The organism is Aliiglaciecola sp. 2_MG-2023, from assembly GCF_030548145.1.
Taxonomy (GTDB): Bacteria; Pseudomonadota; Gammaproteobacteria; order Enterobacterales; family Alteromonadaceae; genus Aliiglaciecola; species Aliiglaciecola lipolytica_A.
Genome location: NZ_JAUORY010000015.1, coordinates 1 through 57,671 on the forward strand (window position 1 = coordinate 1; position 57,671 = coordinate 57,671).

The 57,671-nt window shown below is 41.2% G+C and carries 45 protein-coding genes and 1 riboswitch (1 of these 46 running past the window's edge); of the genes, 22 read left to right on the forward strand and 23 right to left on the reverse strand.

Annotation, left to right across the window (positions count from 1 at the left end; genetic code table 11):
* Positions 1–256: hypothetical protein (locus tag Q4567_RS14675; RefSeq protein WP_303500883.1), on the forward strand; the 256-nt coding region annotated here is incomplete at its 5' end.
* On the opposite strand, the gene def is transcribed toward Q4567_RS14675, so the two are convergent.
* Together def and Q4567_RS14685 are read right to left on the reverse strand one after the other, a co-directional pair.
* Positions 253–771, reverse strand: a complete 519-nt coding sequence (gene def, locus Q4567_RS14680) for a peptide deformylase (protein ID WP_216047612.1) — start codon at positions 769–771, stop codon at positions 253–255. The genes Q4567_RS14675 and def overlap by 4 nt on opposite strands.
* Positions 768–1,382: a DUF1456 family protein gene (locus Q4567_RS14685; RefSeq protein ID WP_303500884.1), complete on the reverse strand. Its 615-nt coding sequence runs from the start codon at positions 1,380–1,382 to the stop codon at positions 768–770. Before Q4567_RS14685 ends, def begins: the two co-directional genes overlap by 4 nt.
* A 256-nt stretch (positions 1,383–1,638) precedes the next feature.
* Between Q4567_RS14685 and Q4567_RS14690 the strand changes: the two genes are divergently transcribed.
* Positions 1,639–2,118, forward strand: coding sequence for an acyl-CoA thioesterase (locus Q4567_RS14690; protein ID WP_216047610.1), 480 nt, complete (start codon positions 1,639–1,641; stop codon positions 2,116–2,118).
* A gap of 100 nt (positions 2,119–2,218) precedes the next feature.
* Here the strand turns inward: Q4567_RS14690 and Q4567_RS14695 are convergent, their stop codons facing one another.
* Positions 2,219–3,382 (reverse strand): DcaP family trimeric outer membrane transporter, encoded by a 1,164-nt coding sequence (locus Q4567_RS14695; protein ID WP_216047609.1) that lies wholly within the window; start codon positions 3,380–3,382, stop codon positions 2,219–2,221.
* Positions 3,383–3,624: 242 nt separating this feature from the next.
* Between Q4567_RS14695 and acs the strand changes: the two genes are divergently transcribed.
* From acs to Q4567_RS14710, 3 genes are all read left to right on the forward strand, one after another.
* Positions 3,625–5,565 (forward strand): acetate--CoA ligase, encoded by a 1,941-nt coding sequence (gene acs / locus Q4567_RS14700; RefSeq protein WP_216047608.1) that lies wholly within the window; start codon positions 3,625–3,627, stop codon positions 5,563–5,565.
* A gap of 117 nt (positions 5,566–5,682) precedes the next feature.
* The gene (locus Q4567_RS14705; RefSeq protein WP_216047607.1) at positions 5,683–6,342 is read left to right on the forward strand and encodes a response regulator transcription factor; all 660 of its coding nucleotides are present in this window, start codon (positions 5,683–5,685) and stop codon (positions 6,340–6,342) included.
* A 121-nt stretch (positions 6,343–6,463) separates the two neighbouring features.
* Positions 6,464–7,177: a heparan-alpha-glucosaminide N-acetyltransferase gene (locus tag Q4567_RS14710; RefSeq protein WP_252728930.1), complete on the forward strand. Its 714-nt coding sequence runs from the start codon at positions 6,464–6,466 to the stop codon at positions 7,175–7,177.
* Here the strand turns inward: Q4567_RS14710 and Q4567_RS14715 are convergent.
* Entirely contained in the window at positions 7,152–10,574 is a 3,423-nt protein-coding gene (locus tag Q4567_RS14715; RefSeq protein WP_216047606.1) for a PAS domain-containing hybrid sensor histidine kinase/response regulator, read from the reverse strand. The genes Q4567_RS14710 and Q4567_RS14715 overlap by 26 nt on opposite strands.
* A 235-nt stretch (positions 10,575–10,809) precedes the next feature.
* On the opposite strand from Q4567_RS14715, the gene Q4567_RS14720 reads away from it, so the two are divergent.
* The 4 genes from Q4567_RS14720 to Q4567_RS14735 all read left to right on the forward strand — a co-directional run bounded on the left by Q4567_RS14720 (position 10,810) and on the right by Q4567_RS14735 (position 15,503).
* Positions 10,810–11,076, forward strand: coding sequence for a DUF4212 domain-containing protein (locus Q4567_RS14720; RefSeq protein ID WP_216047605.1), 267 nt, complete (start codon positions 10,810–10,812; stop codon positions 11,074–11,076).
* A 10-nt stretch (positions 11,077–11,086) separates the two neighbouring features.
* A complete protein-coding gene (locus Q4567_RS14725) occupies positions 11,087–12,793 on the forward strand; it encodes a sodium:solute symporter family protein (RefSeq protein WP_216047604.1) in 1,707 nt (568 codons plus the stop codon).
* A 98-nt stretch (positions 12,794–12,891) separates the two neighbouring features.
* Positions 12,892–14,721, forward strand: a complete 1,830-nt coding sequence (locus tag Q4567_RS14730) for a putative nucleotidyltransferase substrate binding domain-containing protein (protein WP_303500888.1) — start codon at positions 12,892–12,894, stop codon at positions 14,719–14,721.
* A 95-nt stretch (positions 14,722–14,816) separates the two neighbouring features.
* Positions 14,817–15,503, forward strand: coding sequence for a 3'-5' exonuclease (locus tag Q4567_RS14735; RefSeq protein ID WP_216047602.1), 687 nt, complete (start codon positions 14,817–14,819; stop codon positions 15,501–15,503).
* Positions 15,504–15,737: 234 nt separating this feature from the next.
* Here Q4567_RS14735 and Q4567_RS14740 read toward each other — a convergent pair whose 3' ends face one another.
* Together Q4567_RS14740 and Q4567_RS14745 are read right to left on the reverse strand one after the other, a co-directional pair.
* The gene (locus Q4567_RS14740) at positions 15,738–16,964 is read right to left on the reverse strand and encodes a threonine/serine exporter ThrE family protein (protein WP_216047600.1); all 1,227 of its coding nucleotides are present in this window, start codon (positions 16,962–16,964) and stop codon (positions 15,738–15,740) included.
* Between the two features lie 189 nt (positions 16,965–17,153).
* Positions 17,154–18,134, reverse strand: coding sequence for a YeiH family protein (locus Q4567_RS14745; protein ID WP_303500889.1), 981 nt, complete (start codon positions 18,132–18,134; stop codon positions 17,154–17,156).
* A gap of 284 nt (positions 18,135–18,418) precedes the next feature.
* On the opposite strand from Q4567_RS14745, the gene Q4567_RS14750 reads away from it, so the two are divergent.
* A complete protein-coding gene (locus tag Q4567_RS14750; RefSeq protein ID WP_216047598.1) occupies positions 18,419–19,585 on the forward strand; it encodes a tetratricopeptide repeat protein in 1,167 nt (388 codons plus the stop codon).
* Positions 19,566–20,516, forward strand: coding sequence for a M28 family peptidase (locus tag Q4567_RS14755; protein WP_303500930.1), 951 nt, complete (start codon positions 19,566–19,568; stop codon positions 20,514–20,516). Before Q4567_RS14750 ends, Q4567_RS14755 begins: the two co-directional genes overlap by 20 nt.
* 83 nt (positions 20,517–20,599) lie before the next feature.
* On the opposite strand, the gene Q4567_RS14760 is transcribed toward Q4567_RS14755, so the two are convergent.
* The 3 genes from Q4567_RS14760 to udk all read right to left on the reverse strand — a co-directional run bounded on the left by Q4567_RS14760 (position 20,600) and on the right by udk (position 23,389).
* The gene (locus tag Q4567_RS14760) at positions 20,600–21,439 is read right to left on the reverse strand and encodes a 2OG-Fe(II) oxygenase family protein (RefSeq protein ID WP_303500891.1); all 840 of its coding nucleotides are present in this window, start codon (positions 21,437–21,439) and stop codon (positions 20,600–20,602) included.
* A gap of 74 nt (positions 21,440–21,513) precedes the next feature.
* On the reverse strand, positions 21,514–22,722 hold the full coding sequence (locus Q4567_RS14765; RefSeq protein ID WP_303472795.1) for a NupC/NupG family nucleoside CNT transporter: 1,209 nt from the start codon (positions 22,720–22,722) through the stop codon (positions 21,514–21,516).
* A gap of 37 nt (positions 22,723–22,759) precedes the next feature.
* The gene (gene udk, locus Q4567_RS14770; protein ID WP_216047594.1) at positions 22,760–23,389 is read right to left on the reverse strand and encodes a uridine kinase; all 630 of its coding nucleotides are present in this window, start codon (positions 23,387–23,389) and stop codon (positions 22,760–22,762) included.
* 412 nt (positions 23,390–23,801) lie between these two features.
* On the opposite strand from udk, the gene Q4567_RS14775 reads away from it, so the two are divergent.
* A complete protein-coding gene (locus Q4567_RS14775; RefSeq protein ID WP_303500892.1) occupies positions 23,802–26,822 on the forward strand; it encodes a TonB-dependent receptor in 3,021 nt (1,006 codons plus the stop codon).
* Positions 26,823–26,970: 148 nt separating this feature from the next.
* Positions 26,971–28,122: an endonuclease/exonuclease/phosphatase family protein gene (locus Q4567_RS14780; protein ID WP_303500893.1), complete on the forward strand. Its 1,152-nt coding sequence runs from the start codon at positions 26,971–26,973 to the stop codon at positions 28,120–28,122.
* 28 nt (positions 28,123–28,150) lie between these two features.
* Here the strand turns inward: Q4567_RS14780 and Q4567_RS14785 are convergent, their stop codons facing one another.
* Entirely contained in the window at positions 28,151–29,542 is a 1,392-nt protein-coding gene (locus tag Q4567_RS14785) for an ATP-binding cassette domain-containing protein (protein WP_303500894.1), read from the reverse strand.
* Positions 29,543–29,633: 91 nt separating this feature from the next.
* On the reverse strand, positions 29,634–30,098 hold the full coding sequence (gene argR, locus Q4567_RS14790) for a transcriptional regulator ArgR (RefSeq protein WP_216047590.1): 465 nt from the start codon (positions 30,096–30,098) through the stop codon (positions 29,634–29,636).
* A 305-nt stretch (positions 30,099–30,403) separates the two neighbouring features.
* On the opposite strand from argR, the gene mdh reads away from it, so the two are divergent.
* Positions 30,404–31,339 (forward strand): malate dehydrogenase, encoded by a 936-nt coding sequence (gene mdh / locus Q4567_RS14795; protein ID WP_216047589.1) that lies wholly within the window; start codon positions 30,404–30,406, stop codon positions 31,337–31,339.
* An 85-nt stretch (positions 31,340–31,424) separates the two neighbouring features.
* Here mdh and ppc read toward each other — a convergent pair whose 3' ends face one another.
* Positions 31,425–34,049, reverse strand: coding sequence for a phosphoenolpyruvate carboxylase (gene ppc / locus Q4567_RS14800; RefSeq protein ID WP_303500896.1), 2,625 nt, complete (start codon positions 34,047–34,049; stop codon positions 31,425–31,427).
* A gap of 253 nt (positions 34,050–34,302) precedes the next feature.
* Here ppc and Q4567_RS14805 point away from each other — a divergent pair, with 253 nt between their 5' ends.
* A complete protein-coding gene (locus Q4567_RS14805) occupies positions 34,303–34,923 on the forward strand; it encodes an FKBP-type peptidyl-prolyl cis-trans isomerase (RefSeq protein WP_216047587.1) in 621 nt (206 codons plus the stop codon).
* A 146-nt stretch (positions 34,924–35,069) separates the two neighbouring features.
* Positions 35,070–36,635 (forward strand): SulP family inorganic anion transporter, encoded by a 1,566-nt coding sequence (locus Q4567_RS14810; protein WP_216047586.1) that lies wholly within the window; start codon positions 35,070–35,072, stop codon positions 36,633–36,635.
* Positions 36,636–36,902: 267 nt separating this feature from the next.
* Here the strand turns inward: Q4567_RS14810 and Q4567_RS14815 are convergent, their stop codons facing one another.
* The 6 genes from Q4567_RS14815 to rutR all read right to left on the reverse strand — a co-directional run bounded on the left by Q4567_RS14815 (position 36,903) and on the right by rutR (position 43,795).
* Positions 36,903–37,523, reverse strand: a complete 621-nt coding sequence (locus tag Q4567_RS14815) for a thiol:disulfide interchange protein DsbA/DsbL (RefSeq protein ID WP_216047585.1) — start codon at positions 37,521–37,523, stop codon at positions 36,903–36,905.
* A 30-nt stretch (positions 37,524–37,553) separates the two neighbouring features.
* Positions 37,554–38,207, reverse strand: a complete 654-nt coding sequence (locus tag Q4567_RS14820) for a thiol:disulfide interchange protein DsbA/DsbL (RefSeq protein WP_216047584.1) — start codon at positions 38,205–38,207, stop codon at positions 37,554–37,556.
* A 147-nt stretch (positions 38,208–38,354) separates the two neighbouring features.
* Complete coding sequence (locus Q4567_RS14825) at positions 38,355–40,220, reverse strand: TonB-dependent siderophore receptor (RefSeq protein WP_303500897.1); 1,866 nt, start codon at positions 40,218–40,220, stop codon at positions 38,355–38,357.
* A 69-nt stretch (positions 40,221–40,289) separates the two neighbouring features.
* Positions 40,290–40,519: riboswitch (cobalamin riboswitch) on the reverse strand.
* Between the two features lie 41 nt (positions 40,520–40,560).
* Positions 40,561–41,544 (reverse strand): serine/threonine protein kinase, encoded by a 984-nt coding sequence (locus Q4567_RS14830; RefSeq protein ID WP_216047582.1) that lies wholly within the window; start codon positions 41,542–41,544, stop codon positions 40,561–40,563.
* Positions 41,541–42,971, reverse strand: a complete 1,431-nt coding sequence (ccoG, locus tag Q4567_RS14835) for a cytochrome c oxidase accessory protein CcoG (RefSeq protein ID WP_303500898.1) — start codon at positions 42,969–42,971, stop codon at positions 41,541–41,543. The genes Q4567_RS14830 and ccoG overlap by 4 nt, the downstream gene beginning before the upstream one ends.
* 146 nt (positions 42,972–43,117) lie before the next feature.
* Complete coding sequence (gene rutR, locus Q4567_RS14840; protein WP_216047580.1) at positions 43,118–43,795, reverse strand: HTH-type transcriptional regulator RutR; 678 nt, start codon at positions 43,793–43,795, stop codon at positions 43,118–43,120.
* Positions 43,796–44,130: 335 nt separating this feature from the next.
* Here rutR and Q4567_RS14845 point away from each other — a divergent pair, with 335 nt between their 5' ends.
* The 3 genes from Q4567_RS14845 to Q4567_RS14855 all read left to right on the forward strand — a co-directional run bounded on the left by Q4567_RS14845 (position 44,131) and on the right by Q4567_RS14855 (position 45,869).
* Positions 44,131–44,721 (forward strand): malonic semialdehyde reductase, encoded by a 591-nt coding sequence (locus Q4567_RS14845; RefSeq protein ID WP_216047579.1) that lies wholly within the window; start codon positions 44,131–44,133, stop codon positions 44,719–44,721.
* 51 nt (positions 44,722–44,772) lie between these two features.
* Positions 44,773–45,300 carry a flavin reductase gene (locus Q4567_RS14850; RefSeq protein ID WP_303500899.1) on the forward strand — a complete coding sequence of 176 codons (528 nt, stop codon included), beginning with the start codon at positions 44,773–44,775 and terminating at the stop codon, positions 45,298–45,300.
* 197 nt (positions 45,301–45,497) lie between these two features.
* Positions 45,498–45,869, forward strand: coding sequence for a hypothetical protein (locus Q4567_RS14855; RefSeq protein ID WP_216047578.1), 372 nt, complete (start codon positions 45,498–45,500; stop codon positions 45,867–45,869).
* Between the two features lie 34 nt (positions 45,870–45,903).
* On the opposite strand, the gene Q4567_RS14860 is transcribed toward Q4567_RS14855, so the two are convergent.
* From Q4567_RS14860 to Q4567_RS14875, 4 genes are read right to left on the reverse strand one after another with little or no spacing between them, the layout of a single operon-like run.
* Entirely contained in the window at positions 45,904–47,145 is a 1,242-nt protein-coding gene (locus Q4567_RS14860) for an ATP-binding protein (protein WP_252728922.1), read from the reverse strand.
* A gap of 30 nt (positions 47,146–47,175) precedes the next feature.
* Positions 47,176–47,880 carry a response regulator gene (locus Q4567_RS14865; protein WP_216047577.1) on the reverse strand — a complete coding sequence of 235 codons (705 nt, stop codon included), beginning with the start codon at positions 47,878–47,880 and terminating at the stop codon, positions 47,176–47,178.
* Complete coding sequence (locus tag Q4567_RS14870) at positions 47,877–48,236, reverse strand: DUF3019 domain-containing protein (protein ID WP_216047576.1); 360 nt, start codon at positions 48,234–48,236, stop codon at positions 47,877–47,879. Before Q4567_RS14870 ends, Q4567_RS14865 begins: the two co-directional genes overlap by 4 nt.
* A gap of 41 nt (positions 48,237–48,277) precedes the next feature.
* On the reverse strand, positions 48,278–49,156 hold the full coding sequence (locus tag Q4567_RS14875; RefSeq protein ID WP_216047575.1) for a MipA/OmpV family protein: 879 nt from the start codon (positions 49,154–49,156) through the stop codon (positions 48,278–48,280).
* 207 nt (positions 49,157–49,363) lie between these two features.
* Here Q4567_RS14875 and Q4567_RS14880 point away from each other — a divergent pair, with 207 nt between their 5' ends.
* The 3 genes from Q4567_RS14880 (at position 49,364) to Q4567_RS14890 (ending at position 56,811) form a co-directional block, all read left to right on the forward strand.
* The gene (locus Q4567_RS14880; protein WP_303500902.1) at positions 49,364–51,361 is read left to right on the forward strand and encodes a beta-propeller domain-containing protein; all 1,998 of its coding nucleotides are present in this window, start codon (positions 49,364–49,366) and stop codon (positions 51,359–51,361) included.
* Between the two features lie 229 nt (positions 51,362–51,590).
* Positions 51,591–52,118, forward strand: coding sequence for a DUF3016 domain-containing protein (locus tag Q4567_RS14885; RefSeq protein WP_216047573.1), 528 nt, complete (start codon positions 51,591–51,593; stop codon positions 52,116–52,118).
* Between the two features lie 325 nt (positions 52,119–52,443).
* On the forward strand, positions 52,444–56,811 hold the full coding sequence (locus tag Q4567_RS14890; protein ID WP_303500903.1) for an ExeM/NucH family extracellular endonuclease: 4,368 nt from the start codon (positions 52,444–52,446) through the stop codon (positions 56,809–56,811).
* A gap of 93 nt (positions 56,812–56,904) precedes the next feature.
* Here Q4567_RS14890 and Q4567_RS14895 read toward each other — a convergent pair whose 3' ends face one another.
* Positions 56,905–57,671: the 3' end of an acyl-CoA dehydrogenase family protein gene (locus tag Q4567_RS14895; RefSeq protein WP_303500904.1), read on the reverse strand. Its footprint extends 997 nt past the window's final position; the window shows 767 of its 1,764 coding nt (coding positions 998–1,764); its start codon lies off the right edge, out of view; its stop codon occupies positions 56,905–56,907.

Consider the following 57,671-nt stretch of genomic DNA (forward strand, 5'->3'; position numbering starts at 1 on the left):
GGTAGGGGGGATTATCTTTGTAGGATGGTCTTCAGGCCATGGAATCCATGCAAAACGCTGCGGGGCTAAAGCACCCGACTACAGGGTAGGGGGGATTATCTTTGTAGGATGGTCTTCAGGCCATGGAATCCATGCAAAACGCTGCGGGGCTAAAGCACCCGCCTACAGGGTAGGAGGGATTATCTTTGTAGCATGGTTTTCAGGCCATGGGATGATTGCAAAACGCTACGGGCAAAAACACCCGCCTACAGATTAAGCGTATTTATTCTGCCAAACTTCGTTTGCCATGACATCATCTGCTGATTCGATGTGGTCTAACCAAGTCTTTCCAATCAGGTGATCGTATTCGTGTTGGAATATACGTGCCAGAAAGCCTTCAAACAGTCGCTTCTCGATGTCACCATTTTCCGCTAAGTACTCAATTTCAATCCATGTAAAACGTTTTACGTTGCCCCGTAGTCCAGGAACTGACAAGCATCCTTCCCAATCTTTATTTTGTGTCTCACTACTTGCCAATACTTTTGGATTTATCAGAATTAAAGGTTCCATGTGCGGGGCATCGGGATATCGAGCATTGGGTCTTGAAGCTATGATCATTATCGCTCGGGGATCGAATACTTGAGGAGCCGCAATACCAATACCGTTGGCATCTAACATGGTTTGTTTCAAAGCTAGTAAAAACTGAGTCAATTCATTGGTTAACAAATCAGCCGGCGAAACTGCAACAGCTGGTGTTTTTAAAATTGTCTCTCCAACTTGGGCTATTTTCATTTAGGATCAACCTTACCCCAAACCGAATTGGTTTCTTCAGGCGCAGGTTTGGCTTTGTCTTTTTGACTAGTTGCTTGTCGAGGTTTAGTTGGTTTTTGCGGTTTATGAGTTTTAACAACGGGGGTTGTGGCGGTTTTTACTGCATCTGGACGGTATTTAACTACCATTCCTTTAAGTAAGTTGCGCACTACCTGATCACCACTTTCTTTATAATTTCGATGCTCTGCCTTTCTGAACATAGCGTTAAGTTCGCCTTTACTTAAACGAAAATTGGCTAACTTCAATATAGCTAACATATCTTCGTCTCTATAGCTCATGGCAATACGGATTTTACGTAAAATGTCGTTGTTTGAAAGTCGTTCACTGCCTTTTAGAACAACAGGTTCAACACCTTCTTGTTTGCCACGTTTTTGAATAATTAAACCGTCTAGAAACAGACTGAGTATCTTATCTCGACAGAGCATAAACCCCGGCTCGTCTTCTTTTTTCATGAGCATTGATAAGTAGTCTTTTTCCATTTCATAGTTAGCTAAACTAAAAATAGCGATAGTCGCAGTGTCATCTAGTCTGAGCGCATAGCGAAGACGGCGTAAAATATCGTTGTGAATCATAAATAAGGCCAATTTTTGTTGATTAAGGTTATTCTACCTGAAACCGAAAAATAAACATCCTATCGACTGTAATTCGATTAATGCTGATGGATGAAGGTGCGTCGACCAATAACTTTAATGGAATATGTGGAGTTATTCGAGGGAGCAATACAAAAAGCCCTAATCCGAGCTGGGTTGGGGCGACAAAAATTAAATTGCACATTTTTTGTCAGCTAAAGTATAGTAAATTAACTATCTGAATTATAAGGCTTTGATTATGAGTGAGAATAGCCAAACTGAGTTTCGGTTTTTAGCAGAACCGACAGACGTTAATTTTGGTGGGAAAGTACACGGTGGAATGGTGATGAAATGGATCGACCAAGCTTCTTATGCTTGTGCGGCGCAATGGAGTAAACATTATTGTGTGACAGTATCTGCCAATGCTATTCGCTTTATTAAGCCAATTTTGGTTGGTCAAATGGTAACGGTCAGTGTGCGGATTGTTCACACGGGAAGAACCAGTATGCACCTTTATGTGGTGGTTCGTGCCTCGGATCCAAAAGAGGAAGAAGTCACAGTTACTAATCGTTGTTTCATTACCTTTATGGCCATCGATGAGTCTGGCTCCCCAGTGGAAGTGCCGCATTTCACGCCGCAAAGTGAAGAAGAAATCTTGCTTGAGCAAGTCGCTATTAGTGGTAAAGATTTCGCTAAAAAGTTAGATAAGCATTTTGAAGAAATGCTGGGCTGGAAATAGTAATAGTGGCTTAAAAAAGCCACTATTTTAGACTGACACTTAGGGGATAGCGTTAAACAACTACTGGTGAAGTCACACCCATGCGCCCCTTTTTGAGACGTTAGAACGCGTATTTCGCTGAAAACTGTAAGCGGCTCATATCGCCGTCAGCGCCAGTTTCAAGTTCACGTTTTGCATAGGCGTACTCTGCTCCAAAGGTAAGCTCTTTGCTTGGAGAGTAGAGTATATTTGCACGAGCGCTATAAGTCTGCTTGGTGGTGGATGTCCCTGTTAACGCGGTATCATTGTCTGCGCTAAAAATGGAATAGGTAAAGTTACTTCTCCACTGCGGATCCCAAATATGTCTGTAGGCAATACTAAAACCGCTTGAATCAATTGCTTCTAATTCATTATCAGCATTCAAAACTGCACCATTAACAGCATTTAGTGCTAAATAACGCCCCAAACCTTGACCATAATTGGCTGCGATTCGAATGTCGTCTTGGCCAAGATTGAACTTGGCGGTCAAACTAATACCTGCACTGGTTGTTGAGGTATCAATATCATTTTCGCCTTGTTTGTTGACGTAGGATAACTGGCGTAATAGCCCTGCAATTGCAAAGTGCCCCCAATCTCCTTTAAAAGTATATCGTGCTGCCAAATCTGGTACAGGGTTATCGTCAGTGACAATACGAGTACCACCACCTAAAGGTGAAACTGTGGTTTCAGGGTTTTCCAACGAAACTTCAAAGTTTCCCGTTGAGTATTTAACCATGACTTGTCGAACAAATATTGTACCGTCCGTAGAACCGATGAAATCGAGGGTTTCAGGAAGTGCTTTGACATCCATAAAGGTGGTCCATGTCTGCCCAATTAACCAATCGTTATATTTAATAAAAGCGTGTCGTATTCTTGGTTCATAAGAATTACTTACACGTTCATTTCCATCTGGTGTTACTTGGAAGTCAAACTCAAGAACGCCGACAACTTTGTCGCCACTATCCAGATCGGTATTAGTGGTGAACCTAAAACGCGACTGTTTAATATGGGCATCAAATTGAGTCGACTCTTCTTCGCCGCCTACAGGTGTAAGGCTCGGAAGATAGAAGTCTCTACCAATACTACCAGAAGCTAGAGTGCCATCACTATAGCTACTGAACATGGCATCGGCTTTTAAATAGCCGCTAAATTGAACATTTGTTTTGTCTAATAGGTTGGCATTGGTTGCAGTACCATACAAAGTGCCAAGTGCTAGCGTAATTGCTGCTGTAATTTTAGTTTTCATGACTTTTCCTAGTGCAGTTTAATGCTCAGTAAACTTTGCACTAAGATTCACTTTTTACATATAAGCGGATGGTCTATCAGACCATAGTCGTATAGTCTAGAAACTGAATTTTGAATGAATAAAGTGGTAGTTTTTAATTAAGTAAGACCAAAGTCAGCTTCGGTAAGACCAAAGTCGCATTCCACTCTTTAATATTAACGTTACAGTATGTGCAGTTGCTAAAAATTGTGTTGGAGAACCCTATGACAGATACACTTTATCCGGTCCCTGAGACCGCCAAGCTTAATACCCATTTAACCCCTGAATTGCATGCGCAGATGTATCAGCAATCAATAGAATCTCCGGATCAATTTTGGAAGGAGCAAGCGGCAAACTTAGATTGGTTTACTTTTCCAACTAAAATAAAAAATACTTCTTTTGCCAAAGATGACGTTAGCATCAAGTGGTTTGAAGACGGCGAGCTTAACGTCAGCTATAACTGCATAGACCGACATTTACCAGCAAAGGCTAATGATATTGCTATTGTTTGGGAAGGCGATTCGCCAGATACCGACAGCAAAGTTACTTATCAAGAATTACATGACCAAGTGTGTCGTCTTGCCAATGGTATGAAAAAGCTAGGCATTCAAAAAGGTGACCGTGTTGCGCTTTATATGCCAATGGTACCTGAAGCCGCTGTTGCCATGCTGGCATGTACCCGCATTGGTGCTATCCATTCAATTATATTCGGTGGTTTCTCACCTAACGCAATCGCCGATCGAATTAATGATTCAGATGCCAAATTAGTTATTACCGCTGATGAAGGTCGCCGAGGTGGTAACTGTGTACCACTTAAAGTGAATGTAGACGATGCCCTTAAAGATAATCGTTGTCCGAGCATCGAGAACGTTATTGTATTTAAAAATACTGGTAACGATGTTGCTATAGGCGAGAAAGACATTTGGTGGCACGAGTTAACCGCTAAATGTGACGCTCAGTGTGAACCTACTGCAATGAATGCAGAGGACCCTTTATTCATTCTTTATACCTCAGGCTCTACTGGCACTCCTAAAGGCGTTGTGCACACTACAGGTGGTTATTTAGTGTATGCAGCAATGACCCACAAATACGTATTTGACTACCAAGATGGAGAGGTCTATTGGTGTGCGGCTGATGTGGGTTGGATTACTGGACATACTTATATTGTCTATGGACCCCTTGCTAATGGTGCTACAACGTTAATTTTTGAAGGCGTACCAACTTACCCAGATGTGCGTCGAATTTGTCAAATTGTTGATAAGCATGACGTTAACATTCTGTATACCGCGCCCACAGCGATACGTGCGCTCATGGCCCAGGGGCAATTTGCTGCTGAAGGCACTACCGGTGACTCTTTACGATTATTAGGCTCAGTAGGTGAGCCAATTAATCCAGAAGCTTGGACATGGTATTACGAAACCATTGGCCGCAGTCGTTGCCAGATCGTCGACACTTGGTGGCAAACTGAGACGGGAGGCATCATGATGACTCCTTTACCCAGTATTACTGCCCTTAAGCCTGGTGCAGCTTCTATTCCATTCTTTGGCGTTCAACCGGCCTTAGTTGATGGTGAAGGAAATGAACTTAGCGGCGCCACTGAAGGCAATCTGATCATTAAAGACAGTTGGCCTGCCCAAGCAAGAACGGTTTATGGCGATCATCAACGCTTCGTGCAAACTTATTTTAGTACTTATGACAATGCGTACTTTACCGGTGACGGCTGTCGCCGTGATGAAGATGGTTATTATTGGATTACCGGTCGTGTTGACGATGTACTAAATGTATCAGGACACCGTCTTGGTACGGCAGAGATTGAAAGTGCCCTTGTATCTCACGATGCCATCGCTGAAGCTGCAGTAGTAGGTTATCCTCACGATATTAAAGGTCAGGCAATTTATGTGTATGTTACACCGGTAGCGGGTGTAGAAGTAACGGATGAATTAACGGCTGAAATACGTAAGTGGGTACGCACAGAATTGAGTCCTATCGCGGTTCCCGATTTGGTTCAGTGGACCAATGGATTACCTAAGACCCGCTCAGGTAAAATTATGCGCAGAATACTACGTAAAATAGCCGCTAATGAGTATGAGCAACTTGGGGATACATCAACATTAGCTGATCCCAGTGTGGTTGATAGCCTAATTGAACTAAGGTTAAATCGTTAAACTAGTCAATAAAGGGGCAATATTTGCCCCTTTATTACGTTAGTTCGAGATTTTTTGTTGATTTAAGCGTATTGTCCTGATTCAATTGGATCACTTTTTAGACACGCTGATAACACTATGTTCACATTGCTGATTGCTGACGATCATCCTCTCTATCGCGATGCATTGCGTATTGCGTTAAATCTATCTGAACATCAATTAACTATTTTAGAAGCCAGTGACTTAACTCAGACCCTTGATATCATCCAAAATAATGATGTCGATTTGTTGCTATTGGATTTGCATATGCCCGGTAGTAATGATCTATTTGGTTTGATTCACATTCGCAAACTATATCCTGACCTGCCTGTTGCTGTGGTATCCGGACTTGAAGATAAAAACATAGTATCCAAAGTGATTAATACTGGTGCGATGGGCTTCATTCCCAAAACAACGGGTTCAGAAGATATTGCCAATGCTGTTGAAACCATACTTGATGGTGATACTTGGATTCCTAAATCACTGGTCAACGAAATTGATGAAATTGATAGCGAATTTGCCGCTTTAGCCGACAAGGTATCCAGTTTAACCAATGCCCAATACAAGGTACTGTGTTTTATGCGAGACGGTTTATTAAATAAACAAATTGGCTTTGAATTGGATATTGCCGAGGCCACGGTGAAGGCCCACGTGACCGCTTTATTCAAAAAACTTGGCATCAACAATCGTACTCAAGCAGTATTAATTGCATCGCAACTTGAGCTTACGCCTCCGGCTCCTGATCTGTGTCATAAATAAAGTATTCTTTTTCAGTGCCGGAGTGATTCAAAATTGCGTCACACTTTTTATGGAAAAGGATTAATCGCGAAATTTTAGCTAAATGCTACTACAATAGACCGACTTACTGTTTTTGAGTGTAATGATGTCTGCTAAACCTGCTTCAAAACGCATTTATACTGTTGATTTAATGCGCTTTTTTGCCATTGTCTTGATGGTTATTTTCCACTTTATCTATGATCTTAAATTCTTTGGTTGGGTACCTTCAACTATCCCTGATGGCCACGGCTGGCGTGAATTTCGTTATGTCATATTGACCTTGTTTTTCTTATGTGTGGGCTTTTCTTTAGCGGCTGTGCATGGTTCTGGTTTTAAACAGAAGCACTTTATTAAGCGATTTATCCAGCTACTTCTAGCTTCTGCTGCAGTTACTATCTCATCGTTAATAATGGCACCAAATAATTGGATCTTTTTTGGTGTGTTACATTTCATCGCCATAGCCAGTGTAATCTGCGTACCTCTTGCTCGGTTTCCCTACGCCGCTCTTTTCGCTGGAGTCATCATAATAGCGGCATTCAACTTAGGTTGGGTAAGCAGTATTTGGCCATTTCAGCCGATACGTCACTTACTGCCGGGCTACACGAACGACTACGTAGGATTGTTCCCTTGGACGGGCGTGGTGTTTATTGGTATTTGGTTATGTTATCAACAGTGGTTCTTAAACGATCCTGCGCACAGATTTGCGCGCAGTAAAATCGTCTTATTTGCCAGTAAACACAGCCTCATTATCTACCTTATTCATCAGCCAATTATGTTTGCAATATTTGGCCTTATTGGGGTGTTCTGGCAAGCCTAAAGCTATTCAATAAAGCCCGTAATTTCGCAGGTTTAACGGGTTTACTTAAATAACTAATATTTTGTTTTTTACATAAATCTATTATTTCCGTCTGTTGATTTGCGGTCACTAGTACAGCATGCAAATTCTCACCGTATTGGCTACGAAGTGCGGCAATAACATCGATACCATTTGCATTATTTGCTAAGTGATAATCAACCAGTATGACATCTGGTATACGCGAGTTTAAGTGGGTTATCGCTTGTGTAAGATCTAATGCCGTGATGACATTTACTTGCCATTTGTTCAATACGGTTTGCATGGCATCTAGGTTTTCGTCTTTATCATCAATGCACAAGACTTGCATATCCTTCAAACCCGTATTGTTGGTCGACGTGTTTTCCGGTTGTTGTGAATGTGATTGACCTTGCGGAATATCAAAGCTAAAACAACTTCCCTTATTCGGTGTAGAACGAACACTTACATCAATGGCCAATTTACTGGACATTCTGGATACCACCCCTAAACCTAAGCCAACGCCGTGCTGAGGGCTTCCATCGACCCGATAAAAGTCGTTAAAAATTCTATTTTGTTCTGACGCAGAAATGCCAATTCCGGTATCCCAAACTTGAATTGAAATACGTCCATTTCGTTTTCTGGCGCTTAACAGTACTTTGCCTTTTTTAGTGTATTTCACTGCATTTGAAAGCAAGTTTTGTACAATTCGATACAGGTGAGTTTTATCAGTATTGACCCAATAGGGTGGAATTTGAGTGCGCAGTTGCAACCCTTTTTGCTCGGCCTTCATGGCGAACTCGTCTATCAATGAACTCAATAACTTAGGCAGTAGTACATCTTCTAGGGTTAATTTCATTTCGCCTTGATCGAGCCTAGCTATATCTAACAAAGTAGCAATTAGGGTTTCGCTGGAGTTCACACTATCACTAAGTTTTTGCAAAATTTCTTTGGCTTCAATGTCCACATCAATTTCACCCAAGGCTGACAAATATAACTTCGCGGCGTTTAAGGGTTGCAATACATCATGGCTAGCCAAGGCGAGAAAACGGGTTTTACTAGCATTGGCATCTTCTGCTGCTTTTCGCGCTTGTACTAAATCCTCTTCTAATTGCGCTCTTCGTTCTATTTCACTGCGCAGTTCGGCATTAATTGCTTGGACTTCTTCGCCTCTTTTCTCAATTCGACGCTCTAAGTTTATTTTTGATTCTTCCAACGCTTTTTGAATCTCAATATGGGCGGTAATATCGTTGAAACTGGTAACAAATCCGCCGCCAGGAAGAGGGTTTCCCACCATTTCAATCATTCTACCGTCGCTGCGTTGACGAATAAATTTATGGGGATGACCAGCTTTTAAGTGAGCTACTCGCTTTTGCACTAGAGCATCAACTTCACCTACTCCGCACTCGCCTCGCTGGGCGTTATAACGCACTAAATCTTCGATGGGGGTACCCACATTGACAAGGTCCGCGGGGTAATTAAATAGTTCAAGATAGCGCCGATTCCAAGCAACCATATTGAGATTTTTATCGATAACACTGATGCCTTGATCTAAACTTTCAATTGAGGTGAATAAAGCAGTGGTGTTGAATTGAATTGCTTGGGTTGTGTCATCGAAAAAATTAACCACTTCTTCAAAATCTAACTTTTTACCGCCCAGGGCACTATCGATGAGGGCTTTGGCACTTGATGCACCTAACGCACCACCAAGTGCTCGTTCACAATATTCTAGAAATTCATGATCTGGAGATTGGTGGTCTTGTAGCTTTATTTTGGAACGATTCTCAAAATCCTCCATCAAGATTTCTACTCTGGACTCTCCAAGAAAAGTCGACAATAAAGTGGACAGGTCACCAATAGTGGCGGTTTTGCGCTGTTTTTTGGTCTCTTCAATGATTTCTTCTCTGGGGGAAACAAAGGCTTGCGATTGAATTCGATCGACCAATCTATCTTGAGCGAAGTGAGAAAACAGCAAATAACAACTTGTGTTGGCTAACAAACTGACCATCGCTGCCACACTAATCACTTCTGATTGCAGTTGGGTGGTGTTGACTTCGTTTAACATGGGGAACATAAGCCACATTACCCAAGTTATAAAACCGGCCAGCAAACCGGCGTAAACGCCATGGGCGTGACCTTTTTTCCAGTACAGTCCACCTAAAATAGCGGGTAATAGTTGCACGACTAATGAGAACGCCACTAAGCCAATTGAGAGGAGTGAACGGCTCCCGGTCATTTGTTGATGGTAAAAGTAGGCAAGGCCGATCAAGGTTGCGATCACTAACCGTCTGACTAATAAGATGGTCTTAGCGTAATTAAACTGTGGCGCGTTGTGGTTTTGGCGAGACAGCATTTTAGGCAAAATTACGTCATTGGTCACCATAGTACTTAACGTCAAAGTGGCAATAATGATCATTGCCATTGCGGCGGATAATCCACCTGTGAAGACCAGAATTTTAACCAATAAAGAGTCCGACAATATGGCTAAACTTAATACATAAGTATCGGGTTCTTGTGCTCCTATGAGGGTTTGTCCTGCTGCTGCAATGATAGGGATAACAGCTGCGGTTAAAGCTAAGTACAGTGGGAATAAAACCCGTGCGGTTTTAAGGTGAGATAACTTTAAATTGTCCACTACTGCCACATGAAATTGTCTGGGTAAACAAATAATGGCGGCGGCAGACATGAGTGTTTGAGCAAAAAATGGCAGGGTATAGAACTGCGCGGTGGAGTTGAATTTTGACAGTGCGTCACCAAATTCTTGGGGTTTGTCGGCGACCGCCCAGAAATAAGCCAAAGAAGCCACCACGATTAATGCGATGAGTTTAACACTGGATTCGAAAGCAATCGCTAGCATTAAGCCCCGTCGATACTCAGTCACATCAGAGTGTTGAGTTCCAAAATAAATTGCAAAAAATGCAATGAAAACAGAGGCAATTAACACAATCACTTCACTGTGTTCTTGTTCGGTAATTAATTGAAACGCAGAGCCAATGGCTTTGAGTTGTAAAGCCATATAGGGAATGGTTGCTAAAAGCGCGATAAAGGTGACTAACAAGGCGACAGTTTGACGCTTGCCGTAACGGGAGGAAATAAAGTCAGCAATGGTCGTAATATTTTGTCTTTTACTAACCAAAATTAACTTATAAATAAAGCGATAACCAAAAAGATAAACCAGTATTGGCCCTAGCAAAATCGCAATATATTGCCATTGATTACGAGATGCTTCTCCCACCATGCCAAAGAATGTCCAAGCTGAACAATAAATTGCCAAAGCCAAAGAATACACTATTGGATGCGAAGTGATCGCACGGGCCAAAGGTGTGTTTCTATCTCCCCAACGAGCTATCCAAAATAACCCAGTTAGATAAATTAAGGCTAATAAAACCCAACCCAATGTCATTTAATTCTGTACCTAAAACACTATCGATATTAGTAATTTAGCACACTTTTGAAAAATTAATTGTTGTACTACGACCATAGTCTCATTTCACTACTAGTAATACATGGATAGATTAGAAAACGTTCGGAATGGCAGTCATTCTGATTTGAAAAATTCAAGGCTTTGGTCGGCACCAGTTTTTGCGTATGTGCCATTCCAAGGTTAATTGCCAGACTAAAAGCATGAGGAAACGAGCATGGCGTTTAAAACAGAAGAAGATAAAAAAGCCTATTGGCGAGACAATCTCTCGTTAATGTTAAAACTGCTGATTGTATGGTTTGTTGTATCGTTTGGATTCGGCATTCTGCTAGTTGATGTACTAAATGAAGTGAGATTTTTCGGCTTCAAACTTGGGTTCTGGTTCGCACAGCAAGGTGCAATTTACGTATTTGTGGCGTTGATTTTTGTCTACGTTCGTCAAATGAATATTTTAGATAAACGCTACGGCGTAGACGAAGAGTAGGAGAGCTCAGATGGACGTACAAATTTTAACTTTTATCATAGTCGGTGCTTCATTTTTACTTTATATCGGCATCGCAGTATGGGCTAGAGCTGGCTCAACACAAGAGTTTTATGTTGCTGGAGGCGGGGTACATCCCATTGCTAACGGTATGGCTACAGCCGCCGATTGGATGTCAGCCGCTTCGTTTATATCAATGGCCGGTTTGATCTCATTTATGGGATATGACGGTGCAGTTTACTTACTCGGATGGACTGGTGGTTACGTACTACTTGCCCTTTGTCTTGCACCCTATTTGCGTAAGTTCGGCAAATTTACAGTGCCAGATTTTATCGGAGACAGATACTACTCTCAAACGGCTAGAACGGTAGCGGTAATCTGTGCCATCTTTGTTTGTTTCACTTACGTAGCTGGACAGATGCGTGGTGTTGGGGTGGTATTCAGTCGCTTCCTTGAAGTGGATATTGTTTCTGGTGTAATTATTGGAATGGCAATCGTATTCTTCTATACCGTATTAGGTGGTATGAAAGGCATTACCTATACTCAAGTCGCACAGTATTGTGTACTTATCTTTGCATATCTTGTCCCTACCATCTTTATTTCAATGATAGTAACAGGTCACATTTTACCGCAAACAGGATTTGGAGCGACACTCGCTGATGGTTCGGGGGTGTATATGCTAGACAAACTCGATGGACTCTCCCTAGAGTTAGGGTTCAACGAGTATACATCGGGTACCAAAAGTATGATTGATGTATTCTGTATCACTGCCGCGTTAATGGTCGGTACAGCTGGATTACCGCACGTTATTGTTCGTTTCTTTACCGTTCCTAAAGTTCGTGATGCTCGTTACAGTGCTGGTTGGGCATTGGCTTTTATCGCAATTCTTTATACTACAGCTCCTTCTTTAGCATCCTTTGGTCGAGTCAATATGATCGAAACCATTAACGGTACTGATCAAATGGGCACTAACTATAGTGAAGCCCCTAGTTGGATTACTAACTGGGAAAAAACGGGTTTGATAGTTTGGGATGATAAAAACAACGACGGTAAAATGTTTTACTCAGGTGATGAACGCAATGAAATGGACGTGGACCGTGACATCATGGTTATGGCCAATCCAGAAATTGCAAACCTTCCTGCATGGGTAATTGCTTTGGTTGCCGCAGGTGGTGTAGCCGCAGCACTTTCGACTTCAGCAGGTCTGCTTTTGGTAATCTCGACCTCAGTTTCCCATGATTTATTGAAACGAAACTTGATGCCGGATATTACCGATAGAAAAGAACTGTTTTATGCACGCTTAGCAGCAGGTGTAGCCATATGTATTGCTGGATACTTCGGGATTAACCCACCCGGATTCGTAGCACAGGTGGTCGCCTTCGCGTTCGGTCTTGCAGCTTCGTCCTTCTTCCCTGCTATTATTATGGGAATATTCATGAAGCGAATGAACGACAAGGGCGCAATTGCAGGTATGTTGGCAGGTATCACATTCACTACTGCTTACATTATCTACTTTAAATTTGTAAACCCAGCGGCAAATGTACCTGAGAATTGGTTATTTAAAATCTCACCAGAAGGAATCGGTACTATAGGTATGTTAGTTAACTTCGCTGTGGCATTAGTTGTATTGAAATTCACTGGCGATTCGCCAGAAGAGATTCAGCAACTAGTAGAAGATATTCGTTATCCGAAAGGATCAGGAGAAGCTTCTGCTCACTAAGTGAGACGGGTAAAACTCAAGATGAATTAAGCCCGATTGAAATCGGGCTTTTTTATTTTAAATTTAACAGTAAATTAAACCTAAAATTGGAGAGTAAAGTGACTAGCATTCCTCAACAATCGCTGGACTTCTTAAAAGCTTCTGCTCCTTTTGACCAGCTACCCGCTGAGAAGATCACTGCATTGGCAAAGCATATTACCGTTGCTTATTTGACCCAGGAAAATGCCAAGCAAATATTGACGGACAGAGATAATAATCTGTTTTTAATTAGTAGCGGCCAATTTACCGTTAAAGACTCCAACGAGGTTGAGCAAAATTTAAGTGAAGGTGACTTTTTTGGGGTTGGGAATTTACTTAATAAGTTGCACCATGCTATTGATATCAAAGTTGATAGTGCGGGTTTACTTTACTGCTTTCCGGCCGAACAGTTTGATATTTTATGTAATGAAAATCCGGCGGTGGCTAAGTTCTTTGAAACTTATCATTCAGACCAACTTTATAATGATGCCGTGTCAGATTCTAAATCTATGTGGTTGTATAAACCTATTAGCGAAGTCATCTCTGAGCGCGTAATCAGTAGTGATACAGATACCTCTATTTTAATTGCGACGCAACAAATGTCTGAAGCCAGTATTTCTTCATTATTGATCACCGAGGGTGACAAGTTAGTTGGCATTTTAACTGATAGAGACATTAGGAATAGGGTTGTTTCAAAGGAGGTAAGTGTTCACTTACCAGTGTCTGAGGTTATGACTAAAGAGCCTTTCAAGATCACTGAAAACAGAACTCTTTTTGATGCTTTATGCATGATGACTGAGCACAATATTCATCATCTTCCGGTTGTTGATAGGATAACTCACATTCCGTTAGGAATGTTAACTTCCAGCGATATGATTCGTCATCAACGAGGCAACATCTTATTTTTAATTGATGAATTGGCAAAGGCCAAAAATCTCTACGAACTCACTCGTCTTAGTTGGCAATTGCCGCATTATTTTGCCAAACATGCTAAACGCTTAGGTGATTTTGATGTGGCTGGCAAAGTGCTGTCTCAAGCCACTGATATTATGACTCGAAAGTTACTGACCTTTTACCAACAACAAAATGGTAACCCGCCATTTGATTTTTGCTGGCTGGTTTATGGCTCTCAAGCTCGTGAAGACCAAAATATGGGGTCAGATCAAGACAATGGGTTATTGTTGGAGCGACGACCTAATCCTCAGGAAGATGAGTACTTTGCGCAGATGTCACAATATGTGTGTGAAGGTTTAGGCAAATGTGGAATTAAACTCTGCGATGGTAACATTATGGCATCTAATTCAGAGTTGCGGATGAGTGTCGAAGATGCCGTGATAGAATCTGAAAAGTGGGTGAATCAACCTACTTTAGAGGCCATTTTACATTTTAATATCTTTTTAGATGTGCGCGCTGTTGCGGGCAATAAAGACTTGTTTGCAGCGCTTCAAGCGGCCCGAAAACCCTTGTTAAAACAGCCATTATTTCTGTCTGCTTTGGCGCGACATGCAGCAGAAGTTGCTGTGCCCTTATCCGTGTTTCAAAAATTTGTGTTCCAAAAAGGTCATCAACCTGAAGATTGCATAGACTTAAAAGTGCATGCCATTGCTATCATTAATAACCTAGTGCGAATCTATGCGTTAGCAAAAGGATTAGAAATGCCATCCACTTTAGGAAGGCTAGATAACCTAAAAGAAGGTTCGCAACTCACTGAAAGTGATGGCAATGACTTACGAGATATTTGGTTGTTTCTGAATCGGTTGCGATGGCGTCACCAGTTACAAAATAGCGTGACGAATAATTATGTCTCCATAAGTGACTTATCATCTATTCAACGTCACCAATTAAAAGCCGCGTTTAAAACCATTAAGAGAAGTCAGCAAGGTGTTTCAATGAAATTTGCTGGTGGTTAATGGACACGCTGCGGTTTAGGTTAAAGAAAAGCGTTGAATAATAAAAAATACAGTTGAGCATGGCTAAACAGTCGACAAAATAGGATTAGTAATCAATGTGGCAAACACTGAAAAATTGGTTCGTACCCAAATCAACTATTCCAGAACATTTTCGACATGTGCCTTGGCAACAAATTCCATTTTTGTCGATTGATTTAGAGCTCACCTCACTTGACGCAAAAGAGTCCAATATATTGTCGGTTGGCTGGGTGGAAGGGAAAAAAAGTAGCATTGCATTACGCAGTTGTTATTACAAAGTGATTGCCACAAAAGCTTCTTTGAATCAAAGTCCTGTTATTCATGGTTTGTTGGATGAACATATTGCCCAAGGTGAGCCAGTAAAAGTTGTACTTGAGAAACTAAAACATTATGCCCAATCCCATGTGTGGGTGTTTCATAATACTAATTTAGATATGTCAGTGCTGAACAAGGTTTTTGCAAAACTAGGAATCCCGTTACCGGCAATCGTTACCTTGGATACATTGCAAATAGCCCTCTATCAAATACGTAAATCCAATCACGTGCCAGCGCCTAATGCTGCGACACTGACATCATGTCGACAGCGGCATAATTTACCTTTAGCTCCGGCGCATAATGCGTTAGATGATGCAGTGGCGACCATGGAATTGTTGTTTGCACAGTTAAGTCAGCTAGATCGTAAAGGCAAAGAACCCTTATCAGCCCTAACCGGAACAGGTGCTTTGAAAGTGTTTAAAGCGACCTCATCCACAGCGCGGGGCTAAAGCAGCCGCCTACAAATCCAACAACGTAGCATGGCCTTTAGGCCATGGAATATCTCAAGCACATTGCGCGGCAAAAGCACCCGCCTACAAATCCAACAACGTAGCATGGCCTTTAGGCCATGGAATATCTCAAACACATTACGAGGCTAAAACAGCCGCCTACAAATCCAATAACGTAGCATTGCCTTTAGGCCATGGAATATCTCAAGCACATTGCGAGGCTAAAGCAGCCGCCTACAGGGCTTTCTTGGTGGGCATGACGACGTTGGCAAAAATTAATCCTGCCACTAACGACATTAAAATTAAAAATGTTTCCTGACCGATATGATCTGCCTTAATAAAGTCCTGTCCGGAAATAAAGGAGTTCAAACCTATATACGTTTTTGAACCAGGTACTAACACAATCAAACCATGCATAGCAACAATAGTCGAAGGCGCATTCATGACTCTGGAAAATAAGTTTGAAAAGACCCCTAAAGCAAATGCGCCGACGAATGCACCTAATCCATTCTCTAAATAGGCAGAGCTCCATGTGGAAGCGCCGTATGCGATAAACGTCGATACAATAGCCCAAGGTACATGCTTCAAGCGGGTGCGAAATATCGCTACCAGACCTATACTTAACAGCAGTACCCCTAACCAGTTAACCCAAAAGGGTAAGGTATCGGCAACTTGCAATTCTTGTTGACCAAAGAGCTGGTAACCAAGGGTGATACCGATAAATGCGCCGAAATACAATTTGAATAATTGCATAATGGCATCCATCACTCTTGCGGTCCCAGAAACTAAGTTACGCGAGGATAATTCTGCAAGTCCAATAGTTAAGGACAGTCCTGGAACTAAAATAATCAGCGATGACAAAATTATCAGCCATATATTGAACCCTGACTCAAAATAATAATTAATTGCACAGGCGGAAAAACCAACCGTAAAAGACGCCACTGACTCTAACATTAGGTTGACGCGTTTTGAGCGTAGTGCCCAAAGTGTCCAGAAATAGACAATCACACCCAATACACCAGACCATAAAATTTCCGGCCAACCAGCCCCCATTAGCATAGCAAAGGCACTGGTTGAAGTACCAAAAGCTACCCCTGTAAGCGTTTTGTTGTAGGGGCTTTGCATAGTATCAATTTGATCCAAACGTTTGTCCGCATCTTGCAGGTTAATTTCACCTTTTAATAATTGATAAGCTAGTTCATCTGTCAGTGATAACGAATTCATATCCAATTCACCGGGATCAATTCGCGCGGCGTGGTTATATTCTTCTTCGTGTCGGTCGCTCCACAACACTATTGACAATGAAGTCGGGGTAGATATAAACGAAGCGTTTACACCTAAGTGCGCAGCAACTTCACTCAAATACGCTTCAAGTCGAAACGAAGGCGAGCCATATTTATGCAACATTTTGCCTAATTTGAGTATAAATCTGCGTATCTGGATAAATTCCGACTTGTCCACTGCTTTGCCACTTAAACCTTTAGGTTACGAGTATTTTAAAAATACTCAATTGAATCAATATCATAACTAACTTTTGTTAGGCTATGCTTAACTAATTCGCAAATTGTAGAGCCTACAAAGTTCCAACGCAATGGACATTTATTGTACTCTTCGGATAAAAAAAACTAATGCATAGCTAGTCAACTTAGCTTACAGGATAGGTAGGCAAATTAAGATCAAGCTGGCAATCCAAATGGTTTCCATTATGAGTAATAAGATAGGTTTAGTTCCTACTTCAACTAATTGTTTTAAATTGGATTTCATTCCAATTGCAGCGATAGAAACGACTAATGCAAAGCGTGAAATATGAGACGCCGATTCTGTGACAGCAGAGGGGATTGAAAACACGCTATTGATGATCATCAGTACAACAAAAATAATCAGAAAACCGGGAATTCCAGGTGCTTTATTGGTACCAACACGTTTAAGTCTTAATTTTAAAACCAGCAGAATAGCAATTACCACAGGCATCAAAAATGCGACTCGTACTAGTTTTGTTAGCGTGGCCAGGTCACCGCTTTGTTCAGACACCGAATATCCCGCTCCAACTACCTGGGCCACATCATGAATGGTAGCGCCTAAAAAAATACCGGTTTGTATCTGATCTAAATTAAATTGCGAGGCAATAATAGGGTAGAGAATCATCGAAAGTGTAGACAGCGCAGTGACACCAATTATGGTCAATAAAGTATCACGATCTTTGTGTTTGCTGTCTGGTAGTACAGCGGCGATGGCCATGGCTGCTGACGCACCACAAATACCTACGGCACCGCCTGTTAACACTCCAAAACGTTTTTGCATACCCAATAATCGGGCTAAAACCGTGCCGATTAAAATGGTCGTTACAATCGCGACAATTAACAATAACGCAGTTTTCCAGCCTAATGCCACTAGATCGCCAAAAGCGATGCGAAACCCAAGCATAGCGACGCCAAATCGCAATATATGGGTGGCAGTAAACTCAATGCCTGCTTTGCATTGAGATTCCTCATATAGGAATGACAATGCAATCCCTAACAGCAACGCAAATAACATTGAGGGGGCACCATAATGTTCGCTTAAAAATAGTGCGGCTAAACCAACTATTGTGGCCAGCATCACACCTGGTATCAAGGCTTTTAGTTTGTACATAAGAAGGGGGTTAGTTGGTTATTTGCGATCAAAATAAACTACTTCTAATTAGTGAGAGTTGCGACTAACGATTAGCACCATAAGATAGCATTTTTTGGACGTTTAAAGCCATCGAATTGTAGTAATAGCGTATCGATAGGTTCACATTTTGGATGTTAAGAATATCTATGAAAAGTTGTTTTTTGGGCATGTTAGGGTGGGGTGAATGGCCATTTATTGGGGATGAAAAATGTGGCTAAAATCGATTTTTGTACTATGGTTAAAGTAAGTTTTTGGAGTTATTTATGAAACTTTTTTTAATATTATGTACCACATTAATTGTTATGACTGGTTGTCAAACTACCACCAATCAGATGGTTATCGAGTCTCGCCATTTATTGAATGATAATGCGTTTCCAGATTATCAAGAAATAAAAATTGAAAGTGAAGAGGAGATTTTTGCACTAGACCAAGAGGCCAAAGATTTCATTCAAAAGCAGGTTGCAATTGTTAAAGATCCTGTTGATAGAATGGAAACCTTGGTGCGCCTGATATTTGACCGCTCAGAGTTTAATTTGTTGTATATGGGAAGTGCCAATACCGTGGCCAAAGAAACCTTCCAGCGCCGCGCTGCTAATTGTCTTTCGATGTCTATTATGACTTATGCATTAGCAAAAGAAGCTGGGTTCTCGGTACGTTTTCAAGATGTTCAAATTCCAGAATATTGGACCAGAAGAGCTGGGTATAGCTTACTAAATGGCCACATTAACTTAATGATCATGCCTCGTGAGCCTGGCGTAATTCATCTAATTAATACCGGTCTACAAGTGGATTTTGACCCGCAAAACCCACAAAAGAGCTTTCCGAAACAGATGGTCACTAAACAAGCCGTGACTTCGATGTTTTACAACAATAAAGGCGCAGATGCGTTGCTTTCCAAATCTTATACAAAAGCATATGCGTATTTCAAAAAAGCCGCTATTTTATCTCCCAACTTTATATCTACATGGATAAACCTTGGTATTCTCTATCGTCTAGTGGGCGATTATGAATCTGCCGAGAGCGTTTACCTGTATGCTCTTCAATTAGATGAAGACAACCTAACTGGTTGGGAAAATTTAGCCTTTTTATATGAAGTTACCGGCCGCTCGGAAAAAGCGTCTGCAATTGTGAATCGCATCGAAAGAGTGAGAAGTGATAATCCTTTTCATCATTTTATTCAAGGTGAACAATCATTTGAAAATGGTGAATTTGAGTTGGCTTTAAAACATTATAGAGATGCCTTGAGGTTAGATAAAAGTAAACACGAAATTTATTTCGGATTGGCAAAAGCCTATTATGAACTAGGAGATGTACGTCGCAGTCAATTGTATTTTAAAAAAGCTAAAGACCGCGCACGTAGTCATCAAGACCAAGAACGTTACCAAGGGAAATTGGATTTACTCAGCCGTGATGATAGTAAAAAACACTAAGTTAATTGCAAGCTTGAGCTTGCTGTGGCCATTGATTAGTTACGCAGATTGCAACCAATTTGAGTTAACCCATAATATCGATGGCGAGCGTTTATGGAAGGACTTTAGCTACTTAGCATCAGATGAAATGCAAGGACGTAAAAATCAGTCCTCTGGTTCTAAACTCGCTCAACAGTTTTTAGTCAATCGATTCTCTGAAATAGGATTGAAATCTTTTTCAGAGGATCAAAAATATCGACTGCCTTTTCGCTATGAAACAACTTTCTCACACATTGATGGTGTGAATATTGGCGGCTACCTTATGGGCAGAACTCATCCGCAACAATTCATTGTCATAAGTGCGCATTATGATCACATTGGAACGCGCGGTACAAAAGTTTTTAATGGTGCTGATGACAACGCTTCTGGCGTTTCGGCAATGTTGGCGATAGCAGACAAAATTGCTCAGCAAGGATCTGAATATTCGATCATTTTTCTGGCCACCGATGCCGAAGAAAAAGGCCTATATGGCTCTAAAGCATTTGTACAAAATCCGCCCGTTGAACTGCGCCAAATTAAGTACAACCTTAATTTAGATATGCTCTCGCAGAATCAAGGCAAAAATCGATTGTACGTTTCTGGTGCACGATATCATTCACCATTTAAGAAGGTTGTAGCCCAAGCAATTGATGAGGCAGGGTTGTGCTTAGTTAATCAACACAGAAGAAACCAACGAGGCTATTCAATGGCAATGGGTTCAGATTGGCGCAAAGCCAGCGACCATGCTTCGTTTGGTAAAGTAGACATTCCCTATTTGTTCGTAGGTGTGAGCGAGCACGCTTTTTATCATACTGAAAAAGACACGGTAGAAACCGTTGATCCTGAATTTTTTCAAGCTGCTGTAGAGACGAGTTTTAACATCTTGAGATTAATGGATAAATTACCAGAATAGAAAACGGCACAAAAAAAGGCACTTAACCTGAAAAGAAAAAGTGCCGATATTTAGCTGCTTCGCGACAGACTATGAAATTTATTTTAGGCTACGCCAAGCTCACGTAAACGTTCTTTCAAATAGCTATCCGCGGTGTGACGTTCTGATAAAACCACATCGGGACGAGGGTGTAAAAATAGTGGCAAAGAGATACGAGATTTAGTCATATCTGCGCCCGCAGGGTTAACTACTCTGTGGGTAGTAGAAGGAAAATAACCACCAGAGGCTTCTTGCAACATATCGCCAATGTTGATGATCAGGTTGCCAAAATCACTGGGCACATCAATCCATTCATCGCCAGTGCCTTTCACTTGTAAACCCGGCTCATTCGCAGCAGGCAAAATGGTCAATAGATTAATGTCTTCATGGGCAGCTGCGCGGATAGCATCGGCTTCTTCGTCACCTGTAAGTGGCGGATAATGTAAAATTCTAAGTAAGGTTTGCTCACTGTCTTTTATCATATTGCTAAGTGGTTGACTGTATAGTTTTGCTACATCAGCAGGAGAGTATTTTTCAACCCAAGTAAGTAATTCAGCTGCTAAATTCATGGCTGCCTGATAATAGGCCGCTGCTTCTTGTTTTAATTCCGCAGGGCATTTTCCCCAAGGGTAATAATGGAAATACTCTTTAATATCTTTTTTCTTAAACCCTTTAGCTGTTTCAGATACGCTGGTAGGGAAAAAACCATCTTGAGTTTCTTTATCGAACAAAAAGCTCTGTTTATCTTCGGAATCAAACCAAGCTTGCCAGTTTTGGTAAATGGAGCTTACGGATGATTGCGATATGGGATGGTTCTTTAATACGCCAAACCCTGTTTTGTGCAAGGACTCAACAAATAACTTGTCAGCCCCTGGCTTTGTATAATCTACTGCTTCTAATTTCATAATATTTCCTGTCAATTGCAGCAATACCCATAAATTGCTGCAAATTTTGTAAATGACACCGGTAAAAAACTTACCTATAAGGTGACAAAAAGACCTGCTAGCGTGGCACTCATCAGGTTAGATAAGGTTGCTGCAATGACTGCTTTTAAACCTAAACGAGCGATTTCTTTACGTCGTGTAGGAGCAAGAGCGCCTATTCCACCCATTAATATAGCAATGGAAGAAAAATTGGCGAATCCACATAATGCAAAGGTGATAATAGCTTGAGATTTAAGGGATAATTCTTCTTGATATTTAATGAAGTCTAAATAAGCAATAAATTCATTTACGACCATTTTTTGGCCAATAAAACTGCCTGCCAAATTGGCTTCGTCCCATGGCACACCTAATACCCATGCTAAGGGTTGGAATAGATATCCTAAAATCATTTGTAAACTTAGCTCACCTTGCCCGAACCAGCCGCCTATACCACCAATTAAGCCGTTTAAAATTGCAATTAAGGCGATGAATGCCAACAGCATTGCCCCAACGTTTAAAGCTAAATGTAAACCTGATGCGGCACCCGTTGCAGCGGCATCAAAAACATTTGCATAACCGTCATCTTCTTTTTGCAATTCGTCTAATTCGTTCTTATAGGTTTCTGTCTCAGGCATGATAATTTTAGCCATAAGCAAACCGCCTGGTGCGGCCATAAAACTGGCTGCTAACAAAAACTTAATATCCACACCCAATTGGGCGTAACCTACCATCACTGCACCTGCAATCGACGCCAAACCGCCAACCATAATTGCAAATAGTTCTGAACGGGTCATTTGTGGGATAAAAGGTTTTACCACAAGAGGGGCTTCTGTCTGACCAACAAAAATATTGGCCGCTGCAGACATGGACTCTGGCCGACTAGTTTTTAGGAAAAACTGTAAGAAGCCACCAATTAGGCGAATTACCCACTGCATTACACCGATGTAGTACAAAACAGCTATCAAAGATGAGAAAAATACAATTGCCGGCAATACATTGAAAGCAAAAATAAATCCCATTGATTTATTACCAAGAGGACCAAATATAAAATCAATACCTGCTTGACCCATATCCAAAATCCACTGCACCCCGGCAGACATTTTAAGCAGTGCATCTTTGCCTGCAGGAACATAAAGAATCAAAGCTCCTACAATTGCTTGTATAAAAAAAGCACCGCCAACTGTTCGCCAGTTAATGCTTTTGCGGTGGGCCGATAAGCCATATGCTATGGCTATCAACACCACAATTCCAAGTAAACCGATCATGGTATTTCCTTTTTATTATTATTTTTTTAGTTGATTTTTATTCATTAAGTAATGCTTGCTGGATGTGCGATTTAATAACATCCAGAGCGATATAGTTTTCACCACCTTGGGTGACAATCACATCTGCGGTAAATCTACTTGGCGCAATAAACTGATGATACATAGGTTTCACAGTACTTTCGTATTGGTGAGCTACCGACTCTAAGGTCCTTCCCCGTTCTGCAATGTCTCGTTTTATTCTTCGTAAAAGGCAGATGTCCAACGGCGTATCAACAAAGATTTTGACATCATATAGCGGTTCCAATGCAGGACTTGCCAGCAACATTATACCTTCAACAATGATTACGGGTGCAGAATCCAAAACCTCTCTCTGTTGCAGTCGAGTGTGGGTTTTGTAACAGTAAGTCGGGTACTCGATGGATTTACCTTCTTTCAAGTCCATCAAGTGCTTAACCAACAATTCATGCTCAAATGCTTTGGGATGATCGTAGTTGTTTTTCTCACGTTCATGCATAGGCAAATGATCTTGCGCGCGATAATAATGATCTTCGCGCAAAATTTGAACAGGTCGACCTTGTTGGGCAAACTCATTGAGAAGATTTTCTGTAAACAAAGATTTACCAGAACCAGAAGCACCAGCAATTGCGATAATAAGTGGAGAAGCCATTTCGACCCTGAATCAATAAAAACTTGGCAAAAGATACCAGTCATCGCAAAAAAAGTCAGTCTGAATCAAAAAAAATTATACTAATTTGTTCAAAAATTAAGTATAAATTAACCCTAGACTAAATGGTCTGATTTGTATGTGACTGTTTAGTCTAGATTTTATTGTTTTTTACTTTAAATCGGATTGACCAGTTGGTCAAGAAAGTAAATGGAAGGTTATAACCATGTGGCTTTGGGGTTAATTTTGCAATTATATTTTATTGCTGACACCAGAGTCATAAAAGTGTAATAATTGAACTGATACAATACGCCCGATTTGAAATTAAGCATCATAGTTTCATGAAGCAGCGCTACAAGACTGTGAATGAAAACTGGATAGGCAGAAAAGAACACACACTACTTAGGAAAACACAATGTTTAAAAAAACCAAACTGAATCGTATTGCGATTGCAGTGGCTATGTCTGTTGGCATGTCAACAGCAGCAATGGCTCAAGTTACCTCTTCAGGTATGAATGGGCAAATTGTCGGGCCAAATGGCAATCCAGCTGAAGGAACAGTCATTAAAGTTACTCACGTACCTACAGGTGCCGTGAAAACAACAACTGTTAACGCAGCCGGTACTTTCAACCTTGACGGCCTTCGAGTTGGTGGTCCTTACACTATTGAAGTTGATTCAGATACATACTCTGATCAAACCATCAATGATGTTTACTTGAACTTGGGTGAAACAGCATCAATTTACCGTGAGTTAGCTTCTACTGAAAGCGTTGAGCGTATTGCAGTAACGGCTTCTCAAGTTAGCAGTTTATCTTTTGGTAAAATTGGCCCAGGCGCTAACTTTGACCTTTCTACTTTAGAAAATGCACCAGCCATAAACCGTGATATTACTGACATTGTTCGTATCGACCCTCGTATATATGTAGATGAAGGCGGTAGCGGTGGAATTCAATGTGTCGGTAAAAGCCCTCGCTTCAACAGCTTGACTGTTGATGGTGTTCGCATGAATGACTTGTTTGGTCTTAATTCTAATGGTTATCCAACTGAAAGAATGCCTTTCTCTTACGACGCCATTGAAGGTGTTGCAGTTGAAATCGCACCTTTTGACGTAATCTATGGTGGTTTCTCAGCGTGTAACATTAGTGCAGTAAGTAAAACAGGTACTAACGAAGTTCACGGTACCGCTTTCTACGACTACGGAAGTGATGACTTTAGAGGCGACTCTTTAGAAGGTGAAGACGTTAATATCGGTGATTACTCTGAAAAACGTTACGGTTTCAGTATCGGTGCTCCTCTAATCAAAGATAAATTATTTATCTTTGCTGCTTATGAGAAATTAGAAGGCGCTAACTTATTCGACCGTGGTGTTATTGATTCAGGCGCTATCAACGAAGTTGCGCTGACACAAACTCAGTTAGATGAAATTATCCGTATTTCTAACGAGTTATATCAATTTGACCCAGGTACTACTCCTTCAAGTCTTGCAAATGAAGATGAAAAAATTCTTATTAAACTAGACTGGAATATTAACGAGCAGCACCGTGCTTCATTCACATACAATTACAATGATGGTAACAACTACTCTGAGTCTGATGGTGATTCTGATGAATTTGAACTTTCAAGTCACTTGTATGAGCGTGGCGCTGAAATGACATCTTACTCAGGTGTGCTTTATTCAGATTGGACAGATAACTTCACCACTGAAGTACGTGTTTCTTACACAGATTTAGACAATCGTCAAAATTCACTTACCGGTGATGGAACCCTTTATGGAAACGATTTCGGTGAAGTTAAACTTTACTTAGATGACGTAACTGTTTACCTAGGTTCAGATGATAGTCGCCAAGCCAATGATTTGGACTGGGATGCATTAAGTCTAATGTTCCGCGGTAACTATTACTTCGATAATGGTCATACACTAACCTTCGGTTACGAAAGCGACAAGCTAGACGTATTTAACGTTTTCATTCAACATGCTGAAACGTCACTTTCATTTGATAGCATCGAAGACTTCGAAAACGGTTTCGCAAGTGATGTTGAATATGGTGGTGCTTTCTCTGGTAACTTAGACGACCGCGCTGCTAGCTGGGGTTATACGGCTCACAGTACTTATATCCAAGACGAGTTTTATTTAACTGATGATTTGAAAGTCGTTGCTGGTTTACGCTACGACTGGATCACTTCATCTGATTATCCTGAAGAGAATGCAGATTTTCTTGCGCAAAATGGTTACAGTAATTCTGCCAACCTAGACGGTGTTAGCTTGCTTCAACCTCGTATCGGTCTTAACTATACGTTAAATGACAGCACTGAAATCCGTGGTGGTGTTGGCTTGTTCTCTGGTGGTAACCCTAACGTATGGATGTCAAATAACTACTCTGGTACTAACGTAGCTGGTGGTGAAGTTGACGGCGGTGACTTCGGTTATGACGATGGTTCACGCAGCTTGTTCGACGACGATGTTGTTTGGACAAATGTAGAAGATGGTGCTCCAGTAGGTCCTGGTTACGGTGTTCCGTCTGAACTAGATGCCTTGATGGATAGCGGCGTTGCTTCTAACTTTGAGTCTAACAACCTAGACCCTGATTTTGACATGCCTAGTGAGTGGAAATTATCTGCTGGTGTGACTCACGTAACTGAATCTGATTACATTTTAAATGCAGACTTGTTAGTGTCGTTTACTCAAGACCAAGCGATGATCAAATACGTAGGTATTGAAGAAGTTGGTTTCACTGATGAAGGGTATATTGATTACGACCGCAATGGTTATGGTTCACTTGAACTAACTAACTCTGGTGAAGTATCAACCTCTTACTCATTAACTACCACACTTCAAAAGTCGTGGGACAACGGTATACGTTTGGTAGCGGGTTACTCTTATAACCATGCTGAAGATGTACAACCAATGACTAGCTCGGTTGCATTCTCTAACTACCAATACAGAGCGTTCACTAATCCTAATGAAGACGTTTCTTCGTTATCAGATTGGAACATTGAACACCGTCTTACTGCAGACTTTAGTTATGTTGTTGAGATAATCCCAGGATTGGATACTCGCTTCAATATGTATGCATTGACTCAGTCTGGTCGTCCTTATAGCTTTGCCCGTACAGATGGTAATAGCATATTTGGATATACTCCTTACCTAGATAGCGACAGTGTGTTGCCAATCGGTGTTGAGCGTAACAGCGAAGAAAGTGGCTGGTGGACTAAGGTAGATATTGCCGTTAGACAAGAAATTCCAGCGTTCTCTGAAGATCATTCAGCATCAGTAAGTTTAACTATCGACAACTTTACTAACATGCTAAATGATGATTGGGGTATCTTAGAAGAAGTTAACTATAACACTGCGCGCTTAGGTGACACTTCACCTGAAAGTCGTCAAGGTGATGCTTCTCTATGGGAAATGCGTTTAGGTATTAGCTACAAATTCTAATTTGTAAGTTAAACCAATGTAAAAGCCGGTCTTTATGACCGGCTTTTTTGTGTTTGAAGGTAAGATATACTAATAGATTCGAGGTATTTAATATGCGGGTTGATAAAAAATGAAGTTCTTTTCGATAATCTTAGGAGTGCTAATCGCAATGCAATTAGTTAGCTGTGCTAATTCTCAACCAACAATTCGAGTGGCGACCTTTAATGTGAGTATGGAAGCGGATAATTATCGAGGGACAGAAGCGCAGCAAGACCAGCATGATCCGACTTTGTTGTTTAAGCATTTAGCCACAGGCGATAACCAACAGATAAAAAATATTGCACAGATTATTCAACGAATTCGACCTGATATTATTCTGCTAAATGAGTTTGATTACAGCAGCGATCCGTCGCTGGGTCCTGACGCTTTTATCAACAATTATTTGCAGGTTTCACAGCAAGGGCAGCGGGCTATTGATTACCCATATTTTTACTATGCTCCGGTCAACACAGGGGTTGCTAGCGGCGTTGACTTAAATAACGACGGTAAAATAGAAAATTCAGGTAGTGATGCCTTTGGTTTTGGTCGTTATCCTGGACAGTATGGGATGTTGCTATTGAGCCGCTATCCCATTGATTTGCATGGCGCTCGAACTTTCCAAAAGTTCTTGTGGAAAGACATGCCTCACAACACTTTAGGGAAAATTAAGAACACCGATGGTAGTGCTTGGTATTCAGCCGAGGCGATGGAAGTTTTACGCTTATCGTCTAAATCCCATTGGGATATTCCGATTAACATAGAAGGTAAGACGTTACATGTACTTGCGAGTCATCCAACTCCTCCGGTATTTGATGGGCCGGAAAATCGTAATGGTTTGCGAAATCATGATGAAATTCAATTTTGGAATGATTATTTAGACGCCGGTTCAAAAGCTGACTATATCTATGATGATAAGGGCAACAGAGGCGGCTTTAGTGGCGAGCGTTTTGTTATATTAGGGGATTTGAATGCATCTGCAAATGAAGGCGATGGAGAACGCACTATGATGGCTGATTTACTTGCTCATCCCCGTGTTGCTCAACACGAATTACCCAAAAGTGCAGGTGCGAAAGAGTCTAACTTGAATAACCCTAATGCCAAATATCATACCGCAAAGTGGGGCTTAACTGTTGACTATGTGCTGCCATCTAAAGCTGGCCTTTCAATACTCGACTCAGGGGTATTCTGGCCCAGTAAAAGTGAGCCAGGTAGTGAATTAGTTGAAGAACGACAAGCATCATCTGATCATCGCCTAGTGTGGCGCGAAGTTGAGTTGAAATAACCTACATATTGTAGGTTAACCCTTGCGACTATCCAGCCTGCAATTCTTTGTGCTGGGCAAAGATTGGCAAGCGTTCATCTTCACGATGGCTAACCATGAGAATGGTTGCCAACTGTTTTTTAGCAATAGTTGTAATCACATCTAGTACTAAGCGCCGATTAATTTCATCTAAGCCTTGTGTGGGTTCGTCTAACACTAAAAGTGACGGGAATTTCACTAAAGCTCGGGCGATCAGCAACAATCGCTGTTCACCAAAGCTAAGTTGTTTAAAGCTGTTATTGGCCAGTGGCCTAAGGCCAATTAAATCTAACCATGCTAATGCTTGTTGTTTTTGACTAGCACTCACGTCTTTGTACAAACCGATAGAATCCATGAATCCTGAAAGAACTACTGTCAAGGCATTGCAACCTACTCGATAGGAGCGGTGAATATCGGGGGAGACTATCCCCAAGTGCTTTTTAATGTCCCAAATGGTTTCACCGGTTCCCCGTCTATGCCCCATCACAGTGACATCATTACTGAAACATTGTGGACAGTCACCGGTAACCAATTGCAACAACGTTGATTTACCTGAGCCATTTGGTCCGGTAATAATAGTGTGTTGAAAAGTATCAATACTCAAATCGGCGGATTTGAGTGCGTGATTTTCGGCATAAATAACATTCGCGTTTTTGATGCGTACTAACGGTTTTTTATTGTGGCTATGTTTATCCGTTATCATTCGCTCAAGTAACGACTTATCCAGTGCGTCAAAAGCAAATATAGTGTCGATAGTGGCTTGCGCATCACTTACTGATAATCCACTCAAATCATGCAAACTATTATTTTCTACCAGCGCGAATGTTGTGATCCAGTCTGGGATGTCTTGACGATTACTGAGTAATATAATCAAGGTGATATCTTGGTGTTTTAGCTGACTTAACACCTGACTTAATTGCGCCCTTGATGATGGATCTAAATCATCAAATGGGTTATCCAAAATAATATAGGTAGCGCCAGATAATATCGCTTTTAAGATTAACAGCTTGCGCGACTCGCCAGTACTGAGCTGTCGAAAACCGGTATCAAGGCGATGTTCTAAGTGGAAGCTGGCAATAAATGGGTGGTCAAGTTTGTCTTGGGGTAAAAAGTCTTTTGCCGGAGTGCCAAAATCAATTTCATCGGTGAGATCAGTTTCGTCAATCTTTAATTCATTTTCATAAACTGCTTGTAAGGTTTCAAAAGAAACCAATGTTACCAACTGGTTTTCGGGGATAGTTAAGCTAGCGTATTCGGCATCTTTTAATTGCCCCAACAAAAGCTTATCAACATATTGTTTTCCGGCCCCATTTTTACCTAAAACAGCCACCGCAGCATTTTCTCGAATAAGCCATGAGTTTACGGTCAATTTAGGATGATGAAAGTGTTTGATTGTTATCATTACTACAGAACTCAAAATTTAAAATACGGCAACCAAACAATCTCTATTTGGTATAGATTGCCAAGAAATAATTTGTGTGTATTTTTAAAATTTACACGTTTTCAAATAGCGCTTCGACTTTTTTACGTGTTTCTTCAATATTGCTGATATCGGCAGGAGCAATAAATATCGTATCATCGCCCGCAATAGTGCCTAGTACGCCGTCTTTTTGGCTAAGAGAATCGAGTAAGCGGGCAATTAGTTGCGCGGCCCCTGGACTGGTACGAATGATTACCATGACATTGTTGTGCACAATATCTAATACTAATTGACGCAATGGGCTTTTTGCTGTGGGCATGCCCATCTCTGGAGGCAAACAATACACCATATCGCCACGAGCGTTGCGTGTTCGCACTGCACCAAATTTACTCAGCATTCGGGACACCTTGGATTGGCTAATACTGCCAAAGCCTTGTTCCGTTAGTGCATCAACAATTTCACCTTGAGAGCCAAAGCTTTCCGTTTTTAAAATATCTTTAAATGCTTTGACCAATTCTTCTTGTTTTGTATTAGACATGCCACCCTCGCTATTAACTGCTATAGTTTGACACAATCTAAACAGGGTAGGTAGCCTTGTTTACAAGCAGCAAAATACTTTGCATTAATATCATATAGTTAAAGTGTCTGTTTTGAGTTACTACTAAGTATTGAATTCGTAGCATCTAACCCATATATTCTGTTAAGCCTTAAAAACTAACTGAATGTTAGGCTAAAAGAGTTATATTGCAAAACAGATAGTGAACATTCACCACAATAAATTGTTTTTTCATGCGGCTTACTCTATGGTTTGCCGTCAATTTAATAGTCCCACAGGAGACAACTATGAAAGTAGCGGTATTAGGTGCTGCAGGCGGTATCGGTCAGGCCCTTTCTCTTTTATTGAAAACCCAGTTACCAGCTGGTTCCGAGTTAGCTTTATATGATGTTGCACCTGTTGTGCCAGGAGTGGCAGTTGATTTGAGCCACATCCCTACAGACGTAAAAGTTGAAGGTTTTGGTAAAGATGATTTAGCAACTGCGTTACAAGGTTGTGATATTGTTTTGATCCCAGCAGGGGTACCTCGTAAACCAGGTATGGATCGTTCTGATTTGTTCAATATCAATGCGGGTATCGTTAAGAACCTAGTTGAAGGTATTGCGGATAACTGTCCTGATGCATGTACATGTATTATTACCAACCCAGTTAACACTACTGTTGCGATTGCTGCAGAAACGTTAAAAGCTAAGGGTGTTTACAACAAAAACAAATTGTTCGGTGTAACTACTCTTGATGTTATCCGTTCTGAAACTTTTGTAGCTGAATTGAAAGGTTTGAGCTCTACTAGTGTGCACGTTCCTGTTATTGGTGGTCACTCTGGTACAACTATTTTACCTCTACTTTCACAAGTTGAAGGTGTGACATTTAGCGATGATGAAATAGCAAGTTTAACTACTCGCATTCAAAACGCTGGTACTGAAGTTGTTGAAGCAAAAGCCGGTGGCGGATCTGCTACTTTGTCAATGGGTCAAGCTGCGGCAAGATTCTGTTTGTCTCTAGTAGCTGCTATGAAAGGCGACAACGTGGTTGAATATACTTATGTTGAAACCAACTCAGACGACGCAGTATTCTTCTCTCACCCTGTAAGACTAGGTCCTAACGGTGTAGAAGAAATTCTACCCTACGGTGAGTTGAGTGAATTTGAACAAAACGCAAAAGATTCAATGCTTGACGGTTTGCGTGGCGATATTGAGTTAGGTGTTAAATTCGTAAAAGGTTAAGCATTTAACCTATTGCCGAACCTAACAAAAAGCCCCTTGTAGTTAACTACAAGGGGCTTTTTTATGCAGGCTAGTTCAGCCAGAATTAACCTGTATTACGCATGCCCACAGCAATACCTGCGATGGTTACCATCATTGCTCTTTCCAATAACGCATCGTGTTGACTGTCATCTAATTTTCTTATTCTAGATAACAATTCAATTTGCAAGAAGTGCAAAGGTTGCAAGTAACCCGCTCTAATACTCATGGATTCTTTTCCTCGCAGATCCGTTTCCATTACAGTCTCTTGGCCTAATAATTTGAGCAAAGATTCAATGCTTTCATCTAGCTCGGTTCTCAATGCTTCACCAAAATACTGCAATTCAGCCGGTACAAGACGATCATCATATTCTTTGCTTATTCTGGTGTCTGCTTTATTAAACACCATATCAAGCATCGATAAGCGGGAATGGAAGAATGGCCAATTTTCCAACATATCATCAATGATCTGCTGCTGACCTGATTGGTAGTAATCGGTCACTGCTTTCATTGAACCTAACCAAGACGGTAAAACCAACCGCGTTTGCGCCCATGCGAAAATCCATGGGATTGCTCTGAGACTCTCAATACCACCTGTTGGTTTGCGTTTTGCTGGACGACTACCTAAGGGTAACTTGCCGAGCTCTTGTTCGGGAGTTGCCACTCTAAAGTAGGGCACAAAGTTTTCATCATGACGTACTATTTTACGATAGTTATCACGACCTTCGTTGGCCATAGAGGTAATCGCTTCTCGCCACTCTTGTTTTGGCTTAGGTGGTGGAAACAATATCGCTTCTAGAATCGCACTGGCGTATAAGCCTAGGCTTCCTTTCGCAAGTTCCGGCATACCAAATTTATAACGTATGGTTTCACCTTGCTCAGTAACCCTAAAACCACCGGTGAGAGAACCTGGAGGTTGTGAATGGATAGCAGCATGTGCAGGTAGACCTCCACGTCCGATTGTACCTCCGCGACCATGAAACAAGGTCAACTTGGTTTCAAATTCATCGGCTAATTTAACCAATGCTTCTTGAGACTCGTATTGGGCCCACCCAGCGGCCAACGCACCGGCGTCTTTTGCTGAGTCAGAATAACCAATCATTACGTACTGTTTACCTTGAATATAACCTCGATACCAATCGATACTGAGCAATTGTTTCATCACAATTGCAGCGTTATTCAAATCATCCAAGGTTTCGAACAGTGGTGCTACTGGCATTGGCCATTTAACACCTGTGTCTTTAAGCAGTAACTGCACAGCAAGCACATCTGAGGGCAGACTTGCCATTGAAATAATATAAATCCCAAAACCTTGTTGGCTGTTTTTAGCAATAATGCGGCAGGTATCTAAAACCTCTTGGACTTCTGCCGAAGGTTCCCAGTTTTCCGGAATAAGTGGACGCTTAGATCCCAATTCTTTTAACAAGAACGCTTGTTTGTCTTCTTCGCTCCAATGCATGTAATCACCCATGCCAAAGTAGCGTGTTAACTCGCCAAATACTTGAGCATGGCGTTCTGAATCTTGTCGAATATCTAATTTAAGTAAGTGCACACCAAAACAATGTACACGTCTAATGGTGTCTAATAGTTTGCCGTCGGCGATAACTTGCATTCCACAAGCATGCAATGACTGATAGCAGGTTAACAAAGGTGCCAGTATGTCATCTTGACAAGTCACCCAATTAGTATCATCAACTTGATGACCAGCTAAATAATTGTCGATACCTTCTTGCGTCTTTGCAAGTCTATGATAAAGGGGGCGTAACAATGCACGGTAGGGTTCTAGTTGGTCTTCACCGACTATATCTTTAAGCGCTTGATCGCAGTCACCCATAGAGAGTTCTACTTGCAGAGCATCAATATCTTTGGCAAACAGTTTCGCTGCACGTTTTCTGGCAAGCAACAACACCTCTTGGGTAATTTTAGAGGTTACATTTGGGTTGCCGTCACGATCACCACCCATCCAAGAACTAAATTGCACTGGTGAAGCGTCTATTGGTAATGAAATACCAAACTTGCTGTTAACCTTTTTATCCAATGAGCGGATAAACGCAGGAACCGCATCCCATAATGAGTTCTCAATAACTGAGAATCCCCAACGCGCTTCATCTACTGGAGTCGGGCGAACAGAGCGTATTTCTTCGGTATGCCAAGCTTGACTAATCAAGTCGGCAATGCGCGTTTCTATTTCGCTACGTTCTTCGTCTGAAAGCATGCTTTGGTGCATTTCACGTAAACAGCGAGCCAGCTCACCGTGTTTGTGAATTAATGTACGACGGGTAACTTCTGTTGGGTGTGCGGTAAGTACCAAATCGATCTTAAGTTGCTCAAATGCATCAGCAAAGTCACTTTGATCGATTTTTGCTTCATCTAAATGTTCGAATAACTTTTCAACAGGATCATCTGTTATCGAAATACTATTGAATTCCTGTTCGGCTATATTGGCTAAATTAAGGAATTGTGAAAACGCTCTGCCAACGGTCAGAAGATCTTCATTATTGAGTTCAGCAAATAGATCTTTTAATTGCTGAGTTGAGTCTTTATCGCCTAAATGGGATTTCCGTCCGCCGATACGCACTGATTCTATTCGTTCAAGCCACTCTTCACCAAGCTGAGCACGAATTGTGTCTCCGAGAGTCGCTCCTAGAAATCGTACAGATTCCTTCAATTGAACTGCTAGTTGCTCTTTCACACATCCTCCAAACTGAATATACAAATTAGAATTTTTGAGTTAATAAAATATGTTTTAGTTCGGGTACAAAGTTAAATCATACTTAATCTTAAGGTCATTTAGATGAGCTTTTATTATTATTTTGCAGCTTATTCTATGACTTTTATTATTTTACTAATTTTGTATCTAACCAATTAGCTTTTGGGGTACAAGGCAACACGTTAACTATGATACCATTCACTTTTTATCTTTCCCAATCAAAACAGGATATAACGTGTCAGAAAAATATAACAGTGTTGAGCTTCAAGCAAGCTATGGTATTGGTTACCAAATGGGCGAACAATTAGTATCTAACCCATTTGAAGGTCTTGATATTGAAGCAGTAAAAGCTGGTCTAGCAGACGCTTTTGCTAAGCAAACCCCACAAGTTGATAATCAAACTTTGGGAGCTGCATTTAACGAAATTCACCAACGTATGCAAGCTGCAAAAGCAGATCAGCATAAAGGTGCAATCGAAGAAGGCGCAGCTTACTTAGCAGAAAATGCTAAACGTTCTGAAATTACAGTGACACCTTCTGGCTTGCAGTATGAAGTATTGACTGCTGGTGAAGGCGAAAAACCTACTGCTACTTCTAAAGTACGTACACATTACCACGGTACTTTAATTAACGGTAATGTATTTGATAGCTCTTATGAGCGTGGCGAACCTGCAGAGTTTCCAGTAAATGGCGTGATCAAAGGATGGACAGAAGCATTACAAATGATGCCTGTTGGATCTAAATGGCGTTTGCACGTTCCACATGATTTAGCATACGGTGAACAAGGCGCTGGCGGCGCAATTGGTCCTTTCAGTACTCTAGTATTCGATGTGGAACTATTAGATATCGTTGCTTAGTATTTGCAAATATCGTATTTAAAGGTCGGATTTATCCGGCCTTTTTTTGTGTCTTTTAACAAACCGTTAAAAGATCTAAACCTGCTTAGCTGCTAAAATGAACGATTGAATAATTTAATTAATAAAATAAAAATTTGGGGTAGTAAATGATTGACCTGATAACCAACCGTGACAGTAACGTCAAAAATGACGTGCTATCAGGAATAACCGTTGCATTGGCATTAGTTCCTGAAGCGGTTGCATTTGCCTTTGTTGCTGGCGTTGAACCTATGGTGGGGTTATACGCTGCATTTATGATGGGCCTAATAACATCTGCAATTGGTGGCAGACCGGGAATGATTTCTGGCGCAACGGGCGCGATGGCGGTGGTCATGGTTGCCTTGGTCGCTCAGCATGGTATCCAATACTTATTTGCCGCGGTTATTTTAGCTGGAATATTACAGATTTTAGCGGGCATATTCCGACTAGGAAAGTTCATCAGGCTTGTTCCCTATCCGGTAATGTTAGGCTTCGTAAATGGTTTGGCTATCGTCATTTTCCTTGCCCAATTAGGGCAGTTCAAAATAGTAAATGAGTTTGGTGTTCAAGAATGGATGCAAGGCAGCATGCTTTATTGGATGCTTGGTCTGGTTGCATTGACTATGGCAATTATCTATTTTTTACCTAAGCTAACTACCGCTGTACCCGCTTCCCTTGTGGCTATTGTAACCGTAACGCTGTTAGTGCATGGCTTAGATTTAGAAGCTCGCACCGTGATTGATTTTGTGCGCGGCATGTTACCTGAAGATCAAAAGGCCACAGCAACTTTAGCCGGTGAATTACCTAGCTTCAGTGTACCTATGGTGCCGTTGAACATGGAAACCTTGTATATCATTTTACCTACTTCAGTCATTCTCTGTTTAGTTGGTTTGATTGAATCATTGTTAACCTTGTCTTTAATCGATGAAATGACTGACACTCGCGGTCGTGGTAACAAAGAATGTGTAGGTCAAGGTGTTGCTAATACCGTCAATGGTTTCTTTGGTGGCATGGGTGGTTGTGCCATGATTGGTCAGAGCATGATTAACATCAACTCCGGTGGACGTGGTCGTCTTTCTGGTATTACCGCTGCACTGGTATTGTTAGGATTCATTTTATTCGCTGCACCGCTGATTGAAATGATTCCATTGGCTGCATTGGTGGGGGTGATGTTTATTGTAGTCATAGGTACCTTTGAATGGGCTTCGTTTCGCATTGTGCGTGGTGTAAACAAAGAAGATGCATTTGTGTTGTTCTTGGTCACGGGGATTACCGTTGCAGCCGATTTAGCGATAGCAGTGGTAGTAGGGGTCATTGTATCTGCGCTGGTTTTCGCATGGAAACACGCCACCCATATTAGTGCGAAAACCCATACAGATGAAGACGGTTGGAAAGTTTACGAACTTGACGGCCCCTTGTTTTTTGGTTCAGTTTTACACTTCAGAGATTTATTCGATCCGCAAAATGACCCACAGGACGTGGTCATTGATTTTAAAGATTCACGTATTTGGGATTCATCAGGCTTAGATGCAATTGATGGTTTGGCTGATAAGTACAAAATTCAAGGCAAGAAGCTACATATTCGGCATATTAGCCCTGAGTGTACTAACCTGTTAACCAAGGCTCAAGGCTACGTGGAAATGAATGTAAATGAAGATCCTCGTTATCGCATTGCCTCCGATAAATTGGGATAAATATATCCTCGGACTGAAGCCCGAGCTACAGATTTTGTAGGCTGGGCTTTAGTCCAGTTTTGGATGTATACCCCTGGTTTGTAGGCTGGGCTTTAGTCCAGCGAAAGATTTAGGAATCTTAGTTGTGAGCAAGAATTTCATCTAACTAAATTACTAGCTAGTGAAACTGGACTGACACATCATTCAGGTTGTTTATTTAGACGGGTACAAAAAAGCCGGATGATATCCGGCTTTTCAAATGGACTTGAGGTTCTATCAAAGGTTGATTTATTTTTGGGTAGTTAACCAGGTAATTAACTCAACAAATTCATTCGGCGTCATTTTTGAACCGAAAATTGCCTGATATTTATCATTTACGATAAAGGTGGGTACGCTACGAACACCTAAAGTCAATTTATCGTTTTTGCGCACGGCACCGCGGATTCCATAACTATTGGCCAGTTTTTTCAACTTATCACTGTCACCGCCAGCTTCTGCATACACCTTTAAAATGTCTTCCATGGAGGCAATATTTTTGCGATCTTTATGAATAGCTGTAAATAAAGCGGTGTTAAATTCGTCAGCTTTACCTAATTGGCGTGCTGCTAACATAGCTTTGGTCGCTGCATTCTGAGTATCTTTTTCAGCACCTCCCATAAAGTTCACGTGGGCTTTGGTAAAGGTCACGTCACTTGGCAGTTTACTTTTTAAATCTTTGGCAATGCTCTCGAATGTGAAACAGTGTGGACACCAAAATGAAAATACTTCGCGCACCTGCTTGGTTTCACTTGGTATCTCTTTTAATACCGTGTAGTGCTCACCTTCTTCCCACTTAGATTGGGCCATTGCAAGAGTTGGAACTGCGCATACAAATGCTATTAAAAGATTGCGCGTTAATTTAAAAATCATATAAATAAAATCCTGTAAAAAATAAGGTTATTAACGTTGTTTAGATAACCAAACAACTAAATCCGCAATATCATCCCTTGTCATACCTTCTACAATTTGGGCTTGATACTTTCCGTTAACAATGAAATTTGGTACACCGCTCAAATGTTCACGATAGGCCTCTATAATTTGATTATTCTGCTTGAGTAGGTTGTTAATTTGGAAGCTAGATTCCACTTTATCAAACTCGGCAGTATCAACGCCTTTGGCTAGGAAAATATTTCTTAACTCAGGTGTGCCTGTAATAGGTTGACGCTGTAAATGAATATAACTAAAAATAGCACTATTCATTTCTTCTTCTTTGTCCATAGTTCTGCCTATTAACAAGGCTTTTGTTGCGGCATCTTGTATTTGTGTGCTGGTAAAACGCATAAAGTTAACATGCACCTTTTTAAATGTGACATCTTTATCTAACTTTAGTTTTATCTGTTCAACAATAGGTTCGAAGTTATAACAGTGAGGACACCAGAAAGAAAAGAACTCTAGTACTTCAGGCTTTTCAGAAACCTCATCATTAATCACTAGGTAATGTTTACCTTCTTTCCATTTAGATGGAATTTCGGCTTGTTCTGATGAGCTCTCTTTGGAGCAGGCTTGCAGAGATAATAGTAAAAATAACGCTAATACAGTTGATAGTTTTTTCATATCAATCAATTCCTTCAAAAATTTATCAAAGGTTATCATAGCTAGTAAAAGATTAGGTATAGTTAATCAGTCAGATGAATACAATCTGTGGATGAAATGCATAAAAAAACCGCTTCTCGAAGCGGTTTTTTGTATCTTGCATTATTTCTACAAGCTAATCGTCGTTGCGACAAAAAAGTTTTGGCCTGCGGTATTGAAGCCATTTACTTCTTGATAGTTCTCATCAAAAAGGTTGTTTACACCCGCTTTGATGCTGACTGATTCAACTATTTGCCAACGGGCAGTTAGGTTCGTAAGTTGATAGTCATCTATTTCCACGCCACCAATATCTACCGCATTTCTGACACTTCTATAGGTCAATTCAGCACTGAGTTTGTCATCTAACCAAGCTTGTCTAATACCTAGGTTGAATTTATTTTTAGGCCTTCTCAAACGAACTTCACCGTCACTGTCTTGTGCATCATTGTAGGTATAATTAGCCCAGACTTTTAATCCGTTAGCGAATACTTGTTCAACGCTTGTTTCAACCCCTTTAGATTCACTTTCACCGAAAGACTGCAAATATCCTTGGTAAGCAGCTAAATCAAATACGATTTCGTTTTCGATGGATTGTTTGAAAAATACCATTTCAGCGCTCAATCCATTATGAGTATCGATGACGAAACCCAGATCCAAACCTTCACTATTTTCTTCGGCCAATTGCAAGCCTGCAGCTTCACCGTATGCATAAGGGCCATCGTTATAACTTTGCTCATACAAACTTGGCGCCCGGAAGCCGGTTCCGTATGTCGTTTTAAATTTTACATCCGCAAAATCAAATGAAACTACTTTGACTGCACCTAAGCGGACGCTATTGTGTTTACCGAAGGTGTCATTGTCGTCGTATCTGTAGCCTAGATTAAACGCCAATTGATTTGAAAACTGACCTAACCACTCAACAAATAGACTTTTCTGACTTCTGTCTAAATCACTGCTTTCGATTTCTTGGGTTTCTTTTTCAAGACCAAATACAAGATCGTGCTGTTTCCAGTTTACACTTCCAATGTATTCAAACTTATCGATAGTGCCTGAATTGGTAAATCCATACTCACCATTATTGATAAAATCTCTTTCAACATCCGTTTTGTTGTAAGCGATTTGGTGTTGACTATGACTGTCTTGATAACTCAAAGCGCCACGGAAAGTTTGCTGATCCGCTTCCGTTGTGCACTGATTAATTTGTGCAAAGGTGGTGTTGTCGTAACAGCCGTCGTATTGATTTTCTGCATCAACATTACGAAATACCAAAGAAGCTGCAATTTTATCAGTTAATTCCAGTTGGCCTTTAAAGTGAACAGTTTGGTTATCGTAGCCATCTTTTTCACCGCTTTCATCGCTAACTTGCGCGTTAAAACCGTCACTTTTAACTTTCGATGCTGACAACGAAAATGAACCGCTGTTGTTGCCGCCAGCAACATTAGCGTTTAATACTTGTGTATCAAAAGACCCTGCTGCAAGTGTACCACTGGCTTCAAAACCTTTGGTTAGTTGCTTGCTGTACATACTTATAACGCCGCCGGCATCTGCGCCGTAGGAAAGACCTTGGGTGCCTCGCAATATTTCTATTCGCGACAACTGATCAATCAGAACATCATCAAAAATCGGCGCAACTTGAGGAGATGAAGTGTCACTGAGTTCCACGCCATCAATATATAGTTTGGTTCTGAACCCTTCTTCACCACGAATTCTAACCACAGTACTTTTACCCAAACCGCCAGAATTAGACACGCCGACACTTGGCGTTTGACGTAAAATTTCAGTTACATTGAGAGCTGTTTGCATTTCAATATCGCTCTCATCTAATACTGAAACACTGGTGGCTAGTCGATTGGTTGGCAATTGAATACGGCTAGACACAACGGTCATCTTTTCAATGTCTTGTTGATTTTGCTGTTTTTGTGTTTGCGCATAGAGAGAGGGAGATGCCAGTGCCAAGCTAACGCTTAACGCTAAAAGAGTCGTTTTATTTTGCATGTTGTTTAGCCTTGTTAAGTACTCCGCCCGAGTACTATGTCATATGAATTACAGTTTGGAGTTTTGACTACAAACCTATGCTTCTCAGGCCGGTATCCGGGCTCACAAGTGTCCTAATAAAGACTCGATTAATAACCTTCCCATTTTTTCAAACAGTGGTAACTTATTAATCAAAAATACCCTTGAGTATCACTTGCTTACCGTTGCGGGGGCAGCGTCAGCATTAATCAGATTGGTATCTGATTGCACTGTCTTCCCGTTTAACCACCAGTGGTGGCACCTAAGAGGTGTGCATTATATCTATCTGTTCTTAAAAAAATAGGATTTTATAATTTTGTAATTAAAATAAGGTCAAGCTTGGCTCTTGGAGTGCGGAATATTGCTCTTTTAACGCTAATATTTGTTGTTCCCAATATTTGGCGTCGGCAAACCAAGGGAACGCTTGCGGGAAGGCAGGATCTTGCCAACGGCGGGATAACCAAGCCATATAATGGACCATACGCATAGCTCGCAATGGTTCAATTAAACTGAGTTGGCTGCTGTCAAATTGTGAAAATTCTTCATAGGCTTCTACCAATGTGTCCATTTGGATTCGTTGTTGGTAGGTATCACCAGACAACATCATCCAAAGATCCTGAATTGCAGGTCCCATTCTACAATCATCTAAGTCGACAAAGGTTGGGCCATCTCGCCATAGAATATTGCCTGGATGACAGTCGCCGTGCAGACGAATGGATGAATTCGGTTTATACAAGCTTGCCGCTAATTCAGTAACTTGTTCTAAAATCGTAAAAAAAGCCGTATGCAAACTGCTGGGGATAAGTTCGGTTTTATGCAAGGTTGCGTTTGCATCAAGCAAATGCTCTTGAATACTAAAAGTAGGACGGAAACTAAACGGCTGGCCTTTAGATACTTGATGGATGCGACCGATAAACCGTCCCATCCATTCAAGCTGATCTAGATTATCGACTTCAAATTGTCTGCCACCAACCGATGGGAAGATGGCAAAGTAAAAACCCTGATAACTATGTAATGATTCATTATTGGTGCGTAAAGGTGCAACCACAGGAATTTCATGATCATGCAGTTCTTGTGCGAAGTCATGTTCCTCCTGAATTTGCTCGCGACTCCAGCGCTGTGGTCGGTAAAACTTAGCCACATATCGACGCTTATCATCGCAAATAAATTGATAAACCCTGTTTTCATAACTGTTCAGTGCCAACAATCCCGAATCTACTAGGTATCCTCGGGATTCAATGGCATCCAGTATTGTATCAGGACCAAGTTGCGCAAAATCAAAGGTAGTCGCAATTGAGTCACTCATCGATATATGAACTTACTAGTTTCACTCATTTGAACAGGATCGTCACTGTCTGTTGAGGTCACCTTAAACTGAAATTCAGTCACGGTTTCATTTAACGCATAGGGATCGATTGCGATGCTAATAGGTAAGTTCAACACTTCCCCGCCAGCAACAGTCACCTGAGTTGGACCGATATATTTATTGCCTTCTAAGCCAACCACATCAATTTTATAGGTGTGCTCAGCTTGGGATTTATTCAGTACTTTTAAGGTATAAACATTTTCAATTAGACCATCATTTGTTTCTCTGAATAACGAATTTCGGTCTCTGATAATGTCTACTTCTAGTGGTACCCGAGCAATAATTTCATAGGCCAAAAGAGAGGTCATGATAAACAGTACTATGGCATAACCAATCAATTTGGGACGGAATATCTTAGTTTTACCGCCGGCCAATTCATGTTCTGACGTAAAGCTAATGAGTCCTTTGGGATAATTCATTTTTTCCATTACCCCATTACACGCGTCTACACAGGCACCGCAGTTAATACATTCGTATTGCAAACCATTGCGAATATCTATACCTGTTGGGCACACTTGAACACACAAGTTGCAATCGATACAGTCACCAATGCCTTTTTGTTTAATCTCTTCGTGACTGGTTTTTCTGGAACGAGGTCCTCGTTTTTCGCCTCGAGTTGGATTATACGCAACGGTAAAGGTATCTTTATCAAACATTGCTGATTGAAATCTGGCGTAGGGGCATATGTGAGTACACATAATTTCACGCATCCAGCCAGCATTACCGTATGTGCAAACCGTAAAGAAAATGACTGAAAAGCCCGCCCAAAAACTAACGTCAAAGGTAAAGAAATCAATAAATAACTGGTTAATCGGCGTGAAATAACCGACAAAGGTCAATGCTGTTAACAAGGCCACCGACACCCAAGCGAAGTGTTTCAGGGCCTTTCGCCAGAATTTGTCGAAATCCATTTCACGCTGGTCTAATTTAATCCGCTTGTTTCTAGCACCTTCTATTTTTTCTTCAAACCAAATATAAATGAAAGTCCAAGTGGTTTGTGGACACATAAAGCCACACCAAACTCGTCCGGCAAAGGTGGTTACAAAGAATAATGCGAAGGCACCAATAATAAGGATCCAAGCCAATAAGGTTAAATCTTGAGGCCAAAGAGTCAGACCAAATATATTAAAGCGCTGAGCTCCAATATCAAATAGTACCGCTTGATGTGAGTTAAATTGAATCCACGGGATGAGCGCAAAAATGCCAAGAAATATTAAGCCAAAAAAACGTCGAAAGGTTTCTAGTGTGCCTTCAACAGCGCGGACATATATTCGACTTCGTGGGGTGTACGCGTTTTCGTGTTGACTGGCTTCTGGTTGGTGAACTTTTACAGTGGATATATCTTTGATTGGAATGCGTTCACTCATTCATCTTTCCTTTACGGGACTGCTAGAAACTCCGGCGAATTCGAAATTTCTATAGGTTAGTAATTAATCCCCCTATTATCGCACAGACTGCTCGCTAGTTGTTAATCTGGATCAATGAATTAACTGGTTTTTTTATCGATTCAACCCTATTTAGGTCGCACCCCGTTAAGAACAATAGACTGAATGTTATTTAAGGTCGACGCAAAAAATTCCGGGTCGTCTAAATTTTGACCGGTTACAGCCTCCACTTGCACACGGAAATCAGCATAGTGTTGGGTTGTTGCCCAAATACTGAAAATTAAATGATAGGGATCGATTGGCGCCAGTTTACCTGCTTCAATCCAACCTGAAATAACTTGAACTTTGGCTTCAACAATTGCCCTCAGTGGTGATTCGAGTTGATTGAACAAAAGCGGAGCACCTTGCACTACTTCCATACAAAATAAACGAGATTCCTTGGGGTTGTCGCGAGATAAAGCTAATTTTACTTCGATATAATTCGAAATGGCTTCGATGGGATCTTGCTCTGAATTAAACCCCTGTAGCGGCATTAACCAAACGTCTAATAATTGCTGAATTACCTCCACATAAAGCTGTTCTTTACTGGCAAAATAGTAGAGTAAGTTTGTTTTCGATACTTTGGCTAAGTCTGCGATCTGTTCAACACTTGTGCCGTGCACACCGTTACTCGAAAACAAGTCGAGGGCCGCTTGCATTATCACTTTTCGTTTATTGCGTTTTGCTTCAGTACGCTTACTTTGCGTTTTGGGGCTTGAGACACGTTTCGACTTTTTTTGTGTTTTTTTCACTAATGTTGAACTCATATGTCTACTTATATCCCATTTTAGTTTATTCCCTGTCCACTATGTTTTAACCAAGATTGAGAAATTAAGCAATCCCAAGAGTTTGTAATTTTTAATAATTAGCCTAATTGTAGTTCTTATGTTTAGCACTTTGTGCAGCTTCTAAACTGCAAGCTGGTGGAATGACAGATGCCAAATGACAGTTTTTTTGTTTATGCCTAACATAGGTGTAGAGTATAAAACTGATGAGTTTAGTCAGCGTTTATTTTAACCCCTCAATCACCATTTGAATGGATGTTAAATAGAAGCTTAATGTGAAGTGCCTTTAACCCAACCCATTTTTGGAATTTAAAAACATGACAACCCAATTAGATGACACCGCGTTAGCGCAATTATTTACTCATGCCCATACTCACACTGCTTGGCAAGACCAAAACATACCTGAAGAATTATTGTTGCAGTTATATGACCTAGTTAAGTTGGGCCCAACCTCGGCAAATTGTAGTCCTGCTCGTTTTGTATTTATTCGCTCTGATGAGGCTAGAGAAAAACTAAAACCTGCTTTATCTAAGGGCAATGTGGAACAAACAATGAGCGCACCCTGTACCGTCATTGTTGCATACGATAGTGAATTTTATGAACAGCTACCTAGATTATTCCCCTATGCTGATGCTCGCAGTTGGTTTACATCCAGCCCTGATGCAGCCTATGAAACCGCTATGCGCAATAGTTCGCTACAAGGCGCTTATTTAATTAGTGCTGCCAGAGCGCTAGGGCTAGACACAGGGGCAATGTCAGGGTTTAATCCTGAACTACTGAATCAAATTTTCTTCGAAAACAGTACGTGGAAAGTGAATTTCTTGATTAACTTAGGATACGGCGATGGCACAAAAGTGCATAAGCGACTTCCGCGTTTGGGGTTTGAAGAAGCTTGTAAAATTTTATAGTCCTTTGGCTTTACTCTCCAGCTAAAGGCAAATGTACTTAGGAGTGGTCCAGTGGAACCAGATACACAACAGTTATCTTCACAATCTGAAGGGATATCTTGCATTAGCCCCGAGTGTTTTAGAGATAGTATGGCAAGTTTAGCCGGTGCTGTGAACGTAGTAACGACATCTACTGTCAGTGGAGATGTGGGGTTTACCGCAACTGCTGTATGCAGTGTAAGTGATAGCCCGGCGACATTATTAGTATGTTTAAATCGCAGTACATCAGTACATAGTGCATTTGTTGATAGTCCTTACTTAGCAATAAATACACTCTCCGAAGGCCATGAACAACTGTCTAATATATTCGGTGGTAAGGCAACAATGCCAGACCGTTTTGCAGTCGGGAAATGGGAGACACTGAAAACGGGCTCACCTGTGCTCGCTGATGCGGCAGTGAGCTTTGACTGTAAAGTGACTCATATTCAAAGTGTTGCCACACACGATGTCTTCTTCTGTGAAGTGGTAGCCGTTAAACGGGATGAAACGGCTGGGGCGCTGGTGTATTACCAACGCGGGTATCATCATTTACAAGATTAATAGCAACTGTCAGTTTTCCTTTTTTCTATCAGGGTTGTCAGCGCTGATTGCTAATTGACTGTTTGCATTGGTATTAGTTGCAAGACTTTTGTATAGACTTAGATAATACTCAGCGCTTCATTAAATAGACCTATTAGTCTAAGTTAGCCCTTGGTTTTGACTTAAGGCTTAATTTTGTCTTATTTAGATGTGAAAGTATGTTTAGGTATTTAATTGTTTTAGCAGAAGTTGTGATTTTAGTGATGACGCTACGTTCGTCGTTCGCGCAGTATTTGCTGGCTGATATCCAAAATGATTTATCCCAATTAATGACTGAAATATCGATGAAAATGGAAAAAACGCAACTAAATGATGTGCGTTATGCGCTAGCGCCCTATACGGAACAGATGCGCGATTTTCAACGTGATTACATACTTCAAATTACCGATAGTTCTGAAAACCTCGTTAATTTCCACGCTAAATATTGTCTACAACGGGAAATAAATCCCTACGTTAATGGTTCGAATTTAGAGCTGGTTTGTCACACCATTAGTAATTCAACTTTATTAGATGTGAGCGAATCATCTTAGTGTTTTAAGCGACTCTGGATATTTAATCGCTCAACTATTTGATCTGCGGTGCGGATTTAAATAGAAGACAGAAACCAGCACCGCCTAAATCTGCATTTTCAACCCAGCATTCACCATCATGCCAATGCATTATCCGTTTAATAATTGCTAAGCCTAAACCGGCTCCTCCACGTTTCCTATCACGGCTATTATCAGGACGGAAAAAGGGCTCAAAGATACGCTTTTGATAGATTTCAGGTACGCCTAATCCGTCATCTTCCATGCGCAATAATACGCCCCGTGGGTGTTTGCAAACCACTATTCTTATGATTGAGTTAGCGTATCTGTTGGCATTATTAAATAGGTTGTCTATTACTCGTTCAATAAAGTGTTCGTCTCCCAAAATGGTAAGATCTGAGCCAATAAATTGAATACTGACTTGCGGCTGGCTACTTTTTTGTAAATATTCGATGCGTTGTTTGCACAATGTTAAAAGTGGGATCTCGGATATATTCAACTCTGGCTCTTGCACTTCCATGCTGGTGTAACTCAACATTTCTTGCACTAATTTTTCCAATTCATCAATATCTTTATTCATTTCGCTCCAAGGGCCAGATTGATCATAATCCTGGGCCGCGATTGCAAATTTTAGGCGAGACAATGGTGTTCTGAATTCGTGAGCAACTGCACCTGTTAACTCTCTTTGTGTATTTAACAGTTCGCGCACTCGATTGCCTAAATCGTTTAATGCAATGGCGATTGGGTAAACAACCGAGGTTCGTTCAACATCTATCGGTGGAAATTCACCACTGGGTCCAATCCGAGTCGCCGTTTGTTTCAACTGAAGCAGGTCTTTCCATAATGGCCATAACCACAGTGCAATTAACCCTGCCAGTAAAAAGAAAAATAAACCGCTGTATAAGACGTATTTACTGGTGCTTGTTTGATTGTGTAGCAAGCTAATTTCGATCAGTTTAGATGGTGGTGTTAGGAAGTAAATTTGAGTGCCATTTTGGCGGTCGAATAAGACCACGGGTAATTTCTGTTGCAATTTAGCAAGTTCTTCAGAATTCCAAGCCATATCAGCGGTGTTCAAAGTTGATACTGAGAATATTTGTTTGTCTAAATCATTGGCAGAGATGCCACCACGTTGATGCAAAGCCGTCAATGCATCTACAATGGCTGCGTCTCCTTGATTTAACGCGTCGTCATTAAAAAATACATGATTGAGCAAAGCACTCAGTGCTACAAGGGATAGCGCAATAAATAGATATAAACTTAAAAATAAACGGGTCATATTATGGCTGGATGATTTTCCAAATTTGCACTATTCCCAAGCATCAGGCACAAAGAAAAATCCCTTCCCCCAAATTGTTTTTATCTTGTAGGGGTTTTGTGGGTTATCCCGAAGTTTTTTACGTAATCGGGAAATGCGCACATCAGCGGATCTGTCTAAACCGTCATACTCTCTGCCAATTAACTCGCTGTATAAGGTTTCTCGTTCCACGAGTTTGGATGGGTTGGTAGCTAATTTCCACAGCATATCGAATTCGTGACTGGTCAGTTGAATCGATTCGTCTGACAAAAATACTTGTCGAGAATTGCGGTTGATTCTCAACTGCCCAAAATGCAATTCGTCAGTTTGTTGCATCGCTTCATTGTTGTGTGTGTCACTGCGCCTTAATAATGCATTTATGCGCGCTAACAGCACGCGGGGTTCTACTGGTTTAATAACGTAATCGTCTGCACCGAGTTCTAATCCCAACACTTGGTCGAAGTCGGAGCTCTTCGCGGTCACAAACAACAGAGGTCCGCTAAAGGTTTTGCGTAATTTTTTGCACAACTCGAAACCATCTTCGCCAGGCAACATGATGTCGAGAATAATAATGTCAGGTTCGAATGTTGCCATGCTTTGAGCCAACTTTAAGGAGTCGTATAAACAATGGACTTCAAAATCCTGCTGGTTCAGAAAATTAGCCATTAATTGGCTTAAGCGTTTGTCATCCTCAATCAATAAAATGCGTTTGTTCAAAATAGACTCCAAGGTTGCCTAACCCGTCTAACCTGCTTTTTGCTAGCTCTGGCTTTAATATCCATTTCATGGGACAGAATGACAGTACCATTTTCAGACTTGAGATATAATACAGTATCTTCGCTGAAACGAATTACAAGGGTGTTTTGTTGCGCCGTTCCTGACCAGCAACTTAACCGCGTTTGATCTTGATAATAGCAGTAGGTTCCTGGTTGTAAATTCTGAAAATTAAGTGTTAATGCCATTTCGCAGGTGTCACCTAAGTTTTCCACAATGCATACTTTAGGCTGAACACTCCAACTGGGTACCGCCCCCCATACTTTTGGTATGCCGACAATTATTGTCAACACCATCATCAGTAAATAGCCAGTTTTGAATTTGCAGCAGCACTGATTCATCAAAAACGCCGCCCCAAACCAACAAACAAATTGGTCACATTGTTTTCTTCTACAATAGGGCTATTAATCATTGAAGTATGCAGTTTGCGATAGGCGGCATTGGCTATCCAGTGCCAATTTTCATCGAGTTTTTTAGTATACAAAAGTGATATACCGGGTTGCAGCCCAGAAGATACTTGATAGTGATAGTTCGGATTCGCAGTGTCTTTTTTATCAATTCCATAATAATAGTTTGCTAAGTTAGCACTTTTCCAAACTATGCTAGGGCGCACCATAAACTGCCAGTTATCGCCAACCCAGTAATATTGATAAGAAAGATTGGCCTTTTGACCTTGATGCACGTTGCTCGCATCGGTTTCGATAGAAAAACTGATTTCGTGATTACCGTTATAAAAATGGAATCGAGTACCGAAATTAATTGCCCAACTTCGACCGCTGATTTCGTCAACTGAGAGTCTAGCGTCCTCGGAGGTTAGGTCACCATCTGTGTCTTTGTTTGGAGGCTCAATGGAGGGCGAGGAAGGAAATGCGGCGGGCACAGTTACATTGCCAGGATGCCAGAGTTCGAAAAAAGTTTTTTCTCGATCAAGGGTTAGATAGGTTTCAATGCCGGTCTTTTCGGTTTGTTGCCACTGATAACCGATTTCTCCGTTATCAAAGTAAAACTGTTCGCCATACCAAGCCACATCGAACAATATAACGTTAGGGAAGTTATCGCCATCAACTAATGGATTAGAACGAACGCCTATACCAAAGGCGACACCTATATCCCATTCTTCTTCTTGTATGCAATTTTTGGATGTTTCACAGCCTAATAACGGGCTCGCATAGCCAGTTGCAATGAAAAAGATAACGCATATTAGACAGTGTTTTAACACCTCATTCTCGACCTTCAGCTAGCACAATATTGTTGAGCAAATATTTGCTCAATATTGAAAGGTTAACAGACCTTTTGCAAACCTACATCGTAGGGTTACAAATATTCACAATTATTGTCAATTCTTAATAGAAAATAACAACTCCAGTTACTAGGATTAAATCAGTAATGGTATAGATATTAAAAGTTTGAAAGAAAGGTGTGTGCTATGTATGGAAATAAAGCTGCAATGTCTTCTTTGTTTGCCGCCTTACTATTAGGGGCGTGCGGTGGAGGCAGTGGGACGGACACAAAAGTGACTGAAAACAAACCGCCTGAAGTCAATCAACCCAGTGGTTTTGTCGGTGCCTTAGTTCAAGACTCGGGGAAAACTGAGCGCTATATAAAAAATGGCATTTATGCCGCATCATTAAGTGAGTCTGATTACACCGCTGGGGGGGATGTGGCGAGCCCGAGTATCGGCAGTAGCCCTTATTCCACAACTAATACCGTAGAAAGTGGTGTCGATGAGGCCGATAGAATTAAATACGATGGTGAAACTTTCTATTTGGCAAACTATCCTATTTGGTCATCTGCAAATCAAAGTCCAGCCGATATTCGAGTTATCCAACGAAATCAGGACGACACGCTAACAAGTCTCCCAAACATTCCGTTAGCACAGGAGAGTGACGACATTATTGGCATATATCTACATCAAAAACGTTTAGTCGCGATAAGTTCTACTATGCCGGTCTATCCCATCGATTTCATCAGTATTGCTCCTTGGGAACCCGTTGAACAGAAATTCAGCGTGCAATTTTTTAATGTTAGTGATCCGCACAACGCTCTGGCTGAAAACCTCCTGACATTTGATGGCTCGTTACTATCAACCCGTCGAATTGATAACCAATTATATGTGGCCAGTAGTTATGTCCCCTATATTGACGGCCTTCAACCGTATGCCGCTACAGATGAGGAGAAACTAGCGAATTATCAGAACGTTATTGGTGTTTCCAGTGACGCTGTAATGCCCCGTGTTGATATCAATGGTCAATCAATGGCAATGAACCTTATGGCTGAGTGTTATGTTCCTGAAGCCGCTACAGAGGATGATGGTTTTGCTCAGATATTAACGGTGACTAGAATCAATATAGATGACCCAACTGATCAACAATCTATCTGCATGAGCGTACAAGCTTATATGCTCTATATGTCAGAGCAATCTATGTACTTAGCAAGCAGTATTGAAGGGCAACAAACAGCGTTTCATAAAATTAGTTTAGAGAATATGAGCTATCAGGCATCGGGCGCTGTTGATGGTGTGTTGAGCTGGCGAAGTGATCCCTTATTTAAGGTTGATGAAAGTGATGGCTACTTACGAGTAATAACCACTGATAATTCGGTTTCTCCTGCAGTTCATCAACTGACGGTCTTAGCTCAAAGTGGCAATGAGTTGACGACTATTGCAAGTTTACCTAATGAAAATCAACCGCAAGCGATTGGCAAACCCGGAGAAGATATATACGCGGTGAGATTTATCGATGAGCAAGCATATATAGTTACCTTTGAACGAATCGATCCGCTTTATATTATTGATTTAAGTGATAATAGCGCACCTTTCATCGCTGGTAGCCTAGAAATTCCTGGTTTTTCAAGTTATTTGCATCCCCTCAAAAATGGTTTATTACTGGGAGTTGGCCAACAAGTCCAGCTTGATGACTTGCCCAGTAACGGTGATGCAACGCTAGTTGAAAACAGTGCGCAGGTGATGCTTTCTCCACCACCTGTGGAGCCAAATGGAATGAAAGTGAGCTTATTTGATATTCGTGATGCGGCTAACCCAATTGAGCTGACATCCATTATTGCTGCGGATGCATTTACGCCTGTGGAATTCAATTACAAAGCGCTGAGCGTATTGGAAGCGGATGGTTTCTATCGGTTCGCTTTCCCAGTGGAAAAACTTAAATCTTCAACTGATGTAAGCAGCAATGACAATGTGGTGGATGTGCCACAGAATAGTTTGATGTTGTTTTCGGTTGAAACGAAGGATGTATCACCAGAATTAGAATGGCTGGGGAATGTCAAAGCTGATAATGACAGTGCGGAATATATCTTTTCAGGTGAAGATCGCAGCGTTATTCAAGGGGAATATGTATATTACTTCCGAGGAAATCAAGTTTGGCAAGCACTGTGGGCAAATCCAAGTGCAGTTTCAGGACCTTTTTAAGGCCGTCCATTTAAAGCTCTAAGAATTAGGGCACTAGGCCTTTGGGGCCGTCTCTATTGTGACGGCTCTTTTTTATTCGGGAACATTTTAGATAGTTTACCTGTCTACAATATACACGATGAATTATGCTGGGCTTCTTAGTTACAATAGTGCTATTCAGTGGCTGTTCATAATAGTCAGCCTAAACTGTAATTAAGCTGGCTTTTAATTTAAACAAAGGGGATTAACAATGAAAAACCTGTCATTAGCATTGATTGCAACTGTCGCAACAACGGTCTCGTGTTTCAGTTATGCAAAAGCCGATGTGGAAATTACATGGGAAAACCCGAAAGAGTTCCGCGATGTTAAACCCACTCTGCAATCGCGCACTAAATTCAGAGAGCAGACTTTTAGCAAACTTGAGGAATTTATTACTGAATTAGCCGAAGATCTGCCGGACGGCCAAAAATTAACCATGACTGTTACTAATTTGGATTTGGCGGGAGAAGTATGGCCTTCATCTTTCGTAGGAATGGGCAATGCCGGAGGCGAAGTTAGAGTCGTAAAACAAATCGACATTCCGCGGATGACGTTTTCGTACTCATTAATAGATACTAAGGGTAAAGTTCTGCATTCTGCTGATGAGGTTAACCTTAAAGATATGAGTTTTATGGATCACTCGACGATTCGCTTTAAAAACGATTCTTTAAAGTATGAGAAAAAAATGATTGAAGATTGGTTTAACGATGAATTTCCGGATTTAATCGCCAAAAAATGAAAAAAAGACCGCCAATTGGCGGTTTTTTTCTGACCATTTGTTCAGGTTTATTATTTGAATAACCCTTTAAAATCAATATGAAACAATGATTTCATTATTTTCGCGGTGAAATATATTTACCCTTCAAGCGTCTCCATGCCTTTTTAATTCGTTGAATTACTAACCTGTTTCTGACAATATCGATGCCGGAAAAAGGTACAGTTTGTCATTTGAATGTCACACAATGGCAATACCATCCGACCACTAATAAAAAGGGCTACGCCCCAAAAAATAACTAATTATAAGCCATTAAATGGCATTTGAAGTACTCAGGTTAGGAGAGGCTATGAAAATTAAGTATCCAGCGTTGCTGGCGCTTGTGTGTGCATCCTTCGCGCATGCAGAAAGCGTATTCATCAACGAACTTCATTACGATAATGTCAGTACTGATTCCGGCGAAGCAATAGAAATTGCAGGTCCGACAGACACTGACTTAAGCGGATGGAGTTTAGTATTTTATAACGGAAGTAATGGTTCAGTTTACCAAACCACTTCTCTAAATGGCAGCATACCCAATCAGCAAGACGGTTTTGGTACAGTAGCAGTTTCTTATCCTTCAAACGGTATTCAAAACGGCCCTGACGCAATTGCATTAGTAAATAGTAGTAATACTGTTGTTCAATTTATTAGCTACGAAGGCACATTTGATGCCGTAGGTGGTGCAGCGGATGGAATGACCCCTACCGATATTGGCGTTTCCGAAAGCGGCAGTACGGCTGTTGGTGATTCGTTACAGTTGTCTGGTTCAGGCACTGATGACGGTGACTTTGCGTGGCAAAGTGCAGCGGCAAATACCTTTGGTGCAGTTAACACTGGGCAAACGTTTGGCAGTGGCGATGATGGCGGCGGCGATGACGGTGGCGGTGATGATACAGGCAGCCTAGAAGGCGTTTGTTTTAACTGCCCAGATTTAGATAAAGTTGCCGATGCCGCAGAGTTTAATGACGCCAGTTATTATGCAACTGTTATTACTGAAGTGGAGAATGGTTCTACTTCTACAATGATTAAATCGGCATTGACTGATGTTATCTCTACTGATCATCGTGTGCTTACTTATGATCAAGTCTGGACCGCTTTAACGGAGTCTGATGAAGATCCAAGTAATGCAGATAACGTGCTACTTATTTATAAAGGTATTTCACTGGCTAAATTGTCAAACGGTAGTGCAGAACAAAGCTCTAACCCTGATAATTGGAACCGTGAACACGTTTGGCCTAATAGCCATGGCTTCCCGGATCGTGATTATGAAGCCTATACAGATATCCATCATTTACGTCCTTCTGATATTTCAGTCAATAGTTCTCGCGGCAACCTAGATTTTGACAATAGTGATACACCGCTAGCGGAAGCACCTAGTAATAGTGTTGACGGTGATTCTTTTGAACCAAGAGATGAAGTCAAAGGTGATGTGGCCCGTATGATGTTTTATATGGACACACGTTATGAAGGGTTAGGTGACCTTACACCTGATTTATTATTAAGTAATGGTTTGACTAGTGTCGGTGAAGCACAGCTTGGCAGACTTTGCCGTTTGATTGAATGGCACAATGGTGATCCAGTTGACGCTTTAGAGCAACAACGTAACGAAACCATTTACGAGTACCAAGGCAACCGTAACCCCTATATTGATCACCCTGAATGGGTTGCAACCTTATACACTGCTGAAGTCTGTGGAGACGATGATGGTGGTGGTGATGATGGTGGCGGTGACGACGGCGAAGATCCCGTTGAAACTGGTTCAGTAGAAGCTAACGCGTTAGTGATTACCGAAATCATGCAAAATCCGAGTGCGGTAGGTGATTCATACGGTGAATGGTTTGAAGTACTTAATACCAGTACGCAAGTGATTAACCTAAATGGTTGGACAATTCGTGACGATGGTTCAGATTCATTTGTTGTAGACCAAGATGTGTTTATCGGTGTGGGCGAATATGCCGTACTAGGTAAGAATGCAGATACATCAGTAAATGGCGGAATTACTTTGGCTTATGCCTATGGTGGTTCTATGGCATTGGCAAACGGTGATGACGAGATAGTTCTGGTTGATCCTGAAGGCAATATCATCGACGAGATAGCTTATGATGATGGTGACACTTTCCCTGATCCAAATGGCGCGTCTATGTATCTAGTTGACCTCTATGGAGACAACAACATAGGCACTAAATGGGCAGAAGACACTACTAACTTCTATGGTAGCTCCGACTCAGGTACACCAGGTACAGGTGATGCAAGCTTTAGTTTAGTTATCACCGAGATTATGCAAAATCCGAGTGCGGTAAGTGATGCAAATGGCGAATATGTTGAAATACTCAATACTGGCGTTATTGCAGCTAACTTAAATGGTTGGGTGTTACGTGATAATGACTTTGATTCACACACTATCGTTGGCGACGTATATGTGCCAGCTGGTACTTATGCGGTTTTAGCTATCAATAGTGATTCTGAGACCAATGGTGGCATGGATGTTCTGTATCAATATAGTGGGTTTACCGCAGCAAATGGTGGTGATGAAGTCGTATTAGTGCGCCCTAATGGTGATATCGAAGATATTGTTGAATACGATGGCGGACCAGCATTCCCAGATCCAAATGGTGCTTCTATGACGTTAGTTTCAGCAAGTCTGGATAACAACGTTGGTGACAACTGGGTTGCCGAATCAACAGCGACGTTTGGTAGTGGTGACTATGGAACACCAGGTTCTGGTCCTGATGGTAAAACCTATGGCGGTGGCGGAGATGACCCTGTTGACGAAATACCTGAAATTGGTGTTTGTACTGATCCAGCGACTCTGATTAGCGAAATTCAAGGTAATGATTTTGCATCGCCTCTAGAAGGACAAGAGCATATAGTTGAAGCTGTAGTCACTTCGGTAACGGCTGACTTTGGTGGTTTCTACGTACAAGAGGAAGATTTTGACGCAGACGCTGACTCAGCTACATCTGAAGGTATTTACGTTAGTTACTACGATACTGATGCATTACCTGAGATGGGAAATGTGGTTCGTCTAATCGGCACCGTAGCTGAAAACTTTGGTCGTACACAACTAAATGTATCTTCTGCTTATTTGGCATGTGGCACAGGTAGTGTAACGCCAACTGCCTTTACTATGCCGTTTAGTAGTTCTCTTGATGCTGAATCATTAGAAAATATGTTGGTGGTTAACGAATCTCCGCTGACGGTAACAGATACCTACACATTGGCCCGTTTCGGCGAAGTTGGTTTGTCCTTTGGCAGACTATATAACCCAACTAATGTTCATACACCACTTTCACCAGAAGCTATTGCGTTAGCTGAAGAAAATGCACTTAACTACATTGTTATGGATGATGGTTTAGATGTACAAAATCCAGAAACGGTTATTTACCCTGAGGGTAACCTTTCGGCGCTAAATACATTGCGTACTGGTGATACGGTAGTCAATATTAAGGGGGCTTTGGATTACAGTTTCAGTAACTTCCGAATTCATCCGGTTGAAACACCTACAATTGTAAATTCAAATGAGCGTGAATCTGAGCCCACTATTACTCGCGGAAACGTGACTGTGGCTAGCTTAAACGTATTGAACTTGTTTAATGGTGACGGTCAAGGCGGCGGCTTCCCTACGGAGCGCGGTGCTGATTCGTTGTTCGAATATGAGCGTCAAATTGCCAAAACAGTTGCAGCTATATCTACCATGGATGCGGATATCGTTGGTTTGATGGAAATTGAGAATGACGGTTTTGGTGAGTTCAGTATGATTGCTGAGCTAACTGAGCGTTTAAACCTTGTTATGGGTGAAGGTACTTATGACTTCGTCAGTTATTCTGGTGAAATAGGTACTGATGCTATCGCTGTAGCCATGCTGTACAAGCCTGCTAGTGTCTCGCTAGATGGTGAGGTGAAAATCAACTTCGATAGTATTTTCAATCGTCCTCCTGTCGCGCAATCATTTACTGCTGCAAATGGTGCGGATATCACTGTTGTGGTAAATCACTTTAAGTCTAAAGGATGTGGTAGCGCAACTGGTGATGATGCAGACCAAGGTGACGGCCAAGGTTGTTACAATGCTAAACGTACACAACAATCTTTAGCCTTAACCAGCTGGTTAGCCACTGAAGAGTCGTTGTCTAGCAAAGAAAACGTGTTAATCATTGGCGACTTGAATGCTTACGCAAAAGAAGATCCTATTGCAGCTCTTGAAAGCCAAGGTTTTGTAAACTTGGTTGAAACATTCCAAGGTGCTGAAGCCTATTCATATACTTTCAGTGGTGAATTTGGTTATTTAGATCACGCTTTAGCAAGTGAAAGTTTGTTAGCCCAAGCAGTCGATACCATTGAATGGCATATCAACGCTGATGAACCTTTTGCTCTTGATTATAATGTTGAATACAAATCAGATGCTCAAATCAACGATTTCTACTCGGATGATGCATTTAGAGTATCAGATCACGATCCAGTGATGATCAGCTTTGAGCTTGAGTCTCCAGCGGTACAAGGTGACTTGGATGGTGACATGGACGTAGACTATTATGACATGCGTGCGCTAATGATATTAATTCAACGCGGCGAAGCTACATTAGCTGAGCATGATTATAATAATGACGGTTTGCTTGACAGTCGTGATGTATCTGCCATTCGCAGCTTATGTACACGTAGAGCTTGTTCAACTCGTTAATTAAAACCTACATAAATAAAAACCGGTAAAACGTCAGTTTTACCGGTTTTTTTATGGGCTGCTTAAATCAGTAGATAAATACAGTTATCTCGTTTATTGATAATCAAATAAATTATCTGCAACGTCGATTAAGTCTTTCGCATCTTCAAGTAAATTCACTTTAAACACTTCTTTACGGGGTAAAATACGTTTCAAGTAAAAATCACAGGTCGCTTTTTTCCCTTGTTGAATAGACTGGTTTAGACTGTGTGAAGCACTGTCGGCCATACTTAACCAAAGAACGCCTAACAAACAATATGCACTGTAGTTCATATAGTCGTAAGCTGCACCAGCCAAATCTACAGCCGATTGCTGTTTAACCTGCAATGACAGTTGATGCCATTCTTGCAAAATAGATTTTGCTTTTGCTTGATCACTAGGATCGGCAATGTCATCCACCATTTTTTCAAAAACGCTATAGGTGGCAGCTAACATGTCGCCGTTATCCCGCGACAATTTTCGACCGACTAAATCGGCAGCTTGAATACCGTTAGTTCCTTCATATAGCTGGGTAATACGACTATCTCGTACGTATTGTTCCATCCCCCATTCGCGGATAAAGCCGTGACCGCCGTATACTTGAACCCCTAAGTTACTGACTTCTTGGCCCACATCAGTCATAAAACCTTTTGCTATTGGGGTTAAAAAAGCCACTACATTGTCGGCGTCCCGTTTACTTTGTTCATCCCTTGCATTTTTCTCGATATCCATTTGACTGGCGTACAAGAAGGATAAAGCACGACAACCTTCGGTAAGCGATTTTTGGGTTAGCAGCATTTTGCGTACATCAGGGTGAGCCATGATTGGATCGGCTTTGCCTT

Coding starts and splice junctions, on each gene's coding strand:
- Q4567_RS14845 (WP_216047579.1), top strand. CDS start 44,131: ATGACAACCCAATTAGATGACACCGCGTTAGCGCAATTATTTACTCAT.
- Q4567_RS14855 (WP_216047578.1), top strand. CDS start 45,498: ATGTTTAGGTATTTAATTGTTTTAGCAGAAGTTGTGATTTTAGTGATG.
- Q4567_RS14755 (WP_303500930.1), top strand. CDS start 19,566: ATGATAGTAAAAAACACTAAGTTAATTGCAAGCTTGAGCTTGCTGTGG.
- Q4567_RS14765 (WP_303472795.1), bottom strand. CDS start 22,722: ATGATCGGTTTACTTGGAATTGTGGTGTTGATAGCCATAGCATATGGC.
- Q4567_RS14830 (WP_216047582.1), bottom strand. CDS start 41,544: ATGAGTGACTCAATTGCGACTACCTTTGATTTTGCGCAACTTGGTCCT.
- udk (WP_216047594.1), bottom strand. CDS start 23,389: ATGGCTTCTCCACTTATTATCGCAATTGCTGGTGCTTCTGGTTCTGGT.
- ccoG (WP_303500898.1), bottom strand. CDS start 42,971: ATGAGTGAACGCATTCCAATCAAAGATATATCCACTGTAAAAGTTCAC.
- Q4567_RS14890 (WP_303500903.1), top strand. CDS start 52,444: ATGAAAATTAAGTATCCAGCGTTGCTGGCGCTTGTGTGTGCATCCTTC.
- Q4567_RS14810 (WP_216047586.1), top strand. CDS start 35,070: ATGATTGACCTGATAACCAACCGTGACAGTAACGTCAAAAATGACGTG.
- Q4567_RS14750 (WP_216047598.1), top strand. CDS start 18,419: ATGAAACTTTTTTTAATATTATGTACCACATTAATTGTTATGACTGGT.
- Q4567_RS14820 (WP_216047584.1), bottom strand. CDS start 38,207: ATGAAAAAACTATCAACTGTATTAGCGTTATTTTTACTATTATCTCTG.
- Q4567_RS14690 (WP_216047610.1), top strand. CDS start 1,639: ATGAGTGAGAATAGCCAAACTGAGTTTCGGTTTTTAGCAGAACCGACA.
- Q4567_RS14885 (WP_216047573.1), top strand. CDS start 51,591: ATGAAAAACCTGTCATTAGCATTGATTGCAACTGTCGCAACAACGGTC.
- mdh (WP_216047589.1), top strand. CDS start 30,404: ATGAAAGTAGCGGTATTAGGTGCTGCAGGCGGTATCGGTCAGGCCCTT.
- argR (WP_216047590.1), bottom strand. CDS start 30,098: ATGTCTAATACAAAACAAGAAGAATTGGTCAAAGCATTTAAAGATATT.
- Q4567_RS14685 (WP_303500884.1), bottom strand. CDS start 1,382: ATGATTCACAACGATATTTTACGCCGTCTTCGCTATGCGCTCAGACTA.
- Q4567_RS14785 (WP_303500894.1), bottom strand. CDS start 29,542: ATGATAACAATCAAACACTTTCATCATCCTAAATTGACCGTAAACTCA.
- Q4567_RS14745 (WP_303500889.1), bottom strand. CDS start 18,134: ATGTACAAACTAAAAGCCTTGATACCAGGTGTGATGCTGGCCACAATA.
- Q4567_RS14705 (WP_216047607.1), top strand. CDS start 5,683: ATGTTCACATTGCTGATTGCTGACGATCATCCTCTCTATCGCGATGCA.
- acs (WP_216047608.1), top strand. CDS start 3,625: ATGACAGATACACTTTATCCGGTCCCTGAGACCGCCAAGCTTAATACC.
- rutR (WP_216047580.1), bottom strand. CDS start 43,795: ATGAGTTCAACATTAGTGAAAAAAACACAAAAAAAGTCGAAACGTGTC.
- Q4567_RS14695 (WP_216047609.1), bottom strand. CDS start 3,382: ATGAAAACTAAAATTACAGCAGCAATTACGCTAGCACTTGGCACTTTG.
- Q4567_RS14815 (WP_216047585.1), bottom strand. CDS start 37,523: ATGATTTTTAAATTAACGCGCAATCTTTTAATAGCATTTGTATGCGCA.
- Q4567_RS14715 (WP_216047606.1), bottom strand. CDS start 10,574: ATGACATTGGGTTGGGTTTTATTAGCCTTAATTTATCTAACTGGGTTA.
- Q4567_RS14720 (WP_216047605.1), top strand. CDS start 10,810: ATGGCGTTTAAAACAGAAGAAGATAAAAAAGCCTATTGGCGAGACAAT.
- Q4567_RS14870 (WP_216047576.1), bottom strand. CDS start 48,236: ATGATGGTGTTGACAATAATTGTCGGCATACCAAAAGTATGGGGGGCG.
- Q4567_RS14880 (WP_303500902.1), top strand. CDS start 49,364: ATGTATGGAAATAAAGCTGCAATGTCTTCTTTGTTTGCCGCCTTACTA.
- def (WP_216047612.1), bottom strand. CDS start 771: ATGAAAATAGCCCAAGTTGGAGAGACAATTTTAAAAACACCAGCTGTT.
- Q4567_RS14860 (WP_252728922.1), bottom strand. CDS start 47,145: ATGACCCGTTTATTTTTAAGTTTATATCTATTTATTGCGCTATCCCTT.
- Q4567_RS14735 (WP_216047602.1), top strand. CDS start 14,817: ATGTGGCAAACACTGAAAAATTGGTTCGTACCCAAATCAACTATTCCA.
- Q4567_RS14825 (WP_303500897.1), bottom strand. CDS start 40,220: ATGCAAAATAAAACGACTCTTTTAGCGTTAAGCGTTAGCTTGGCACTG.
- Q4567_RS14780 (WP_303500893.1), top strand. CDS start 26,971: ATGCAATTAGTTAGCTGTGCTAATTCTCAACCAACAATTCGAGTGGCG.
- Q4567_RS14760 (WP_303500891.1), bottom strand. CDS start 21,439: ATGAAATTAGAAGCAGTAGATTATACAAAGCCAGGGGCTGACAAGTTA.
- Q4567_RS14710 (WP_252728930.1), top strand. CDS start 6,464: ATGATGTCTGCTAAACCTGCTTCAAAACGCATTTATACTGTTGATTTA.
- Q4567_RS14775 (WP_303500892.1), top strand. CDS start 23,802: ATGTTTAAAAAAACCAAACTGAATCGTATTGCGATTGCAGTGGCTATG.
- Q4567_RS14725 (WP_216047604.1), top strand. CDS start 11,087: ATGGACGTACAAATTTTAACTTTTATCATAGTCGGTGCTTCATTTTTA.